Origin of the sequence: Cohnella thermotolerans DSM 17683, assembly GCF_000429825.1 — a bacterium.
GTDB classification, from domain to species: Bacteria; Bacillota; Bacilli; order Paenibacillales; family Paenibacillaceae; genus Cohnella; species Cohnella thermotolerans.
On the sequence record NZ_AUCP01000058.1, the window covers coordinates 1 to 43,542 of the forward strand.

Consider the following 43,542-nt stretch of genomic DNA (forward strand, 5'->3'; position numbering starts at 1 on the left):
ATACGTCGTGCCATCGGCCATAAAAATGATGGCGAGCGCGCGCCGCGGCTTATCCGTCCGATTCGCATGCGCATAGTGGAAGGTAAGTCCGTCGTGGAACGTGCAGCTGCCCGCTTTCATTCGTACGATGACAGCCGTATTGCGGTCAACCTCCGAAGCGCCGGAATCCGAAAAAATATCGTGGGGACTCACCAGATCGACGTGCTTCAAATTTTTGATTTTTGGCGTTTTCGGCACGAACATCGAGCACGCCTTGCACAGACGAGCGAATCGGTCATCACGCTGCAACTGCTGGTGATGAACCTGGAACGCAGGCTGCGCGTTCTTTTTTGCCTCATTTTCACCTTCTTATTCCGCCGTCGCCCTGCCCCGATTTACTATTGAAATCGTTCAGCAAACCCTAAATACACAGCAGGTTACCCACAACATTTAAAAGGCCGAAATTCACCTTGAAGGTTGATTTTTCGCCCTTGTTTTCGAATAGATTTTTTACGACCCGTTTGTTGACTTCATGTTGATTCCGAAGCAAAAAAATACAGAGCCGCGGAGGTAAACCCTCTGTTGCTCTGTATTTTGCTTTTCATACTATTAAACGCCTCTTTGTTCTTCTTCGTCGCCTGTGGCAATCGGATTCCCCTCATACGAGATCCAATCGCTCCAGCTGCCTGCGTACAGCTTCACCTTCTCGAACCCGGCCTCGCTCAGGGCGAGCACGTTCGGCGTGGCGGTGACGCCGGAGCCGCAATAGACGACGATCTCCCGGTCGCGCGGCAGATCGGCGAAATGCTCAGCGATGGCGTCCGCCGGCTTGAACCGTCCCTGCTCGTCCAGCACACCCTTCCAGAACTTGTTCCGCGCTCCAGGGATGTGGCCCGCCTTCTTGTCCATCGTCTCCGCCTCTCCACGATAACGCGATGGATCGCGGGAGTCGACAAGCACGAAGCGATCGGTGCCGAGCGCCTCGCGCACGTCGTCCATCTCGGCAAGCATCTTGTGCTGCACCGTCGCGAGGAAGGACGCCGGAACGATTACCTTCTGCTCCGCGTTCACCGGGAACCCTTCGCGCTTCCAGGCCGAGAAGCCTTCGTCCATGACGAAGACTTGCTCGTGGCCCAAGTACCGGAGCAGCCACCACAGGCGGGAAGCCATCGCCCCGCCCTGGTCGTCGTATGCGACGACGCGGGAATCATTGCCGATGCCGGCGCGGCCCAGCCGTTCAGCCAGCTCCGCGGCGTCCGGCAGCGGATGGCGACCGCCGTGCTCGCCGACGGGAGCGGACAGGTCCCGCTCCAGGTCGAGGTACACCGCGCCCGGAATATGCGACTCCTCGTAAGCTCTTCTTCCCGCTTCGGGTTGGCCGAGCGTGAAGCGGCAATCGACGATGACCAGATCCGGTTCGTACAAGCGGGCCAGCACCCATTTCATAGACACCACGTGCTTCATTCTATCCATCTCCTTCGTGTTAGATTCGATTCGAAGCTGCAACCGGCTTGCCCGTTCGATTCGACAAAACCACAGCCGCGGCCATCGTCAGAAGCATCAGCGCCGCGACGAGGGTGAACAGCCAGCGGGTCGCGGACACATCGTAGTGGTCGAGGGACCAGCCGGCCACTTTGGGCACGATGGCTCCTCCGAGCAGACCGCAAGCGATGAGCGTGCTGGTGGTCCGCTCCGTCATGCCGGGCACGGCCCGGTTCGTAAACACAAGCGCAATGGCGAACATCCCGGACAGGAACAATCCCGCGAAGAAAGTCAGCACGAAGATCGCCGTCGCCCCGCCGGTCAAGCTCATGAGCAGGAAGACGACCAACGCCGCCAGACAGGTTCCCAGCAGGTAGGACGCCCCTCCGAGACGGTCGGCGACGTTCCCCGCCACCAAGCGTCCGAGCGTCATCGCCCCCCAGAAAATGCTGAGCGCCAGCGTCGCCGTCGCCTCGGACAGATCGTCCGACTGAACGAGCATCGAAGGCAAGTAGTGGACGAAGCTCATCTCCATGCCGACGTAAACGACGAAGAACAAGGCGCATACGAGCATGACGGCTCTGTACCTCCCGGCGCTCGAACGGGGCAGGGACGCGGCGCCCGCCTCCTCGCTCTCTCCGGCTTTCCCGCTGCCGATCGAGGCCGGCAATAGCTTCAGCCACAGCCCGAACGTGACGATCGCGAGCAGTGCGACGACGCCGAACGCCATCCGCCACTGCCCGATCTCGATCAGCGCCGCTCCCGCGAACGGAATAATGAGCGCCCCGATGCCGAAGAACGTCTCCACGCGGCTCATCGCCACGTTGGCCCGCTCCCCTGTTCCCGCGATAATCAGCGAGCCGACGAGCGTCTCGATCATGCCGAAGCCGAAGCCCGTAATCGGCGCGATGATCAGCATGACGCCCCACGGCGGGAGCGACGCATAAGCGAACTCCGCTGCCGCCATCATAGCGAAGCCGAAGAGCAGGAGCGTCTTGCGCCCGAACCTTCGCATAAGCCAGGGTGCGCACAACGTGCCGAGCAGCCCGCCGAGGAACTGATTCATCACCAGCTGCCCCCCGTCGCCGTATTGAATCCCGTAAGCGTGCACCATCGGCTCCATCACCGCGCCCACGACCAACTGGCCAAGCCCGATTGTCAAATATGCCATGCAACCCAAAAAAATAAGCCTGGACATCGGCCCGACCTTCCCTTCCTTTCAGAACACCAACCCAATCGTCAATTAGAAATACCGTCCTATTATACCATGAACCCCGGTCTGTGTTATTGTTGGAGAAGAGAATGGTTCCCGCGCCGGGGAAAAAAGAAAGGGGGATTCCGGAAGCGATGCCGCCGGAATTTCGGATTGGCCCCATGTCCGAAGCGGACGGGGCGGAGATTTGCACATGGCGGTATCCCCCGCCATACGACTTGTACCGATGGCCTTCATGGGAGCGGATGAAAGCCGAAGAACGGGAATTCGGCGACCCGGCCATCCGGGAACGCCAATATGCCTCCGTGCGCGACGGCGACGGGAGGCTGATCGGGTACGCTCAATTTTTCCCGATGGTCGGGGTCGTCCGTCTCGGCCTGGGGCTCAGGCCCGACTGCTGCGGCCGGGGCTGGGGAGCGGCCTTCGCGGCTGCGATTGCCGAGGAAGCCGCCCGCCGGGCGCCGAATGCCGAGATCGATCTGGAAGTGGAGACGTGGAACGTCCGGGCGATCCGCGCCTACGAGAAGGCCGGCTTCGTCGCCTCCGATCGCTACGAACGCCAAGCGTCCCACGGCCGCGTGTCGATTCTGTGCATGGTTTATCCGCCTGCCGGACGGTAACCGCGGCTCATCTTCCAAACTGATCACCCTGCGCGTAGGGAACGTTCAAATCGAGATTGTATAGGCTTGCCTGCAAATGAAGAAGAGGCGCCCCGAAGACCCCTCTTCCGCTCATCTATTGCCTGCGTCAATCGAACAAGTCGCCGAACAGATCCATAACGCTTCTCTTCTTCTTGTGCTTGTGTCCATAGTAAGAGTCGTGCGACTTATGCTGGGGAGGATACGGCGCATGGGACCGATGGCGATCGTCATCGTCGTCGTAATACCAGCGATTGTAATCGTCCCTGACTTCGCGCACTTCCGCCATCAGCTTGTCCAGCTCCCCGCGATCCAGCCAGACGCCCTTGCAGCTCGGGCAGATGTCGATCAGAACGCCGTTCTTCTCCACTTCCCGCATTCTCGAATCGTGACATACCGGACAATTCATGCGTTTCCAGCCTCCTTATCCTTATTATGCTTATTTACGGCCGGAACTATGGATGGTTTCGGGGCAAAAGTCACGCTAAGGCACAAGACGGTCGTACGCTTCCGCCGAAGCCAGATCCAGAGCCGTCAACCCACCCGCGTGCCAAGTCGTGAGCCGCAGCGTCACCTTCCGGTAATCGATAGCGATAAAAGGGTGATGATTGTGCGCCTCCGCCAGCTCGGCCACCCGGTTCACGAACCGGATCGCGTCCGGGAAGGCGGGGAACAGATACTTTTTGACGATGAACTTGCCTTCTTCCACCGACCACCCGTCCAACGCCATCAGCCCCTGCGCCAACTGTTCCTCCGTCAACCGATTGCGTGCATCCATCCGCTTCTCCCTCCATGCCCCGATGGGCATTTTTGTGAAATTGCTCTCCTTATCTCTAAACCTTTCGCTCCATCGTGTCGATAATCCTATTAAAGTGTCGGTTACGAGAACCTGTTCAGCCACGCCAAATTATTACTCGACAAGCTGGGGTGTACGAATGAAGAATTCAACGATTTTCGGGCTTATATTGGGATTTGTCGCCCTGCTGCTGGGGATGGTCCTGAAGGGTGCTCCGCTCGGCGCGCTCATTACCAACCCGGCTGCCTACGTCATTATTCTGGGCGGTACCGCCGCTTCCGTGTTCATGGCCTTCCCCATGAAGGAGCTGGCCAAGGTTCCGAAGTTGCTCAAAATTATTTTCGTCGAACAGAAGCTGATCTCCAAGCCGGAAGTCATCCGCATGTTTATGGAATGGGCTTCGATTACCCGCCGCGAAGGCCTGCTCGCTCTGGAGGCGAGAGTCGAAGAGATCGAGGACCAATTCTTGAAGAACGGTATGCGCATGATCATCGACGGCAACGACCAGGAGTTCGTGCGGGACGTGCTGCTCGAGGATATCGCGGCAACCGAGGAACGGCACAAGGCCGGCGCGATGATTTTCTCCCAGGCCGGGATGTACGCTCCGACGCTCGGGGTGCTCGGCGCCGTTATCGGCCTGATCGCAGCGCTCGGCAATCTCGCCGAGATGGAGAAGCTCGCCCATGCCGTGGCGGCCGCGTTCGTCGCGACGCTGCTCGGGATTTTCACCGGGTACGTGCTCTGGCATCCGATCTCCAACAAGCTGAAGCGCCTGTCCAAGCGCGAAGTCGAGCTCCGGCTCATGATGGTCGAAGGGTTGCTGTCGATCCAATCCGGCGTCTCCACGACGGCCATTCAGCAGAAGCTCGCGGTATTCCTCACGCCTACGGAGCGTCTGGCGTTGGCGGAGAAGGAGGAGAGCGAACGTGAGCAAAAAGCATCGGCGTGAGGAACACGAGGAGCATGCGGACGAATCGTGGCTGCTGCCGTATTCCGACTTGATGACGCTTCTGCTCGCCCTGTTCATCGTCTTGTACGCGGCGAGCTCGGTTAACGTCTCCAAGCTTGAAGCGATGAGCAACGCGTTCAAGAGCGCCTTCACGTCCGGCATCGGCATTCTGGACAAGTCGGCTCTTATAGAGAGTCAAGACGAGCTCGACAAGCGCCAGAAGCAGAAGCACGAAGAGACCGACATGAAGACGCAGAAGGAGAAGCTGGCGCAGCAAGAGCAGGAGAACCTGGAGAAGCTGAAGAAGGAACTGGACACCTATATCAAAAAGAACGGCTTGGTCACCCAGCTTCAGACGCAGCTCAACCAGTCCCAGCTCATGATTACGATTCGCGACAACGCCCTGTTCTCCTCCGGCAGCGCCGACGTGAAGCCGGAAGCGCAGAAGCTGGCCGTCGCGATCGGGCGGATGCTCCAGAACTACCCGGATTACGAGGTCATCGTATCGGGGCATACGGACAACGAGCCGATCAACACGTACCAATTCGCCTCCAACTGGGAGCTCAGCTCCAAGCGGGCGATCAACTTCATGAAGATTCTTCTGCAGAACCCGGCGTTCGATCCGAAGAATTTCAGCGCCATCGGCTACGGCGAGTACCGTCCGGTGGACACGAACGCCACCGAAGCCGGCCGCGCCAAGAACCGCCGCGTCGAAGTCTCGATCCTTCGCAAGTATACGGATACGGACACGACGAACACGGTTCTGAACGCGATCGCGAACGACGGCAAGGACGGCCAAAAAGCGTCGCCTTGAGCATGATTGGCGGTCCGCCCTCCGGGCGGGCCTTTTTGCGTTTGTTGGACGAGGTGCGAAGTCCCGCGAATCGGCCTAAGACGGCGGCGGCTAACAGGCACGCGGTTGCCGGCGAGCGTCCGGCGGTGCGCCACCGCCAGGCGCGTCACTGCCGGGTACACCACCGCCAGATGCGTCACTGGCAGATGCGCCACTGGCAGATGCGCCACTGGCAAAGTGTATGCCCCTTGGCGTTTGACGTTCGGCGAGTTCCCCCGCTTGCCTACTAGCTTCCGGCTGGCTCGCTGTGCCTCCGGCGCTCAACGCTTGGCGTCACGCTCTCCCCGCTTGCCGATGCCGTTCCGCGCGGCTCCTTTCTTGCTCCGACCATTCCAGCAAATTGCGCCAGATGGCCGCGATATCCTGTCCGTAATTCGTGCCGGGATAAGACCATTTCCCGTTCAAGTCTTCCCAATGCGGCGCCTTCCCCCTCCATCCCTTCCGCTCGATCCATTGCAGACGCGGCGCCGACAGCCCGGCGGCTTCGGGCAACGGGCCAGCAACGGCGAAGCCGTACAGCAATTGGAGATGCATCTCGACGAACGCGTCGGAGAACAGCTCGTCTCTTCCTTGCAGCCCCCACAGATCCGTCATCCGCGCCTCCCCGATCGGCCTCACCCTTCCCGCCGCCAACGCCCTCGTCTCGTACAGCGCCTGGCAGAAGGCGATGTCCCCGCGGATGCCGTACCGTTCGCCCAGCCGGAAATACGCATAGGCGAAGCTCTCCGGGACAGGCTGCCGCCGCCGTTCCGCGAACTTCGCCAGCTCCGCGGCCGTGCACCGGGACGGGCCCCGAATAGGCGATTTGCCCGACGGCTCGGTGCCCGGCCGCTCCCGAAACAGGCTTGTTACGCTCTGGACCATGCCGCTCCCTCCATATGGCCTCAGCTCAGGTTCCGGTTCCCGCCGCCCCAAGCTGTCCACATCCGTTTCCCTACCACTATATTCGTGCGACGGGGTACTTTTGAACTTTAATTCCGCTCTGTTACAATAATGAAAATCGCCGCATCGTTATTGACATCCGATTTGTGCATAACTTCTGGATAACGTGAACAAATAAGAAATCGGCCCCTAAAACGGCCTGTTTTTTGGGATTGGCGGCAAGTTATACCCACAGCTTATAATAAAATGTGCACAACTTCGTGGATAACCGCGGAATTATCAACAGAATTGTGCACAGCATGTTAACAACGAATGCACGTTCGCGGGAAAAGAAAGGGGAACCTGTCGTGTCAGAAGACGAGAAGTGGATGGAAGAAGCCATTCGTCAAGCCAAGCTTGCCGAGCAGATCGGCGAGGTGCCGATCGGAGCGGTCATCGTCCGCGATGGGGCCGTCGTCGGCTCCGGGTACAACGTTCGGGAGACGACGCACGATCCGACCGCCCATGCGGAGATGGTCGCGATTCGCCAAGCCAGCGAGAAGTTCGGCGCTTGGCGGCTTCTGGGCTGCACTTTATATGTAACGCTAGAGCCTTGTCCGATGTGCGCCGGCGCTATTCTTCAGTCGCGGATCGAACGGGTCGTCTACGGGACGAGCGATCCGAAAGCGGGCTGCGCGGGGACGCTGATGGACTTGCTGCAGGACAACCGGTTCAATCACGTAACCGATTGGACGTCAGGGGTGCTCCAGGAGCAATGTGCTTCTCTCTTGACGGATTTCTTCCGTCGGCTGCGAGTCCGTAAATAAGGCTGCGGTCTTAGGCTTCTTGCTCGTTTTACGTTTGTCGTGTTCGTACATTTGCTCCTTCAGCAATTGTACGATCAGTCGGTCCGCTTCTTCGCTGACTGCCACAATTTCGGGATCGGTCAGATTGCCCAATTCTTTCGCCATGTCGGATAGCCGGTTCTGCAACAGCTTCAGGCGATGGATGAGTTGGTTGGTGTCCATTAGGTATCCTGGCCGCTCCTTTCCCGTGAGGTATCGTCAAAGACCGATAGCATCCGTAATTTCTTCCATTATAGGCTAAAATCATCAACCGCGATGTAGAACAGTGTCGATGTATTTGGGTTAATTTCCACCATTTTATGACATTAGTAGTCCATATGAACTAATACCTGAGGATTAATCTGTCGAATTTAATCTCTTTGGCAAAGGAGTCGACCGGATGACGCCGCATCTATTGCTCGTCGAAGACGATGAAGCTTTGCATCGCGGAATCGAATTCACGCTGCGCCAGGAAGGCTTCGAAGTGACCGGAGCGCGCCTGATCGCCGAGGCCGAAGCCGCCGTGGCCGCCCGGACGTTCGACCTGATCGTGCTGGACGTCCAGCTGCCGGACGGCAACGGGTTCGACTTCTGCACCCGCCTGCGCCGGACATCGGATACGCCGATCGTGTTCCTGACCGCCAGCGACAGCGAGATCGACATCGTACGGGGGCTGGACCTTGGCGGCGACGACTACATTACGAAGCCGTTCCGTCTGCGCGAGTTCCTGTCCCGCATTCAGGCGGTGCTGCGGCGGCGTCTGGCCGCCCGCCCCGCCTCCGGCGATTCGACTATCCTCGAATCGGACGGCCTCGTGCTCCACACAGCGGAGATGCGCCTTACGAAGCATGGCCGTGAAATCCCGCTCAGCGTCACGGAATTCCGGCTGCTCGCTCTGCTCATGAGCCATCCGCGGGCCGTGCTCTCCAAGGATCAGATCGTCCAGCATCTGTGGCAGGACGGCGGCGACTATTTGGACGACAACACGGTCGCCGTCAACATCCGCCGGCTGCGCGAGAAGATCGAGGATCAACCGAACGATCCGCAGAAAATCACGACCGTACGAGGAGCCGGTTACCGATGGAACGGATAAACGAGGACAGGCTGCGCGCGGCCCGGCTGTGGCGCAATCCCGGCATTCGCCGGCTCGCGGTTCTCTGCCTGCTCGCCCTGCTGGCCGCGCCGATTCTCTCCTGGGCGTTCGTCGCCTTCGAGACAAGCCGGCTCAAGCAGGATTGGCTGGACCGCGATGCCGCGCTGATCGGACAGCTAGCCTCCGCTCATCCCGAGCTGGCCGCCGAGCTGCCCTACCTCTTCGCCTCCGGAGACCGGAAGCCCGATCCGGAGACGGTGCGGCAGGGAAAGGAACTGGCGGCCAAGTACGGGATGGACGCGACGCTGGACAGCTCGCTGCTGCCGGTCGTCTCGGCGTTTCGGTCCCATGCGGCGATGCTTCTCGCCGGGGGCGCCGCGCTTGGGCTCGCCGCCTTCTCGGTTCTGATCTTCCGCGAGTTCAACAAGCCTCTCCGGGACATTCGCAGGCTGGCGGCTTCGCTGGAGAAGGCGGTCAAAAACAACGAGCGGATGGACTACCGGATCTATGGCGAAGGAGATCTGGGCTTGCTCGCGCACGGAGTGCAGGAGTTGTCCCTCCGTCTGCAGGAGACGATCGCTCAATTGCATCGTGACAAAGAGTTCCTCAAGGAGACGATCGCCGACATCTCCCACCAGTTGAAAACTCCGTTAGCCTCGCTCGCCATCTATATCGAGCTGCTGCAGGACAAGCGGACGAAGCCCGCCGACGCCCGGGAATTTCTCGAGACGTGCCGCCGCGAGCTGGAGCGAATGGAGTGGCTTACGCTCACGCTGCTCAAGATCGCCCGCCTGGAAGCGGAGGCGCTCGAGCTGCAGCCGGTCGTATCGCCCCTGGCCGATACCGTCGAACAGGCCGTCGAGCCGGTTCGCAAGCTGGCGGAACAGAAGGGCGTGCGCATCCTCTTCGAGGAACGGGAACGGATCGAGTTCCTCCATGATCCCCGGTGGCTGGCGGAAGCGATCGGCAATCTGGTCAAGAACGCCGTCGAGCATAGCCCTCCGGGCGCCGCCGTAACGATCCGCTCCGAGCAGACGCCCGTCTTCGTCCGCCTGACGGTCCGCGATGAAGGCGCCGGGATCGCGGAGCGGGATTTGCCCCATATTTTCAAAAAGTTTTACCGGGCCTCCTCCGGGGGCGGCGGAGTCGGACTCGGTCTGCCGCTCGCCAAATCGATCGTGGAACGCCATGATGGCGTCCTATCGGCCGTACGCAACGACACCGGGGGAACGACGTTCACCGTCGCGATTCCGTACCGCCACCTTACAAATCTGTAAGCTTCGGTTCCGGCCCCTGTAAGGTTGCTGCGATATACTTGGCCTCATCATACAGGGGAAGGATGAACGAACGATGAATGTAATCGAAGCCTCCGGCTTGTGCAAGCGATACGGCAAGGACAGCACGATGGTCGAGGCCCTTAAAAACGTAAGCTTCGGCATCTCGCAAGGCGAGTTCGTCGCCATCGTCGGTTCGAGCGGTTCCGGCAAAAGCACGCTGCTGCACTTGCTCGGAGGGCTCGACCGTCCCTCTTCCGGCACGGTGCGTATCGACGGAGAGGACCTGTACGCGCTGAAGGAACAGGAACGAGCCGTGTTCCGCCGGCGGAAGATCGGGTTCATTTTCCAATCGTATAACTTGATTCCCGTGCTGAACGTGGAGGAGAACATTCAACTCCCGCTGCTGCTCGACCACCGTCAGCCCGACAAAGCTTACATTAACGACCTGATCGAAACGCTCGGTCTGAGCGAACGGCGCAAGCACCTGCCTTCGGAACTGTCGGGCGGCCAGCAGCAGCGCGTCGCCATCGGACGGGCGCTCGCCTACCGGCCCGCCATCGTGCTGGCGGACGAACCGACGGGGAACCTGGACAGCGCCAACGGGCGCGAGGTGCTCGAGCTGCTCAAGTTGGCGGTGCGGCAGTATCACCAGACGGTCGTCGTCATCTCCCACGACATGAACGTCGCCGCCGAAGCCGACCGCGTCTTGCGCCTGCAGGATGGAAGGCTGATCTCCGATTCGCGCGGGGGGAACGGCGCATGAAGAGCTACGGCGCGCTCTCCGGACGCTATTTGAAGCAGCAGCGCAAGCGCTCGATTCTGACCGTCATCGGCATCATCCTCTCGGTTGCGCTCATCAGCGCGATCGGCACGATGGGGCAGAGCATGAAGGACAATATGCTCCGGCAAGCGATCTATGAGCAGGGCTCCTATCATTTCGCTTATCCGTCCGGGAACAAGAAGCTGTATGACGAGCTGAAGAACAACGTTCTGGTGAATCGGATCGGGGTGGTCAAGGAAGGACCGCAGACGGAGCTGCAGGATTCGTTCAAGCTGACGCTGGTCGAAGCGAACGCGGACTTGTTCGATTTGGCGCCGCTGCATCTTCAGGAAGGCCGCTGGCCGCAAAAGCCGGACGAAGCGGTCGTCGAGCAATGGATGCTCGCCCGCCTTCCGGGTGCGCCCAAAGTCGGCGGGAAAGCGGAACTTGTCGGCCCGGACGGAAATAAACGCTCGTATACGATCAGCGGCGTATTGGTCAATACGCGTTCCGGACAGCAAAAGGCCGAGTCGAACGCCTATACGCTTATGGATGAGAACGCCCTGTCATCCGGCAAGCTCATGCTGTTCGTTACGTTGAAGCCCGGCGTCGACATCAGCTCTCATCTCGAGGCTTTCGCTAAGTTGGGCGATCCGTTCGCGCCGAACAATCAGGTACTCGCCTACATGGGCGAATCCTCCGACGACAACTTCAACAAAGCGCTGGCCATTATTTTCGGAACGCTGATCGGACTGGTTGTGCTGTCGACGGCCGCGGTCATTTATAACATTTTCCACATCTCGGTGTTGGAGCGCATTCGCCAGTTCGGCCTGCTCCGCACCTTGGGAGCCACGCCCTCGCAAATTCGCGGGCTGGTGTTCCGCGAAGCGACGACGCTCGCGGCCATCGGCATTCCGCTCGGACTGGCGTGCGGGTGGGGGGCGCTATGGCTCGTCATTCGGCTGATGCTGTCCGCCGGGTTCAGCATTCTGCAGATGGACGACTTCCAACTGACCTGGCACAACTGGATCATGGGCGGAAGCGTACTGGTGGGGCTGCTCTCGGTGTATCTGGCCGCCTGGCTGCCGGCCCGCAAAGCCTCGAGCGTCTCGCCGGTCGAAGCGGTCAGAGGCGCCGGCAGCATCGTGCGCGAGTCTTTCCGCCGCAGCAGGCTGCCCTCTCCGCTGCAAGCCTTCGGCGTGGGCGGCAAGATGGCGTCCAAGAACATCCGCCGCAATCGGAGCAAGTACCGGATCACGACGTTCTCGATCATCATCAGCGTGACGTTGTTTATCGTGTTCCACTATTTTACCCAGGAGTCGCTGAACTTGACGGTGGATTCCAACGAGGAGAACCGGATCGCTTTCTCGGTTTACAAAAACTACTCGTCCTCGGACGATAACGGCGAAGCGGCCCGCGATTTCATCCCGAAGGAGCAGATCGAGCGGATCGCGGCCCTGCCCGGCGTGCGCGGAGTATATGGCAACTACAGCTCTCTAGTTGGCAACCTCTGGATTCCGGCGAATCGGGTAAATCCGCAATTCCTGGCCGTATCGGGACTGCAGATGGAGACGAAGGCCAAAGACGGGGCCGATTACCGGATCGGGCCCGCCTACATTCGCAAGTACGACGAAGCCCGGCTCCAAGAAGCGGCTTCCTACCTGATCGCGGGCACGGCCGATCCGCAGAAGCTGGAGGCGCAGAACGCGGTGCTCATCGTCACGGCGGTCAAGCCGCAAGATCCGAAGACCGGCAAGCGGACGCTGCTGAACATGGCGGATTACAAGGTCGGAGACAAGCTGTTGATCGACTGGTCGGCCATGGCGAGCGATCCGGATCAGGCAAGCAAGCCGATCTACGCCGAAGTAACGGTTGGCGGCATTCTGTCGCAATCGCCGTTCGGAACGGCGTACCAGGATGGGGTCCTGACCGTCATGGCGCCGATCCCCGTGTTCGACAAGCTGGTTAAGGCCGTACCGGGCGAGACAGGCGCAAGCCTGGGAATGGAAGGCATCGACGTCGCCTTGGAGGACGGAGCGGACGCCGAAGCGATTCGGCAGGCGCTGCAAGCGCTCGTCGACTCGCTGCCGAACGCGCGTCTCGTAGACATCGCGGCGCAGCAGAAGCAGGAACGCCAATTCAATTTGCAGATGCAAATCTTCGTGTACGGCTTCCTGACCGTCATCGGGGTGATCGGCAGCCTCAACATCATCAACACGGTGCAGACGAACCTGCTGCTGCGGCGCCGGGAATTCGGGCTGCTGCAGGCGGTTGGCATGACGATGGGCCAGCTCAAACGCATGGCTTCGCTCGAGGGCATCTGGTTCGGCGTGCTCGGGAGCTTCTGGGGTCTCGTCTTCGGCATCGGTCTCAGCTACTTCCTGTTCGTCGAGCTGAGCGGCATCCAGGGCATGCCCTTCCGGTTCCCGTGGGGAGGCGCGCTGATCGCCTGCGGCGCCGCGCTGGCCGTCGGCCTGCTGTCGGTGCAAGGCCCGATGCGGCGAATGTCCAAGCTGAATCTGATCGAATCGTTGCGGGAAGAGACGTAAAAAAAGGCCGGCCGGCGATCAGTCGTCGCGCTTGGCCGGTCCGCAGGAATCCCTCCAGATCCACTCGGTGGGAAGGATGATTTGCTTGGAGGGGATGTCGGCGCCGGTGATCAGGTCGTCAAGCAGCGCGACCGCCCGGTAGCCCATCGCCTCCATGTCCTGGCGGATCGTCGTCAGGGCTGGACGGACGCTGCGCGCCGCCTCGACATCGTCGAAGCCGACGACGGAGAGGTCTTCCGGCACGGACAGCCCGTATTCGGCCGCCGCCTCCATCGCCCCGACGGCGCTTACGTCCGAGCAGCAGATGACGGCCGTCGGCCGGACGGGCAGCTCCAGCAGCTTTGTCATAGCTGCGTAACCGCTCTCGCGAGTGAAGTCGCCGATCACCGTGTATTCGGGCAAGCACGGCAATCCATGTTCGGCCATGCCTTCGCGGAAGCCTTCATACCGCATCTTGCCTGCATAGGAGCCGGGAATGCCCGAGATAAAAGCGATCCTGCGGTGGTTCAGCAAGGCCAGACGCCGAACCGCCGTGCGGATCGCTTGCACGTTGTCGGACGTAATCATCCCGACGCGTTCGCCGGCCATGTCCATGTCGATGAACACGGCGGGCAATCCGGATTCGATCAGCTCGCTGAAATCCATGTCCGTCTCCTGGAAGCCGAAGACGAGCACGCCTTCCACGTTGCGGCTCCGGCAATGCCGGACCAGGCTGTATTCCTGAAGCATGGCGACCTGGGTCAAATAAATCAAATCGTAGCCTCGGGCTTTGAGCGCCTCGTCGATGCCTCCGAGCACGCTGGCGAAGAACGGATGCTTGAGCCCCGTCGTCAGGAACACGCCGAGCGTCATCGAGCGCTGGCCGACGAGCGAACGGGCGGCCGCGTTCGGATGGTACCGCATTTCCTCCGCGACCCGCAGCACCTTCTCGCGCGTCGCCGCGCTCACCGTCGAGTACCCGTTCAGCGCCTTGGATACCGTCGCCACCGACACTCCGGCAGCTCTGGCTATGTCGCGTATGTTCACCGGCATGTGTTCAACCGCCTCGAGTCTGCATTTTTCACATTCGATACGTTAAAAATACCTTTATTCGGGCGGGTTGGCAATCCTCCGGACCGTTCGCTTTTCGTTTCGCACGAATTTTGTTATAATGGTATTCGTTCGCGCGCCCGTAGCTCAGCAGGATAGAGCAACAGTTTCCTAAACTGTGTGTCGTACGTTCGAATCGTATCGGGCGCGCCATTCCATAAACAACCTCATGGCATCAACGACCGCTGATGTTGAATGTTGCGGTCATGCGGGCGATATCGATATTGCACGAGCCTCGAATTATGAACCTCCCATGCGTGGGAGGTTTTTTTCGTAGGGACCAATTCTTGAATAAATCGCTTCATTTGCGATGGCGTCAAAAGGAACGTTCTCAGGAAAATAAAAATAAAATTTAATATTATTTATTAACAAGTTGAATTTTATTAATAAATATTTTAATATTTTTAAAAAAGGAGGGGTTTAATGGAAAGAAGTGACGTTCCATCTTGGGTATTGGCGTTGGATAAAGAATCTTTGGAGTTTATTAGAAAGTTTATCTTAAACTCCGGATCGTTGAAAAGTATGGCGAACGATTATGGGGTATCCTACCCAACGGTGCGCACGATGTTAGATAAGTTAATTGAGAAGATTGAGCTGAACAGTAAGGAAGACAATGTAGAATTCGTGAACATGATTAAAAACTTAGTGATCGATGAGCGGCTCAGTTTAGAAACAGCCAAAATAATTATTGAGAAGTATAAAGCAGAGAAGGGTGATTGAAATGGAATATGCTTTTCAATTTGCTATCGCAGTAGGGATTTTGGTTGCACAATATTTTATTTCAAGACGTGGACCTGCGTGGGTCGGTGCCATTTTACCCATTATTTATTTAGGAGGATTGGTTTACGGGTTGTTTACCCAGCATTTTAACGGATCATTAAAATCTATTCTTGTTGCAGGCGTCGGGGGGACTGTTTTACTTATATCCGCTTGGATAAAAGGCCGGGAAGCTTTAGCAAAAAAAAGACAAAGAGAACTCAATAAAATTAAAGCAATGGATTTATAAGCGAACCCCCGAGCGACGGTACGGGAAAGACCACTTCTTTTGCCGAACGGCCACTACGTTTGTCACCCCTACAGGGATCGCGGATCGGCTCTCGAATACGTAAGAAAAAGGTCCGTCAGGGAGTGATAAAGATGAGTTTCGGGACGAAGGAAGCGGCCGATCATCTGGGCGTCAGCCAAACGACGCTCAAACGTTGGGTTTCTTATTTTCCAGAGCTCTTTCCGAAGGATCGGCTGGGACATTACATGTTTTCGGAGCAAGAAATGGAATGGCTTCAGAGCATTAAAGCGGAGGTGCGGAGCGGCGTCCCGCTGGAGAGCGTCCGCCCGCCCGGTCGTCGTTCGCAGCCGGCCGGTTCCAATCGGGATTCGGAATCGATCATGCTGCGTTTGCACCAGCTGGAGCGGATGATGGAACGGAAGGCCGACGAAGTCGTAAGCGCCCAAGTGCTTCAGCACCGGCGCGAGATCGACGAGCTGCGCCAGATGATTCAGCAGATCGCCGATTCGCTGGAGAAGATGCGGCAAGCCGCTGCCAGCCGGGACATCGAGCCGTCCCCTCGTCCCGCATCGCCCCCTCCCTTCGTCAGCGAGAATCGAACGGCCCGTAAACCCCGGAAGAAGATCTTTCGTCTATTCTAATTGGAACGGCATTCCGGTCGAAGATCTGCTGGAGGAGTACCGGAAAGCCCGCAGCAAATAACCTGCCAATTCGCCTACGACGAACCCTTGCGATCCGCGCAAGGGTTTTGCTTTTCACGGCCCCATGCGGCGACCCGTTGTGCGCGTTCCCGCTCCAACTGGTATAATTCAAGGCAAAGGAGTGAGAACACGGATGCGCATCATCGATCAATATATCCGGAACGAGGAAGAGAAGGCGCGGGCGGAACTAGTGGACGCGCTTGCCGCCAAATTCGCGGAGAGGGCCGAGCGGCACGACCGGGAAGGATCTTTTCCATTCGAAAATTTCGCCGATTTGCGCGATGCGGGATACTTGAAGCTGACCGTTCCCCGTTCCTTCGGCGGGGATGAGATATCATTGTACGAGCTCGTTCAGGTGCAGGAACGGTTAGCCTACGGGGATGGATCGACCGCCCTGGCCGTCGGCTGGCATATCGGGCAGGTGCTTCATCTGCGCACCTCGCGGAAGTGGCCGGAGGACCTCTTCGCCGAGCTGTGCCGCTCCATCGTGAAGGACGGAACGATGATCAACACGTTCGCCAGCGAAGCGGCGTCGGGCAGCCCCAGCCGCGGCGGCAAGCCGGAGACGACGGCCGTTCCCGCGGACGGCGGCTGGCGCCTGACCGGCCGCAAGACGTACAGCACGCTGTCGCCGATTCTCGACCGCTTCGCGGTGTCCGCCTACCTCCCGGACGAGGACTGCACGGCGGACTTTCTCGTGCGGCGCTCCGATCGGGTCACCGTCGTGGAGACGTGGGATACGCTCGGCATGCGCGCGACCGGCAGCCACGATGTCGTGCTGGACGGCGCCTGGACGGAGAAGCGCATGCGGCTCTCCGGTCAGGGAGAAGACGACGGAGGAGGCTGGCTGCTGCACATCCCGGCCTGCTATGTGGGCATCGCCCTGGCCGCCCGGGATTTCGCGCTGGACTACGCCCGGAGCTATCGGCCCAATCATCTGTCCGAGCCGATCGCCTCCCTTCCGGCGGTCCGCCAGATGTTCGGGGAGATCGAAGTCGAGCTTCGAACCGCCCGTTCGCTGCTGTATGCGGCGGCCGACCGTTGGGACCGCGAAGCGGCTAACCGGCCTTCGATGAAGCCGGAGTTCGGTCTGGCGAAGTACGTCGCCACCAACGGCGCCATTCGCATCGTGGATCTGGCGATGCGCATCGTCGGAGGCGCCAGCCTGTCCCGCAAGCTCCCGCTGGAGCGCTATTACCGGGACGTTCGCGCCGGCCTGCACAATCCGCCGATGGACAGCAACGTCCTGCAGATGCTGGCCTCCTCCGCCCTAAGCGAGAAGTCCCTGTAGCCGGCTAGAACAAATCGCGGGAGTTGCGGCCCGAGCCTGCGGCGGCATCCGCCCGAATGAAATATTCGTGCTTGCCGAATCGGGACAGCGCCTCCCGATCGGGCCGCCATACCCATTCGTCGATCTCGGTCTGGCAGCGGTGAGCCCGGAAGGCGGCGAGCTTCGCTTCGAGATGGGCGGATACGTCGATTCGGACGATATCGTTGCGGGTGTACCCGTACCGTTCCGGGCGCTCCATCTCGCTGCCGAACGAAATAAAATAAAGCGAGCCCTTGCGTCCGGCGCGCCGATAAGCGGCCGTCGTCGCTCGGCCGATCGCGCAATGGTCCGGATGCCCGCCGAGCTTCTCATGGAACGTCAGCACGACGTCGGGATCGAGGTCGCGGATCAGCGCTTCGACGGTTGCGGTCAGCTTTTCCCCGTCGATAAATTCCACCGTCTTGTCGCGAATACCCAGGAAGCGGAGCTGCCGGATGCCGAGGCGTTCGCAAGCTTGCCGCAGCTCCTGCTCGCGGGCCGCCGCTATCGTCTCCCGGTTCAGATAAGGCGGATTGCCCATCCGCCGGCCCATCTCGCCCCGGGTGGCGCTCACCAGCGTAATGTCGACGCCTTCGGAGGCATACTTCGCCAAGGTTCCGCCGCAAATAAACGTCTCGTCGTCCGGGTGCGCAAACACCGCCAGCAGCCTGCGCCCCGCTTGCGTTCGGCGTTCGCTCATTCCGGGAACGGCTCCTTTCCCAGGTGGAGCGCAACGTGCATCCGTCCTCGATCGTCATAGCCGGCCAGCAGCAGACGGCCCGCTTCGTCCGCTTCGTAGTGGGTGAGCGCCTCCATCCTCAGCCAGCCGTGGCCGTCGAACCGGAGCGCGACGCGATACGGTCCTTCTCCGGCAATCCGGGCGTCCGTCGCCCGCACCTTGAAGTTGCGGACGAAGACGAACGAAGTGGCCTCGCTATGCACGTAAATGTCCGCTCCGACGAATTTTCGAAGCTCCGCCTCTACGGAAGTCCTGTCTATGTTCATCATCGCAGTCGTTCCTTTTCGCCCAAATAATGAGAAAGCCTTCCCTTATTGTATCACAAGCCGACGGACGGCCGCCCCCGGTATGAAGCTTCGGCTTTCGCCCTATAATGAGGATAAATGAGGTGACCAAGATGACTCCATTCCCGAAAATATTAATCGGAATCGGCATTCTCCTCGTCGTTGTCGGACTGATCTGGATGATCGGAGGACGCTTCCTTCCTCTCGGGCGGCTTCCCGGCGATATCTCGTACGAGAAAGGCAATGTCCGGTTCTACTTCCCCATCGTGACCTGTCTACTGGTTAGCGTCGTGTTGTCGCTAATTTTCTATGTGGCGAGATTTTTCACCAAATAACTTGGGGCCGCTCTGCCTTCTCAAGCTCCGAACGGCCTGCGCCAACTTCTGTTCGCGTTCCGCCCGGCTCCACTCGTCCCAGAACTTGACCGTTCCGGAGCGAGGGGGATACGCCGGTTCCCGCACTTGAATGCGGCTCGGCAGCAGGCAGGCGTCCCCGACGACGACCGCCTCTCCGACGCCCAGAAGCGGCAGCATGTCCCGAATGCCGCCGAGAGCCTCGGGCAGCTGCCCAGCGACGGCGCTCTGGTCCGCCGGATGGGAGAGCCGAAGCGCGACGATGTTGTGGCACTGGCTCATCACGGTCGCGTTTAACTCGGACGGGCGCTGGCTGACCGCTACCAGACCGACCCCGTATTTGCGCCCTTCTTTGGCGATTCTCTCAAAATGAGCGAGCGCCCGCGCTTCCGTGGCATCCGCCGCCGATCGGCCCGGGAGGTACAAATGCGCCTCGTCGCACACGAGAGCGATGGGGTGCCGATCGCCGCCGCCGGACCATAGCTGGACCTGGAAGATCAGCCGGGCCGTCAGACCGATCGCAATCGGCAGCATATCCGAAGGCACTTCGCTGAAGTCGACGATCTTTACGCCCGCCCCATCGGGCGAGCCGGCCCGCATGAGCTTCCGGACGAGCGCGTCGAGATAAGCGGCATCCCGCTGCTCCTCCCGCAGCGCGAACATGAAGCCGTGCCGGCGGTCGCTTCGCTTGGCGGCCAGGCGCGCCAGGAACCGGCTGAATTTGCCGTGAAAAGGCCCGTTCACCAGCCCGCTTCGCCCCTGCACCCTCTCCTCGTTCAAGTTCGCAATCTCCGCGGCGACCGCATCCAGATCGTAAGGCACCGGGCTGTCGATCGTGAACGTCTCCAGCTCTTCGGCCATGCCGGCCGCCGACAGCGCCTCCCGTTTGGCCCGCACCACCGCCCGGCTGAACGCCATCGCCTGGTTGGGAGCGTTCTCGTCGCTGCGGTCCAGAATCAGCGCCAGCATATCCTCGTAGCCAAGGAGCCAGTAAGGGAGGAAAAGCGCGTCCTTCCCGGGATCGTCGAGATCGCCGGGTCCGGCGATCCGATAGCGCGCGATGCGGGGATGAGCGGCGAGCGGCTCGTATTCCCCGTGCAAATCGAAGACGATCAGATTCGCCCGCTCCAGCTCCGCGACTTGCTCGACAAGGGCGGCCACCGTCCAGGACTTGCCGGAGCCGGTCGAGCCGACGATCATCGCATGCCGCTGAAAGAACGCGTTGCCGTCCAGAACCGCCGCCGCTTCCGGCGCCATCGTGTACGCTCCCAAAGTGAGCGGTGCCCGGGACTTGGCGGTCTCGTCGGCGATCAAGCCGGCGAACGCGGCCAAATATTCGCCCGTCAGCAGATAGCACCTAGCTCCGATCTCGGGCAGCTGCTCCACCGATCGCGCAAACGCCGCCCGCGCTCTGCCGCCTCCCGGTCCTTTTAGCGTCCCCATCGCTTGGATCGTGACTTCGTTGCTCACGCGCCCGCCCGCTTCGGTCGCCTGGCCTGCCGCTTCCTTCCGTCTCTCCTCCAGCTCGAGCCGAACGACGCGGCCGATTCGGCCGATCAACCGCGTGTTCGGATCGGCCGTGTTCAGAATAACGTAACCGTTCACGGTGACGTTGCGAATTTGACGATCGTCCGTCGCATAGACGGTCACGCTGTAGCTGTCCACGCGGCCCACGAGTCCGACGAGCCGGTCCGGGACGGCATCAAACAGATTCGGACGTTCCCGCATCGGCTTCGGCCCCCCATGCTTGATCGAGCAGCGCGTGAAAAGTCCAGAGATCGGGCTCGGGCGCGGAGAAGGACGCCACGGCGTCGCTTACAATCCGGCTTCCGGAGCCTTCCTTCTGCACGGCGATATAGTTGCGGATGCGGCGGTCCCGGATCAGCGCCTTGGCGCTGTCGGACAACTGCCGGGCCAGAACGATCTTGGGCACGCCCTCGCTGCGCAGGACGGCCTCGAAGCTCCCTTGAATGTGCAGATCGTTGAAGCCGAACCCGACGATGACGAGCGGCCTTCGTTCGTCCAGCACCGATCGCATCTCCGCCAGCACGCTGTTGTAGGGGTCCCGGTGCGTCTCCAGATATTTTCCCGTTCCCGGCGTCACAATGGACGGCACAATGCCCGCCCGGGCCAGCATCGGAAGCAACTGGAGGCCCGCTCCCTGCAGCCTCTTGATTTGCCCGTCCGGGTATTTGAACCAGCTGAGCGAGCCGTGCGGCTTATAGATTCGCAAGTGGGGGCGGTGAGTCGTCACGCGCCGCTTGCCGTAGCCCGAGATTCTGGTCATGCTCTCGTTCAGCTCGGCGGCGGAGAGCGGGGAGCCGATCGCCCCTTCCTCGAAGCCGTCCCAAACCCTCCATCCCGAAGCCGACGCGGACCATTCGATCAGATGATCGTAGTTGGTCGTGATGACATGAACGATGGCATGGTTGGAGTGCTTCAGCGTGCGAAAATAGCGGCCGAAGCCGGTCGGGTCGACGCCGCTTGCGATGTCCGGCATCCGCTTCTGCTCGTCTTCCGAGAGGCAGCGCCACGTCTGCCGGACGATCTCGCGAAGCAATGGGCCGCTGACCGCCGCTCCCGATTGCTGCAATACCTCTTCGAGCCCCCGCTTCTCGACCGTCAGCCGATGCTGAATGCGGACCCACTCCTCCCGCTCCGGCTTCGAGAAGCTTCCGATCCGGACATGGCGGACCAAATAGTCTGCCAATTGTCCCATGGTCGCCAGACCCGCTCCGGCGGACAGACCGCTTCCGATGAGAAAGACGGGGTTTGACCGGATCGTTCGCTCGACGAATTGGGCATAGGGCTTGTTCATGGTTCAATCTCCTAATCTCTCATTGGTTATTTCTAGTTTGAACCGAATGAGAGAGATCGATACATGGGAGGGAGTTGCCCGATCGGCATCCTGAACTAACATTTTTTGGTTGACGATCTTTGAGCGGCCGTGATATATTCTCCATATCATTTATTTCAGGACGAAGGAGGTCGCCGCCAATGCGACAACTTATTCAAGAACGCCGCTATCAACCGAATAGGCTTGTCCTGCGGGCTGACCTTGCCGTGCGTATGCATTAGTCCTCTTATGTATACCTCGCTCCAGGCGGTTGCGCCTGGAGTTTTTTGTTTTCTCCTCCACGGTTCCTTCCGTCTGTCGGGTTCGGCCGCACGCTTTTTTTCTCACGGAAAGGGGCACTCTTATGCCACAGAAACAAACGCTATCCATGTCCTGGCTTCTTCAGTATCTCCGCCCCGTCAAATGGCGGATGCTGCTGCTGCTCGTCCTCCTGCTGACAACGACGGCGCTGCAGCTCGTGCAGCCGCAGCTCGTGCAGCGCTTTATAGACGAGGCCGCCGGCTCGGGAACCGTCTCCGCCCTGCTGACGCTGGCCGGCCTCTACCTTGCCGTCGCCGTACTGAATCAATTGTTCACGGTGTCCGTCGATTATCTCGGGAACGATGTGGCCTGGCGCGCGACGAACCGGATCCGCTCCGTCCTGCTCCGGCATTGCCTGCGGCTCGACATGCGGTTCCACAATTTGAAAACGCCGGGCGAAATGATCGAGCGCATCGACGGCGACGTCACCCATATGTCGAATTTTTTCGCGATGTTCATTGTGAAAATCGTAGGCAGCTTCGTTCTGCTCGCCGGCATTCTCGGCTACATGTTCGCGTATAATTGGCCGATTGCCGCCGTCATGACGGCGTTCACCGCCCTCTCGCTCGGCGTCATGTTCGCCATTCGCGACATGGGCGTGAAGGCCTCCCAGGCGGAACGCCAAGCGAGCGCCGCCCTGTTCGGCCTCATCGAGGAGCGGATCGCCGGCATCGAAGACGTGCAGACCAACGGCGGCGTCCCCCGCCTGATGAACCGCTACCACCGGGCGATGCGGGCCGTGTTCTTAAGCGGACGCAGAGCGTGGATGCTCCGGGTGTCGCCGTGGAACGCTACGGTCGGTCTCTATACGATCGCCGTGACGGCGGTGCTGCTGATGAGCGTGCGCATGCATTTGAACGGCGCCATCTCGCTCGGGACGCTGTTCCTCTTCTTCCAATACACGCAAATGCTGAACGACCCGATCGAGCAGCTCGGCGATCAGATGCAGGAATTTCAGAAAGCCAAATCCGGCATGCGCCGCTCCCGGGAGCTGCTCTCGCTGCAAAGCGAGATTGCGGACGGCACGGAGGATTCGCTGCCGCCGGGGCCGCTCGGCGTCACGTTCGACCGGGTCCGCTTCGGCTATAACCAGGATCAAACCGTGCTGCACGACATCACCTTCGAGCTGAAGCCCGGAGAACGGCTCGGCATCGTCGGCCGTACGGGCAGCGGGAAGTCCAGCATCAGCCGGTTGCTGCTCCGGCTGTACAATCTCGACAGCGGCGTCATCCGGATCGGGGGCGTGGACATCCGCAGCTTGCGCCTTGAAGCGCTTTACCGAAGGGTCGGCATGGTGACGCAGGACGTTCAGCTGTTCGACGGAACGCTTCGCGACAACCTGACGCTGTTCAATTCCGGCATTTCGGACCGGCACATTCTCGACACGACGGAACGTCTCGGACTGCGGAAGTGGATCGATGCGATGCCGCAAGGGCTGGATACCCGGCTGTCGACCGGGGGAACGTCGCTGTCCGCCGGCGAAGCGCAATTGTTCGCGCTGACGCGCGTTTTCTTGACGGAGCCGAGCTTGGTCGTTCTCGACGAGCCTTCCTCCCGGCTCGACGCCGCGACGGAAGCGGCCTTGCAATCGGCCGTGGACCAATTGCTCGCGAACTGCACGGGCATCGTGATCGCGCACCGGCTGGCCACGCTCGACAACGTCGATAAAATTATGGTTCTCCGCCAAGGCCGAATGGTGGAATTCGGAGCGAGGGAAGCGCTCGCGCGCGATCCGTCCTCTCACTACGCTCAGCTGCTGCGGACGAACCGGCAGGAGGAATGGGCATGACGGTCAGTCACTTTATGGGACGCCTGTTTCGCTTCAGGCCCTCCCTTTATCTCATTAACGGGCTGCTATGGGGGCTCTTTCATTCGCTGCCCGTAGGCATCGGCCTCGGCATGAAATGGTTTTTCGACCGGGCCGCCACCCCGTCTTACGATTTTCTGTGGCTTGCGGTGCCGCTCGTCGTCGTCGGTCTTGTCCGGTTCGCCCGGGTCGGGACCTTCTACATCGCTTTCTATAAGTGGGTAACGTATATCTATCATCTGCAAGCGGTGCTGCGCCGCAATATGCTGGCCGGCATCATGCGCTGGCCCGGCCGCAACCTGCCCGCATCCCCCGGCGAAGCCATGACCCGCTTCCGGGAAGACGTGGACGAAGTCGTCGAATACGTGGAGTCGTGGGTCGACTTCTGGGGACGCTTGATCTATGCCATTGTCTGCATCGTCATTATGGCCCGCATCAATTGGCTCATTACCGCCTTCGCCATTCTCCCGCTCGTGCTCGTCACGTTGTTCAACAACTTGTCCGGCAACCGCGCGAGACGATACAGCCAGTTGAACCGGGAAGCGACCGGACGCATTACCGGCTTCATCGCCGAGACGTTCGGGGCGGTTCAAGCGGTCAAACTGGGGCAAGCGGAGGACCATGTGTTGAACCGGTTCGGGCAGCTGAACGAGAGCCGCCGGCACGCCGCCCTTCGCGACAATCTGTTCAAGCAGTGGATGAAATCGCTCAACCAGCATGTGCTCAGCATCTGCACCGGCGTCATTCTGCTGATGTGCGCCGCGGAGATGAAGGCGGGCCGCTTTACGGTCGGCGATATCGCGCTGTTCACGTCTTACCTGACGACGTTCTCGTTCAGCATCTCTTTGTTCGGCTACATGATCTTTCAGCACAAGCGCTTGCGGGTGGCGCTCGACCGGATGCGGGTTCTGTTCCGCCCGGGCGAAGAAGACCGCATTGCGGAGCATAGCGACATTTATCTCTACGGCGATCCGCCGGAAGCGGAGCAGCCGGAAGATCGCGAGGAAGATCGGCTGCAATGTCTGGAAGTCGAGGGGCTTAGCTATACGTATCCGGATTCCGGCAATGGAATTCGGGACATCGGGTTCCGGCTGGAGCGCGGCAAGTTCCTGGTCATCACCGGCCGAATCGGATCGGGCAAATCGACGCTGGTGCGCACGCTGCTGGGCATGCTTCCGAGGACGGGCGGGACGATTCGATGGAACGGCCGCGTGGTGGAGGAGCCCGCGTCATTCCTGAAGCCGCCGAGAACGTCGTACACGCCGCAGGTGCCGCGGTTGTTCAGCGATACGCTGCGCGAGAACATCACGCAAGGCAGCCGCGTCGCGCCGGAGGCGCTGGATCGGGTCATCCGGCTGGCCGTAATGGAGCAGGACCTTCAGACGCTCGATCAAGGGCTGGAGACGCTCGTCGGCCCCCGCGGCGTCATGCTGTCCGGCGGGCAAATTCAACGCGCCGCCGCCGCGCGGATGCTCATGACGCAATCCGACCTGTTCATCTTCGACGACCTGTCCAGCGCCCTCGACGTCGAAACGGAGAAGACGCTGTGGGAGCGGCTGTTCCGGGAGAGCGGCGTTACCTGCATCGCGGTATCCCATCGCCGGGCGGCGCTGGCGCGGGCGGACCACATCATTGTTCTGAAGGACGGGCGGATGGAAGCAGAAGGCACGCTGGCCGAACTGCTGGAGGTGAGCGAGGAAATGCGGCTCTTGTGGCAGGGAGAGGAGACTTCGGCCGAAGCCCGGGAAGAGGATGAGGAAGCCGAGCAGCCGGCATAAAAGAGCGTTTATTAAACGAAACGCAACAAGCGGAAACCAGGCGCCGACCCGGTCTCCGCTTGTTTTGTTACGTCGAATGCCGATCTCAATGGAACTCCACGTCGATGCGGCGTCTCGAGTCGCCCTTCAGCTTGGGCATGCGGACCTCGAGGACGCCATTTTTGTAGCTGGCTTTGACGCCTTCCGAAGAGACGCTGGCGGGAAGCGCAATCGAGCGGTGGAACCGGCCGACGAAGCGCTCCTGGCGGTGCATGTGCTCGTCCTTCACTTCGTGCGTTTTGTTCAATGTGCCGCTAATGGTCAGGACGTTGTTATCGATATCGATATTCACGTCTTCCTTTTTCTCGAGCCCCGGAATGTCGCAGGAGGCGACCACTTCGGTCTCGGTCTCGTAAACGTCCACGTTCATATGACCGAAGCTCTGAGCGAATCCCGGCCGGAACAGCGATGCGTCATCGGTGAAAAAACGGCCCAGTTCCCTCCGCATTTGGTCCAGGTGCCGAAACGGTTCGTACGGTACGAGCGCCATCCTCAATTCCTCCTCGTTAGTGATGATCCATGTATGTGATGCCCGAAAAAGAAGGCGGTTATTCGGAGTTTGGGCTGCGGCGGCACTTTGACTTGGCGCATTGTACTCGCTTCGCAGAAATTGTATGCTTCTGGAAGAGCCCCAGGATATCCGGTTGCGAAGGAAGCGGAAAAAACGATGAAAAATTCGGACAATCAACGCAACTTTAATGCCGTCTTCGACGATTTGCGCAAAGATTACGTTTTGACGGCTTATCGTACGGGGTCTCTTCAGCAGTTACTCCCTGCAGTTTGCCCGCCCGGCGGAAGCCCTGAGATGAAAATATTCCTTGGATACTGACTAGGCTGTTGCAGTAAACTAAATAATCATGTTTTATGGGAATTGTTGACTCACCGGGATAATTAGGGTTAAAGTGAAAGTATAGGAAATAGGACTTCGAGGAGACGACCCCCATGCATGATAATTGGCTTATTTTTTGTGAAGAGTCTGGGGATAAAGCACTACCTTGGAAGAAAGGATCTACAGACTATTATATTGTCTCTGCGGTGCTAGTGCATGAAGAACATGAACAAGATTTCATAAATACAATCAAACACCAGACTAAGAGAGTATTAAAAATATCAGAACCCCTAGAATGGAAGAAGTTACAAACATATAAAAAAAGAGATGATATTTTATTAGCAAAATTCTTTAAAAATGTGGAACAAAGTGCTCCTCCATTTATAATTTCAAAAGTAATTTGTAATAAACATGAGACTAGTGGGCCTGGATTAGTTGATACGCAAACGTTTATGAACTATCTATATGGCCTAATGTTTAAAAGAATTTCTCTCTTCCTAAGAATAACAAAGTCGCATGCTAAATTAGTCATTGATCGCAATACCGATCCTGTCGCACAAGAGTCTCTTAGGAAATATTTATCAGATGTGGCGAAATATAAAACTGGAGAGCCGCCGAGGTTTTCAAAACCGAAATGGTTGAATCCTGAGGATCATGCAATTCTAGGATTATCCGACTTTATCGCTGGCTCAAGTCTTCGCTCTCTTTCAGACTACTATCATAACGTTAATATAGAATGTAAACGTTGCAGCTCAGGCTTATGTATATATGAGTGCAGCAAAAGCAATTTTTCATATTTTCGAAGTTACAAATATCTTGTTGACTGGAACTACTATAATTTTGAAAATTGGGCATGGAAGGGATTACTCTATCATCCCTTTGAAAACAAAAATAACTATCGACATTTATTTATGCCAATATAAAAAAACAGCCCTTAGGCTGGAAAATGAAAATAGTGGCGGGAGGAGCTCACACTTATAAAGTGCTGCCACAAATTGAGTTACTAAGACTCGATGTGACCTACCGCCAAATCCATATTACCCCATTAACGGTGATGTTGTCAAAAATAAATTAATAAAAAGAGCAGTTTGGGAGGATCCCGCACTCAAAATGAAGTGCTGCCACAAATTGAGTTGCTAAGACTCGATGTGACCTGCCAAACTGCTCCTACATTACATATATCCAATATTTAAAAAAACAACACTCACCTGGGATAATTAAATTATATACGAGAACACATGTTCTGTAAAGTCGTTTTCCAAACAAATTTTTGGAATGCTAATAGTAAATGAAGTCTCGGGGCGGTCAAGCCGAGTTCCACCAATGCCCGCCTTAGGGCGTGCAATAAACTTGTCACGCTTGACGTTGACTTCCCGATTACATAGCTCTAAATACTACCACCACTGTTGGATCGGGTTCGCCGGTACGGGCCATTTCATCTCGATCGTACCGTTTGGCCTCGCTTTTGTCGCCGGCGCGATGATGTTTGTCGTCTGCAAGTAGCTAATTTAAGGAGAGTCATGCGGATGGCAACGAACGCGCATCCACCTTTGCTTTTATCTTATGGATGTTGGCTAGTATCGCATAAAACTCCCGTTTTCTCTTGCTCTGGTGAGGTTCAGGTGCCTAAATCCACCGTCATCCCCGAACAGCACCATCCGCCAGCTTGCACCTGTCGCCTCCGCACCCGGAGTGAACCCGATCGGGATTCACGCCAATCGCGACGAGCCAGTCATTCCTTACCAATAGATCTTCGGCTTGGAAGTATCCCGTTCGCCGGATTCATCGTGATGTCTTACCCGTTGTGACGCCGATCGCCTTTATCTTAAACCTTAAACCTGCACCTGCGTTATTGACGGCCATCCCAGAACTGTGTTAGAATCAAACAAAACTTAATTCATATTAATTCTATAGGATTATAAAGTATTGACCGGACGACCGGAGATGCGCTGAGCGACGCTTAGTGTCATCTCCTTTTTTGTTGCCCGCAACGCAATCTGACGACGGAGATGATTCGATGAACACCCCCGCATCTACTCCCCCGCCCGAAGCCGACGCCGCCTCCGGAACCGATCCGGCGAATCTGATCGTGGAGCGGGACGTACCGGTCCCGATGCGCGACGGCACCGTTCTGAAAGCCGATATTTACCGGCCGGCAGGAACCGCCAGACATCCGGTTCTGCTAATGCGAACCCCGTACAACAAAGAAGACGCACAGACCATGAACTATGCGCATCCGACCTGGTACGCGGCCCGCGGCTATGTGGTCGTCGTCCAGGACACGCGGGGCCGATGGGCTTCCGAAGGCGAATTCCGGCCGTACGCGACGGAGGGCACAGACGGCTATGACACGGTCGAGTGGGCCGCGGCCTTGCCCTATGCATTGCCCCGGGTCGGCATGTATGGCTTCTCCTACGTAGCAGCCGTTCAGTGGTTGGCGGCGCTGGAGCGTCCGCCTCATCTGGCCTGCCTCTCCCCCGGCATGATCGGAGCCGACGCCTACCAAGGCCCCGCTTACCGGAACGGAGCTTTCGCGCTGGCGTCGACGCTCTCCTGGGCGTTGTTCGTCGGTCAAGACGCCGCCTTGCGGCAAGGCAGACTCGATTGGGTTGCCGAGATCAACCGCAGCTATGCCGGAATCCACGGCTTGTACAAGCATCTTCCGCTTAAAAGCGTACCGGGAGTCAAACCGGAGCTGCTCCCGTTCTACGCGGAGACGCTCGATCACCCGACCCGGGATGACTTCTGGCACGGCCAGTCGCTGCGCGAGCTTTACGACCGGATTGAAGTGCCCGTCCTGCATTTGGCCGGCTGGTACGATCTGTTCCTCGACGGAACGATCGAGAACTTCCTCGGCGTCCGGTCGAAGGGCGCAACGGCTGCGGCCCGCGACCATCAATACCTGATCGTCGAGCCCTGGTACCACATGCCCTGGTCGAGATACGTGGGCGACCTCGACTTCGGGACGGAAGCGGCGAACCGGATCGACGAGATCCAGCTGCGCTGGTTCGACCGGTGGCTCAAAGGAGACGAAGCCCGATGGCGGGACGAACCTCCGGTGCGCTATTTCCTGATGGGAGACAACCGGTGGGAGCAAGCGCAGCAGTGGCCGCCGCCGGAAGCGGTCGAGACGCGATTCTACTTCCATAGCGCAAGCAAGGCCAATTCCATCAACGGAGACGGCTCGCTGTCGGTGCGTTCGCCGGAACGCGAGTCCCCCGACGTGTATGTCTACCATCCCTCCATTCCGGTGCCCGCCCTGGGCGGACGCTCCGGAGCGGTGCCGGATCTGACGCCGATGGGGCCCCGGAACCAGCTTCCGATCGAAGTGCGCAACGACGTGCTCGTCTACACCTCGGAAGTGCTTGCCCAAGAGGTCAAAGTCGTCGGCGATATTCGGGTCGTTCTCTATGCGTCGACAACCGCCGAGGACACCGATTGGGTCGCGAAGCTCGTCGACGTCCATCCCGGAGGCGCGGCGTACAACGTGGCGGAAGGCATCGTCAGAGCCAGCTACCGTCATTCCCTCGAACGCCGGGAGCCGGTGACGCCGGGAGAGGTGGTTCGCTACGAAATCCCGCTCGGCAGCACCGCGATCGTCTTCAAGCCGGGACACGCCATCCGGGTCGACGTGACGAGCTCGCTGTTCCCGACGTACGATCGCCATCCGAACCGGATCGTGCCTCCGGGCGAGGCGACCGAAGCGGATTTCGCTACGGCGACGCAAACGATTCATCACGATGCCCGTTATCCGTCCCATATCGTTCTGCCTGTCGTTCAAGCTACATAAACCAACCGCACCGACGGAGGAGCTATGCGAAAGTCCTTTATCTGGTTCGACCTGGGCTACACGCTGGTTTACCGCCCCAGGGAGCAAGCGTTCCGGCAATTTCTGCAGGAGAACGGAGTCGAGCGAACGGCCGAAGAGATCGAAATCGCCTACCATCTGACGGATAAGCTCTTCATGCGGGAATATCCGGGCGTGCTGGGCAAAAGCGACGAGCGATTCTTCCTCTGGTATCTCGGCGTGCTCAATTACAAGCTCGGTGTCGACTTCGATCTTTATGCCCAGAACCGCCGCCTGTCGGAAATTCAGCGCAGCATCCGATCGGCGTGGATGCCGTATCCGTTCGCCAGAGACGTCCTTCAGTCGCTCAGAGAGAGCGGACTCGGCGTCGGTCTCATCAGCAATTGGGATGCGACAGCCCGTCAGGTTCTGGACGAAGTGAGACTGACAGACTGCTTCGACCACATCGTGATCTCTTCGGAAGTCGGCTTCGAGAAACCGACGGAGCAGATTTTCCGGCATTCGCTGCGGAAGGCCGGCGTCTCGCCGGAAGAGTGCTGCTACGTCGGCGACAACTACTACGACGACGTCGTCGGCAGCGCACAAGTCGGCATGGATGCCGTCTTGATCAACCGGTTCGGATCGCTCGGCATCGAAGAGATCGTCCATGAGCCTACGATCCTTTCCATTCGAGAATTGCCTGCCTTATTAGCCATTCCATCCTGGGAGGAGTCCAAAAAATGAAAAATCCGTCCAAATTCGCGTTCCGCCGGTTGCCCGTCCTGCTGACGGCCGTGCTGATCGTTGCCGTCTTCCTGTCGGCCTGCGGCAACAACAACGCAGGCAACGGCAGCGCGGCAAGCCCGTCCGCTTCCCCGTCGCCTTCCGCCTCCGCTTCCGGCGAATCCGCCTCTCCGTCCGCCGAAGCTTCACCCGTGTCCGACGCGAAAGCGGGAGGCAAGGTCGTCGTCGCCATTCCGCAGGACGTGGACTATCTCGATCCCCATCTGGCCGTCGCTGCCGGAACGTCCGAGGTGTTGTTCAACCTGTTCGAAGGGCTTCTGAAGCCGAACGACAAAGGCGAGCTCTACCCCGCCATCGCCGAATCGTACGAAATTTCGCCCGACGGCCTGACGTATACGTTCAAGCTGAGGGACGGCGTCAAGTTCCACAACGGCAGCCCGGTCACCTCGGCGGACGTGAAGTACTCGTACGATCGCCTCGCCGGCAAGGTTACCGGCACCCCGCTGCTCGCTTCGTTCGCCAGCGTCGATTCCATAACGGCGCCCGACGACAAGACCGTCGTGATCAAGCTGAAGGAGAACAACACGTCGTTCCTGACCGCGCTCACGTCGGCCGTCATTCCGAAGGACTACAAGGACAGCAACAAGCAGCCGATCGGCACCGGTCCGTTCAAATTCAAGGAATACGTGCCTGGACAGCGAATCGTCCTGGAGAAAAATCCGGATTACTACGTGAAGGGCGTTCCTTACCTGGATGAAGTCGAGTTCCGAATCATTACGGATGCCGAGGCGGCTTACCTCGCCTTCAAGTCCGGCGAAGTGGATCTGTATCCGCGGATCGGAGCCGAGAAGCTGGAAGAGCTCGGAGACGAATTCGGCAAATTGAGCGGCCCGCAAAATCTCGTTCAGGAGCTGGTGCTGAACAACGCGAAGAAGCCGTTCGACGATATCCGGGTCCGTCAGGCCGTCAACTACGCGATCGACAAGGACGAAATCATCCAGGGCGTCGCGCTCGGCCAAGGCGTGAAGGTCGGGTCGCATCTGAGTCCGGTGCTGAAGCAGTACTACCAGGAAGGTCTGGAGGACCTGTACAAGACGGACGTCGAGAAAGCCAAGAGCCTGCTGGCGGAAGCCGGCTACAAGGACGGCTTGGAGATTACGATCTCCGTCCCCTCCGTTTATCCGTTCCATGTCAACACCGCCCAGGTCATCGCCCAGCAGCTCGAGAAGGTGGGCATCAAGGCGAAGATCGAATCGGTGGAATGGGCGGTATGGCTGGATCGCATCTATAAAGGCCGGGATTATCAATCGACGGTCATCGCCTTCGACGGCAAGCTGAATCCCTACGACATTCTCAACAAGTACTTGTCGGACGCTCCGAACGATTTCTTCAATTATAAAAATCCGGAATATGACCAAACGCTGAAAAGCGCCTTGACCGAGGTCGACGAGAACAAGCGCACGGAGCTGTACAAGAAAGCCCAGACGATTCTCGCGAAGGATGCCGCCGCCGTCTTCATTCAGGATATCTACGATTCCGTCGCTTTCAAGAAGGACCTCGCCGGTTACAAGAGGTATCCGATCTATGTACAGGACCTGTCGACCGTCTACTGGGACAAAAAATAACCGGGCGCGCTTCAGAGGAGACCTAGCATGAACCTGGCTTATGTGACCCGCCGCTTGGCGACTCTGCTGCTGACCGTGTTCTTCGTCATTCTGATTACGTTCTTCGCCTTCCGGATTATTCCCGGCAATCCGGCGCTCGCCATTCTGGGCACAGAGGCGACGCCGGAGCAAATTCAAGCGCTGGAGGCGAAGCTGGGCACCGACCTGCCGCTCGGGGTGCAGTTCGTCCATTGGCTCGAAGGCGCGGTCACGTTCGACTTCGGGGAGTCGCTCCGCTACTCCGAGCCTGTGCTCGACTTGATCGCCGGGCGGCTCCCCGTGACCTTCTCGCTGGCGCTGCTTGCGCTGGCAATCACCGTCCTGACGGCCGTTCCGCTCGGCATCGCGGCCGCCCGGCGACGGGGCAAGGCGCTGGACCTGCTCGTGTCCGGCCTGACCCAAATCGGACTCGCGATTCCCTCCTTCTGGTCGGGAATCGTTCTTGTGCTCGTCTTCGGCGTGCTCCTTCGATGGTTCTCGGTCAGCCATTACGTCCCTTTCGCCGAGAATCCCTGGCTGTCGCTCCGTTCGCTGGTGCTTCCCGCCGTCGCGCTGGCCATTCCGCAGATCGCGATCGTCGTCCGTTACTTGCGAACGACGATGTTGGAGCAGCTTCACCTGGACTATGTCCGGACCGCCCGGAGCAAAGGGCTGAAGCCGTCCGCCGTCTATTACAAGCACGCGCTCAAGAATGCGCTCATCCCGGTCGTTACGGTCGTCGGGATCAACTTCGGCGAGATTCTCGCGGGAAGCCTCGTCATCGAGCAAGTGTTCACGCTGCCCGGGCTGGGGCGGCTGCTCATTACCGCAATCGGCAATCGCGACTACCCGCTCGTGCAGGGGCTCGTGCTGCTGATCGCTTCCATCGTCGTCGCCGTCAATTTTATCGTCGACCTGTCCTATGCCTGGTTGAATCCGAAAATCCGTTTAAGGTAGAGGCGATAAGGCCATGAATTCGAGGAAAAACGTCACCCTGTGGCTCGGCATCGGAATCGTGTCCGCGTTGCTGCTGCTGATGGCGGTCAGCCTCTTCTACGTTCCGTACGGGGCCAACGAGATGAATATCGCGCACCGCCTGCAAGCGCCGGGCCGCGCCCACTGGTTCGGCACGGACAATTTCGGCCGGGACATCCTGAGCCGGATCATGGAAGGGACGCAGACCGCCTTCGCCGTCGGCTTCTTCTCCGTCTGCATCGGAGCTGCCGGCGGATTCGCCGTCGGCTCCGCCGCAGGCTACCTGGGGAAATGGACCGACGAGCTGCTCATGCGGGCTGTGGATGCGCTCATGGCGTTTCCCGGCATTCTGCTGGCGCTCATCTTCGTAACGATTTTCAAGGCCAGCTTGCCGCAGACCGTCATCGCGATCGGGGTGATCTTCATCCCCGGCTTCGCGCGCGTCATTCGCGGCGGCTTCCTGCAGTACAAGGAGGCCGACTTCGTCAAAGCGGCGCGAGGACTGGGCGCGGGACACGGCACCGTCATCTTCCGCCATATCGTGCCGCACGTGCTGTCTTCCGTCATCGTGACGGCGTCGCTCTGCTTCTCCACCGCCATTCTGGCGGAGGCGGCGCTCAGCTATCTCGGTCTCGGCGTGCAGCCCCCCGATCCGAGCTGGGGCCGCATGCTGAACGAGTCGCAAAGCTATATGAACAAAGCGCCCTGGTTCGCGCTCGCTCCAGGCCTGTTCATTACGGCGACCGTGCTCGGCTTCAATCTGCTCGGAGACGGCATCCGCGATTTGCGGGACCGCCGCGCTTAACAAGGAAGGAAGGGATCGGAATGCAGGCATCGAATGAAGAGACGGACGCTCGCCTTCCGCTCTTGGAAATACGCGATTTGCATGTCGAGTTGACCGCCCCGCGCCGAAGGCTGCCGGTGCTGGAAGGCGTTCGGCTCGAAGTCCGGCCGGGGGAGACGGTCGGCATCGTTGGGGAGTCGGGCTGCGGCAAAAGCGTGCTGTCGCTCTCGCTTCTCGGCTTGTTGCCGCCCGCGATGCGAATCCGGGAGGGCGAGATCCGCTATGCGTCCGAGACGCTTCCCCATGCGGACGAGGAGTCGTTCCGGCGAATCCGGGGGAAGGAGATCGCGATGATTTTCCAGGATCCGATGTCCGCCTTGAATCCCGCGCTGACGATCGGGGATCAGGCGACGGAGATGGCGCGGCTCCACCTCGGGCTGACTCGCCGGGAAGCGCGGGAACATGCGGCGGCCCTGTTCCGCAAAGTCGGGCTCCCCCGCCCGGAGGCGCTCCTGCGGGATTACCCCCATCGGCTGTCGGGCGGCATGCTGCAGCGCGTCATGATCGCGATCGCCCTCTCGTGCGGTCCCAAGCTGCTGATCGCCGACGAACCGACGACCGCGCTGGACGTGACCATCCAGGCGCAAATTCTCGATCTGCTCCGGAAGATCCGGGAGGAGGAAGGCACGGCCATTCTGCTTGTCTCGCACGACTTGGGCGTCATCGCGGACATGTGCGATCGCATCGCCGTCATGTATGCGGGCCAGATCGTGGAAGAGGGCACCGTCGCGGATCTGTTCGATTCGCCGAAGCATCCGTACACGATCGCACTGTTAAACGCGATTCCGACGCCCGCCAAGAAGCACGAGAAGCTGTTCGCCATCCCGGGAACGGTGCCGGCGCTGAACGAGCGGGGCACGGGGTGCCGCTTCCATTCGCGCTGCCCCCATGCCGACGAGCGATGCCTGCTGCAAGCGCCGCCCGTCGTGACGGTTCGGGGCGTCCATTCCGCCCGCTGCTGGCTGGCTGCCGAGGAAGGAGGGCTCTCGAATGCCGTCGGTTGAGCCCCTGGTGCAATTCGACAATTTGCAGAAAATTTATCCGGTCTCCGGATTCGGGAGGAAAAAAGCATCGCTGCGGGCGGTGGACGGCCTGACGTTGTCGATTCATGAGGGCGAGACGCTGGGACTGGTCGGGGAGAGCGGCTGCGGCAAATCGACCACCGGGCAGCTCGCCGCCCGTCTCCTCGATCCGACGGGTGGCATCATTCGGTATCGGGGAGCCGATCTGGCGCAGTTTCGCGGGAAGTCGGCCAAGGCGATGCGCCGGAAAATCCAATATGTGTTCCAGGATCCTTACGCCTCCCTGAACCCGAGGCACGCGGTTGCCGAATTGCTGGAGGAGCCGCTGCGAATCCACCGGATCGGCGACAAGCGGGAGCGGAAGCGCCGCGTGGACGAGATGCTGGAGAGGATCGGCCTGGAAGCCTCCTACGGGAAGCGCTACGTGCACGAACTGAGCGGCGGGCAGCGGCAACGCATCGGTATCGCGCGGGCTTTGATGCTGAAGCCGGAATTTCTCATCCTCGACGAACCCGTGTCCGCTCTTGACGTATCGGTGCAGTCGCAAATTTTAAATCTGCTCAAGGAGTTGCAGTCGGACTTCGGCTTGACGTATTTGTTCATCTCGCACGATCTGAACGTCGTACACTATATGAGCGACCGGATCGCCGTCATGTACCTCGGCAAAGTCGTCGAAGTGGCGGGCGTCGACGATATCTACGCCAAGCCGCTTCATCCGTATACGCAAGCGCTCGTCTCGGCCATCCCAACCGAACATCGCCGGGAGAAGCGGGAGCGTATTCTTCTGAAAGGAGACATTCCGAGCGCGTCCGACGTGCCTGCGGGCTGCTCCTTCCACACCCGCTGCCCTTTGGCCCACGACCGGTGCCGCCGCGCCGAGCCGGATCTGCTTCCCGCCGGTTCGGGGAATCGCTCGGTCCGGTGCCACCTCTATGCCTGAACCCGAACGGAGCTGAACGCGTGGTCGATCTATGAGAACCTGCAGGCCTTTGAACGGAACCTGGCGGCGGAACCATACCGGATCAACGAAGAGTGGATCGTCATCGGGGATGCCGGCTGGTACGACTTCTCCTTCGGCGATTCCCGGTACGGCGAGGACGAGTTCCTGAAGATGGAACGCGGCCAGCGGGTTTGGAAAGATAAGCTGTACGCCCGCTGGGACCGTTCTCCGATCGAAATGAGCCGTTTTTTCCGCCTGAAGCTGCGAGCCCAGCTCGAACGGTTCAAGGACCGCAAGATCGTCCTTGCGACGCACGTGGTTCCCCATCCGCATTTCACCGTTGCGACGCCCCATCCCGTGTGGGATTATTTCAATGCTTTTCTCGGAAGCAGGAGCTACGGGGATTTGATCCGCGAGTTCGAAAAGCTCGGTGCGGTTCGCCGTCTCCGGCCACGTTCATTATCGGGAAGGCTCCTCGGCTGCGCACCGTCTGACGGCTGGCTACAGGTCAAGCGTCGCGGACGGCGGAAGCCGAAAGCGCCCCGGCGGGCACGGATTGCGCATTCAGGTTGTGCGGCCGCCGCCCCTCAGACGCCGCTTGGTTCATGCCTGGGAGCGGACGTGAAGCCGCCCCGACGCTGCGATGGATTGTATTCCCACAAAAAAATTGGGCAAATGTCTTTTCTTTTGCTGATGTCTATGCTATACTATATCTCGTTCGCTGTTACGCAATGCATTTCGAGACGTGGCTCAGCTTGGTAGAGCGCTTGCTTCGGGAGCAAGAGGTCGCAGGTTCAAATCCTGTCGTCTCGACCATTTCTAACAATTACGGAAGCCCTGAATTTCAGGGCTTTTTTGTTTTTCAGAGCAGCAGCGCAAACAGCAAGACAACCGCCTGGAGAGGTCATCCTCTTCCAGGCGGTTTACGTTAGAGCGGTCAATCGCGGGCAGCGGGCTGCAGATCTTGCGTGTCTTTCTTGTTCAGAACGTTGTCCTCCAGCACCGCGAACTTGTCTCCGTATTCCTTGATGATATGCCTTTCTCCCCAAGCGCACAGCGAATCCAGGATCGACTTCAGACTCCAGCCGTATTCGCTGAGCTGATATTCGACCTTCGGCGGCACCTGATTGTACACGATCCGCTCGATAATCCCGTCTTCCTCCAGCTCCCGGAGCTGCTGCGTCAACATCTTCTGCGTAATGGCCGGCATCAGCCTCTTCAGATCGCTTGTTCGTTTCTTGCCGTGCGTCAGATGGCAGAGAATGACGCACTTCCACTTGCCTCCGATCACTTCGAGCGTCGCTTCGACCGCGATGTTGTATTTTTTCGGAGCCACGGTTATCGCCTCCTGTATGGAATAAGGGAATAGGTACTTTTTAGTACCTATAGTACTTTGAAGTACGTACTATTCTTTTCGACTCACTGGATTCATAATAACATTCGCGGCCGCTAAAAGATAGATAGGAGTGAACAAGATGTCGTTGAATTGGAAAAGAAGCTCTCTGGCGTTGCTTGCGCTCGCCATTAGCGCATTCGCGATCGGAACGACCGAGTTCATCAGCGTGGGGCTGCTTCCTCTCATCGCCAAGGACTTCCACATATCGGTGACGGTGGCCGGACTAACCGTCACGCTCTACGCGCTGGGCGTAACGTTCGGGGCGCCCGTGCTGACGTCTCTGACTACGGGAGTTCCCCGGAAGACGCTGCTGCTCGGCATTATGATCGTCTTCATCGCGGGCAATACGCTCGCCGCCTTGTCCGGGAGCATCGCCGTGCTGCTTGCGGCTCGCGTCCTCTCAGCCTTGGCGCACGGCGTCTTCATGTCCATCGGCTCGACCATCGCGGCCGATCTCGTCCCGGCGGACCGCCGGGCCGACGCGATTGCGACGATGTTTTCCGGACTGACGGTCGCCACTGTCACGGGAGTGCCTCTGGGCACCTACATCGGGCAGCAGCTCGGCTGGCAGGCAGCCTTCGCCGCGATTGCCGCCATCGGCGTGCTCGCCTTCATCGCCAACGCGATTCTCGTCCCTTCGAGCCTGCGGGGCGGCGTCCGGACACCGGTTCGCGACCAGGTCAAGCTGGTGACGAACGGCCGGCTGCTGCTGGCCTTCGCCATCACCGCGCTCGGGTACGGGGGAACGTTCGTCGTCTTCACTTATTTATCCCCTTTGCTGCACGATATAAGCGGGTTTAAGGAGTCGACGGTGGCGCTTATTCTGCTGCTGTACGGGATCGCCATCGCGATCGGCAACGTCGTCGGAGGCAAGGCGGCGAACCGCAGGCCGCTTACCGCTCTGCTGTATATGTTCGCGGTTCAAGCCGCCGTGCTGATCGTCCTTGCGTTTACCGCCCCCTTCAAGGCGGCAGGGTTGGCGACGATCTTCGCGATGGGCTTGCTCGCCTTCATGAACGTCCCCGGACTGCAGCTTTACGTGGTGAAGCTGGCCGAGCGGTTCGCGCCGAAGGCGGTGGACGTCGCTTCCGCCGTCAATATCGCCGCGTTCAACGCCGGGATCGCCTTTGGCGCCTACCTGGGAGGGATCGTATCCGACCGGTTCGGGCTGATCTACACGGCGCCGGTCGGCGCGGCGATGGTTCTGTTAGCCCTAGCTTTGACGGGCTGGAGCCGGGTGCTGGAGGGCAAGGACGCGCGGGAGTGCGAAGCCGGAGCGGCCATTCATCGGGCAGGCTAATCGAATCCGCCCCGCGAACATCGGTATTGATCTTTTAAACAAGAAGGAGATTGACGATGATTCAACATCTGCAAAGTAAAACGACGCTTTACAACGGAGTAGAGATGCCTTGGGTCGGACTGGGCGTATTCAAGGTGGAAGAAGGCGAGGAATTGAAGGAGGCCGTGAAGGCTGCAATCCGGTTCGGCTACCGCAGCATCGATACGGCTGCGATTTACGGCAACGAGAGCGGCGTCGGAGAAGCCATCCGGGAAGCGTTGGCCGAGAACGGCCTCTCCCGGGAAGATCTCTTCGTCACGTCGAAGGTATGGAACGCCGATCTGGGGTACGAGTCGACGCTGGCCGCATACGAGGCGAGCCTCGCCAAGCTGGGCCTCGACTATCTGGACCTGTACCTGATCCACTGGCCGGTGGCCGGCAAATATAAAGAAGCCTGGAGAGCGCTGGAGAAGCTGTACAAGGAGAGCCGCGTCCGGGCGATCGGAGTCAGCAACTTCCAGGTTCACCATCTGGAAGATTTGATGGCCGGAGCCGAATGGAAGCCCATGGTCAATCAGGTCGAATTCCATCCGAAGCTCACGCAGAAGAAGCTTCTCCACTACACGAAGGAGCAGGGAATTCAGCTGGAGGCGTGGTCGCCCCTCATGCAGGGGGAACTGATTCATGATCCGGTTGTCCAAGAGATCGCCTCCCGTCACGGGAAGAGCGTCGCCCAGGTGATTCTGCGCTGGGATCTGCAGCACGGAGTCGTGACGATTCCGAAGTCCACGAAGGAACACCGGATCGCGGAGAACGGGTCCCTCTTCGATTTCGAGCTGTCGGATCAAGAGATGGAGAGGATCGACGCGCTGAATGAAGACCGGCGAGTAGGACCGGATCCCGACAACTTCGATTTCTAATATTCGCTTCGCAAAAACGGCAAGGCGCCATTCCTGCCCATGCGGCAGGAGATGGCGCCTCTGTTTTCTCTCTTCATTACAGACCTTGATCCGTCGTGCCGGCTCCCTCGTCGAAGCCCTCCAGCGACTCGTCTCCAAGGCCGTCGGCTCCGGCGAACATGCCGCCGAGCAGATCGTTCAGCTGATCTTCCGGGATGATCTGTTCGGCCTTCGGCTCGCCGAATTCGAACTTCACGTCGCCGTTGATGTCGGTCAGCTCGGATACGACTTTGATCGTGCCGCTGCCGGACTGTCCGTTGTCTTCGATCTCGCCCTTCAGCGTGATGTCGCTGTAGCTCGCGTAGCCTTGGTCGTCGATGCCGAAGTTGACGACGGCGTCCATCGACTTGACCGTCTTGTTGAATTCGGCAAGCGCGTCCTTGATTTCTTGATCCTTGGTCTCGGAGAGCTGCTTCTTCGCCTCGTCCAGATCCTCCGGCTTCACTTGGAGCAGGTTGCGGTACTCTTCGTTGTTCGCCAGCAGATCGATCACTTCCGGCGCGATGTCCTTAATGAGCGTGTTCACGAACGGCTCCACTTGATCCCTGGTCACGTGCAATTGAACGACGCGCTTCAGTTTCTTATCCTCCGGAATACCCGCGTCCTTGGCCTTCGGCTCGGACAAATACGTCTTCTCGTCGAGATGCTTGAAGGCGATGCCGTAGACGTCGTTGGTCAGCTTCACCGAGCTGCCGATGTCGATCGTAGACGGCCATTCCGTGCCTTGCTCCTCGGCCAGCTTCTTCAGGTCGAACTCCACGAACTTGCCCGTGACGTCTTCCGGCAATCCCAGCATCGGAATGTTCGGCACCTGAATCCACATTTTCTCCTGGTTCATGATCATCGGCACCTGGAACGACATCGCCAGGTCGCCGGATACGCTAATTTTCAATTTGAGCTCGATCAACATCGGATCGGCCCTGTAGGCACCGGTCCAGCTCAACTCGGCATTCTGAAGCATGCCGATCGCGCCGGCCGCTCCTTCCTCCTGCAAGACTTCCTCGGGCAGCTTCAGATCCTGAATCTTCAGGCTTCCGCTCAATCCGTAGGACTTCATGTCCGCGGACTTCTCCAGAGCGGCCTGAAGCGAATCCTTCGGCGACTTCGATTCGCTGCAACCCGCGAGGATCAACGCAAGTGAAAGGAACAAAGACAGAACGGCGACTACACTTTTCCCCTTGAACAAATCAATAACTCCCCCCAAATCATGACGTTTCAGAAAACGAAATGCAGGTTTATTGTATCTTAAACCCCTGCACCGGGGAAGTTTTTTTCCTTAAAAAATCATTAAAATGCAAACAAATGGCGGGTGAGTTGTCAATGAATGTCTTTCTTTTTGAAGCGCCCGCCGCGCACGTCGTGAATATTGCCTACGGCCAGGAAGGCCGCCGGGTCGAGCTCGGTGACGATCGATTTCAACTTGGCTTCTTCCATACGGGTTACGACCGTAAAAATGACCTGCTTGGAATCCCCGGAATATCCGCCTTCCCCGTTCAGGTAGGTGACGCCCCGGCCGAGACGGCTGACGATCGCTTCGCCGATCTCGCGGTAATTTTCGCTAATGACCCAGATCGATTTCGATTCGTCGAAGCCCTCGATTGTGAGATCCATCACCTTAAACGCGATAAAATAAGCAATCAGGGAAAACATCGCGTTGTCCCAGCCGAAGACGAGCCCCGCGCTGCCGAGAATGAAGACGTTGATGAACATGACCATCTGGCCGACGGAAAACGGCGTTTTCTTGCTGACCATAATCGCCACGACTTCGGTTCCGTCCGTCGTTCCGCCCGAACGGATGACGATACCGACGCCGATGCCGAGCAGAATGCCGCCGAAGACGGTGGCCAGCAAGGTTTCGTCGGTAAACGGGTCGACATGATGGAGCAAGGTAGTGGTGACGGACAACGTGACGACGCCGAGCAGCGTGGATAGCGCGAACGTTTTGCCGATGGATTTGTAGCCTGCAATAAGAAACGGAAGGTTAAGAACGAAGAGGAAAATACCGAGCGGGATATGGGTCAAATGCGCTCCCATGATCGATAAGCCGGTGATGCCGCCGTCAATAATGTTGTTGGGAATCAGGAAGATTTCCAGGGCGACCCCGGCCAGAACGGCTCCGAAAATAATTAAAACGACCCGTTGAGCGATCCCTAAAGGGGTTAGCTTATTGTGCTGAATAGGCTTGGCTTTGACGGCGGATTGAACGGTAGCTGGACTGGTCATAGGCACCTCCTAATATTTTTATATGCTTTTATTATAACAGTGATTTGCCTGCGAGTAAAATGAAGCGCTTTCATTGTCATAATGAAGTTAGACTTGTTAACGCTAAGCTTCCTTTATCACCATGCCATATCGGTTAGCAGCGGCGGAAGGCAACGTCGCCGTTGCCTTCGGCGTTATCGGTATTTTGCAGATAGAAAAAACAGCCGGATGCGCATTTGCGCGTTCCGACTGGTTGGAATTCGATATTTCGATTTGCGATGTTAGCCTTCGCCGTTGTTGTGCCGGCTGTGATTGCGGTTCTTGACCTTTTTGGACCCGGACAGCGGCTCGTTCGGCTGCCGGCCGTTGCCGTCGCGCCGGTCGTGGGCGTGCTCCGAACCGCCCTCCGGGGAGGCCACCGATTGCGCTCTTGGTTTGCTCATGGGTTAGCGTCTCCTTCTCAGGTCGTCTTCGGATTCGCCAAGTCCGTCGGATCGTCGTGATTGAGCGCATCCTGGTGACGGCGATCGTTCGTTTGCTGTTGAATCTGCTGAGCATGATGGCTGTTGACCGGAGCGCGCTCCAGATTCTCCACTACGTTGCTCAAATTTTTATCGGGCATCCCGTTGGCGTTGGACATGCTCGGCCCCCTCTCTCTTCATGCGTGAGTAAAATGATGCAGCGCCTGCGCGCATTCGTGGAGATGCCGCCGGTAATCCGCGATCAGCTCCTGCATAACATCCGTGCGCTCGTCCACCGATTGGCCGTCCCTCTCCACGTCCGACAGCTGAATGTCGATCTCCCGGCTGTCCACATATTTGACCGAGAAGTCAAATTCCAAGTCCTGCCGTCCCGCGGATTGAATGCGGACGAGCAGCGTATCGGGGTTTTTCTCGTCTTCGGTGACTTCAGCCCGATCTCCATCGCGCAGCCGTTCCGGCAGCGTCCGGCGCCAAGCTTCCGCCAGATCCCGCTGGGGAACGGTCAGTTCGTCATACCTCGCCATCATCGACACCTCCGCTCCGTTAGGTTGGCCCGGGACGCATTCGTTCATGCACCCCTTTACCGGAACGTTTGTTCGATGTATGACAGAGGGGCTAAGATCCCATATCCTCCAATCCGGAAGGAGTTTGTGCCCTGAGTTCAGACACGGCTTTACTCGTAATCGATGTGCAAGTCGGCATGTTCCCCGAGAACGATCCGGTCTATGCAGGAGACCGGCTGGTTTGCGGCGTTTGCGAGGATGGCGAATGCGGCCGATATCGCATTTCAATAAGAAAAACGCCTGGCGGCGTCCTTTTAAGTTCGTTCAACTGAGTTCATACGTGTAAAATGGCCGGGTGTGGGAGAAAAACTTATACCCGG

45 protein-coding genes and 2 tRNA genes are annotated in these 43,542 nt (G+C 58.9%); 28 read left to right on the plus strand and 19 right to left on the minus strand.

Going from position 1 to position 43,542, the window contains the following annotated elements; translation table 11 throughout:
- From G485_RS31490 to G485_RS0112285, 3 genes are all read right to left on the minus strand, one after another.
- On the minus strand, positions 1-243 hold a 243-nt coding region (locus G485_RS31490), incomplete at its 3' end, for a phytanoyl-CoA dioxygenase family protein (protein WP_027092809.1).
- 345 nt (positions 244-588) lie between these two features.
- Positions 589-1,443 carry a sulfurtransferase gene (locus tag G485_RS0112280; protein WP_027092810.1) on the minus strand — a complete coding sequence of 285 codons (855 nt, stop codon included), beginning with the start codon at positions 1,441-1,443 and terminating at the stop codon, positions 589-591.
- A 19-nt stretch (positions 1,444-1,462) separates the two neighbouring features.
- Positions 1,463-2,632, minus strand: coding sequence for an MFS transporter (locus G485_RS0112285; protein ID WP_240489137.1), 1,170 nt, complete (start codon positions 2,630-2,632; stop codon positions 1,463-1,465).
- 176 nt (positions 2,633-2,808) lie between these two features.
- On the opposite strand from G485_RS0112285, the gene G485_RS0112290 reads away from it, so the two are divergent.
- Entirely contained in the window at positions 2,809-3,294 is a 486-nt protein-coding gene (locus tag G485_RS0112290) for a GNAT family N-acetyltransferase (RefSeq protein ID WP_027092812.1), read from the plus strand.
- A gap of 127 nt (positions 3,295-3,421) precedes the next feature.
- Here G485_RS0112290 and G485_RS0112295 read toward each other — a convergent pair whose 3' ends face one another.
- Both G485_RS0112295 and G485_RS0112300 read right to left on the minus strand, forming a co-directional pair.
- On the minus strand, positions 3,422-3,721 hold the full coding sequence (locus tag G485_RS0112295) for a TFIIB-type zinc ribbon-containing protein (RefSeq protein ID WP_027092813.1): 300 nt from the start codon (positions 3,719-3,721) through the stop codon (positions 3,422-3,424).
- Positions 3,722-3,796: 75 nt separating this feature from the next.
- The gene (locus G485_RS0112300) at positions 3,797-4,090 is read right to left on the minus strand and encodes a 4a-hydroxytetrahydrobiopterin dehydratase (RefSeq protein WP_035155985.1); all 294 of its coding nucleotides are present in this window, start codon (positions 4,088-4,090) and stop codon (positions 3,797-3,799) included.
- Positions 4,091-4,247: 157 nt separating this feature from the next.
- Between G485_RS0112300 and motA the strand changes: the two genes are divergently transcribed.
- Both motA and motB read left to right on the plus strand, forming a co-directional pair.
- On the plus strand, positions 4,248-5,057 hold the full coding sequence (gene motA / locus G485_RS0112305) for a flagellar motor stator protein MotA (RefSeq protein ID WP_027092815.1): 810 nt from the start codon (positions 4,248-4,250) through the stop codon (positions 5,055-5,057).
- Complete coding sequence (gene motB, locus G485_RS26235; protein WP_035155966.1) at positions 5,035-5,871, plus strand: flagellar motor protein MotB; 837 nt, start codon at positions 5,035-5,037, stop codon at positions 5,869-5,871. Before motA ends, motB begins: the two co-directional genes overlap by 23 nt.
- 312 nt (positions 5,872-6,183) lie before the next feature.
- Here motB and G485_RS0112315 read toward each other — a convergent pair whose 3' ends face one another.
- Positions 6,184-6,774, minus strand: coding sequence for a hypothetical protein (locus G485_RS0112315; RefSeq protein ID WP_027092816.1), 591 nt, complete (start codon positions 6,772-6,774; stop codon positions 6,184-6,186).
- A 365-nt stretch (positions 6,775-7,139) separates the two neighbouring features.
- Here G485_RS0112315 and tadA point away from each other — a divergent pair, with 365 nt between their 5' ends.
- Positions 7,140-7,598 carry a tRNA adenosine(34) deaminase TadA gene (tadA, locus tag G485_RS0112320; RefSeq protein WP_027092817.1) on the plus strand — a complete coding sequence of 153 codons (459 nt, stop codon included), beginning with the start codon at positions 7,140-7,142 and terminating at the stop codon, positions 7,596-7,598.
- On the opposite strand, the gene G485_RS29050 is transcribed toward tadA, so the two are convergent.
- The gene (locus tag G485_RS29050; protein ID WP_084423279.1) at positions 7,527-7,799 is read right to left on the minus strand and encodes a Spo0E family sporulation regulatory protein-aspartic acid phosphatase; all 273 of its coding nucleotides are present in this window, start codon (positions 7,797-7,799) and stop codon (positions 7,527-7,529) included. The two genes, tadA and G485_RS29050, sit on opposite strands and share 72 nt — an antisense overlap.
- 217 nt (positions 7,800-8,016) lie before the next feature.
- On the opposite strand from G485_RS29050, the gene G485_RS0112325 reads away from it, so the two are divergent.
- The 4 genes from G485_RS0112325 to G485_RS0112340 all read left to right on the plus strand — a co-directional run bounded on the left by G485_RS0112325 (position 8,017) and on the right by G485_RS0112340 (position 13,295).
- Positions 8,017-8,709 carry a response regulator transcription factor gene (locus tag G485_RS0112325; protein ID WP_027092818.1) on the plus strand — a complete coding sequence of 231 codons (693 nt, stop codon included), beginning with the start codon at positions 8,017-8,019 and terminating at the stop codon, positions 8,707-8,709.
- The gene (locus tag G485_RS0112330; protein ID WP_027092819.1) at positions 8,697-9,986 is read left to right on the plus strand and encodes a sensor histidine kinase; all 1,290 of its coding nucleotides are present in this window, start codon (positions 8,697-8,699) and stop codon (positions 9,984-9,986) included. The genes G485_RS0112325 and G485_RS0112330 overlap by 13 nt, the downstream gene beginning before the upstream one ends.
- A gap of 73 nt (positions 9,987-10,059) precedes the next feature.
- Complete coding sequence (locus G485_RS0112335; RefSeq protein WP_027092820.1) at positions 10,060-10,749, plus strand: ABC transporter ATP-binding protein; 690 nt, start codon at positions 10,060-10,062, stop codon at positions 10,747-10,749.
- Positions 10,746-13,295, plus strand: a complete 2,550-nt coding sequence (locus G485_RS0112340; RefSeq protein ID WP_027092821.1) for an ABC transporter permease — start codon at positions 10,746-10,748, stop codon at positions 13,293-13,295. The genes G485_RS0112335 and G485_RS0112340 overlap by 4 nt, the downstream gene beginning before the upstream one ends.
- Before the next feature lie 18 nt (positions 13,296-13,313).
- On the opposite strand, the gene G485_RS0112345 is transcribed toward G485_RS0112340, so the two are convergent.
- Positions 13,314-14,327 carry a LacI family DNA-binding transcriptional regulator gene (locus G485_RS0112345; protein ID WP_027092822.1) on the minus strand — a complete coding sequence of 338 codons (1,014 nt, stop codon included), beginning with the start codon at positions 14,325-14,327 and terminating at the stop codon, positions 13,314-13,316.
- A 133-nt stretch (positions 14,328-14,460) separates the two neighbouring features.
- Between G485_RS0112345 and G485_RS0112350 the strand changes: the two genes are divergently transcribed.
- From G485_RS0112350 to G485_RS0112365, 5 genes are all read left to right on the plus strand, one after another.
- A tRNA-Arg gene (locus tag G485_RS0112350) sits at positions 14,461-14,537 on the plus strand.
- A 270-nt stretch (positions 14,538-14,807) separates the two neighbouring features.
- A complete protein-coding gene (locus G485_RS0112355; RefSeq protein ID WP_027092823.1) occupies positions 14,808-15,104 on the plus strand; it encodes a DUF2089 family protein in 297 nt (98 codons plus the stop codon).
- Position 15,105: 1 nt separating this feature from the next.
- Positions 15,106-15,390 (plus strand): hypothetical protein, encoded by a 285-nt coding sequence (locus G485_RS29055; RefSeq protein WP_084423280.1) that lies wholly within the window; start codon positions 15,106-15,108, stop codon positions 15,388-15,390.
- A gap of 131 nt (positions 15,391-15,521) precedes the next feature.
- Positions 15,522-16,031 carry a MerR family transcriptional regulator gene (locus G485_RS0112360; protein ID WP_027092824.1) on the plus strand — a complete coding sequence of 170 codons (510 nt, stop codon included), beginning with the start codon at positions 15,522-15,524 and terminating at the stop codon, positions 16,029-16,031.
- Between the two features lie 193 nt (positions 16,032-16,224).
- Positions 16,225-17,382, plus strand: coding sequence for an acyl-CoA dehydrogenase family protein (locus G485_RS0112365; protein WP_027092825.1), 1,158 nt, complete (start codon positions 16,225-16,227; stop codon positions 17,380-17,382).
- 4 nt (positions 17,383-17,386) lie between these two features.
- Here G485_RS0112365 and G485_RS0112370 read toward each other — a convergent pair whose 3' ends face one another.
- Entirely contained in the window at positions 17,387-18,100 is a 714-nt protein-coding gene (locus G485_RS0112370) for a PIG-L family deacetylase (protein ID WP_027092826.1), read from the minus strand.
- Positions 18,097-18,408: a DUF1806 family protein gene (locus G485_RS0112375; RefSeq protein ID WP_051318228.1), complete on the minus strand. Its 312-nt coding sequence runs from the start codon at positions 18,406-18,408 to the stop codon at positions 18,097-18,099. The genes G485_RS0112370 and G485_RS0112375 overlap by 4 nt, the downstream gene beginning before the upstream one ends.
- A gap of 128 nt (positions 18,409-18,536) precedes the next feature.
- On the opposite strand from G485_RS0112375, the gene G485_RS29060 reads away from it, so the two are divergent.
- Entirely contained in the window at positions 18,537-18,758 is a 222-nt protein-coding gene (locus tag G485_RS29060; RefSeq protein ID WP_027092828.1) for a DUF2905 domain-containing protein, read from the plus strand.
- Here the strand turns inward: G485_RS29060 and G485_RS26240 are convergent.
- Positions 18,723-20,504 carry an ATP-binding protein gene (locus G485_RS26240; RefSeq protein WP_051318229.1) on the minus strand — a complete coding sequence of 594 codons (1,782 nt, stop codon included), beginning with the start codon at positions 20,502-20,504 and terminating at the stop codon, positions 18,723-18,725. The two genes, G485_RS29060 and G485_RS26240, sit on opposite strands and share 36 nt — an antisense overlap.
- Entirely contained in the window at positions 20,479-21,594 is a 1,116-nt protein-coding gene (locus tag G485_RS0112390; RefSeq protein ID WP_027092829.1) for an SIR2 family protein, read from the minus strand. Before G485_RS0112390 ends, G485_RS26240 begins: the two co-directional genes overlap by 26 nt.
- A 382-nt stretch (positions 21,595-21,976) precedes the next feature.
- On the opposite strand from G485_RS0112390, the gene G485_RS0112395 reads away from it, so the two are divergent.
- Both G485_RS0112395 and G485_RS0112400 read left to right on the plus strand, forming a co-directional pair.
- Positions 21,977-23,722, plus strand: coding sequence for an ABC transporter ATP-binding protein (locus G485_RS0112395; protein ID WP_027092830.1), 1,746 nt, complete (start codon positions 21,977-21,979; stop codon positions 23,720-23,722).
- Positions 23,719-25,518 carry an ABC transporter ATP-binding protein gene (locus tag G485_RS0112400; protein WP_027092831.1) on the plus strand — a complete coding sequence of 600 codons (1,800 nt, stop codon included), beginning with the start codon at positions 23,719-23,721 and terminating at the stop codon, positions 25,516-25,518. Before G485_RS0112395 ends, G485_RS0112400 begins: the two co-directional genes overlap by 4 nt.
- Before the next feature lie 85 nt (positions 25,519-25,603).
- Here the strand turns inward: G485_RS0112400 and G485_RS0112405 are convergent, their stop codons facing one another.
- Positions 25,604-26,047 (minus strand): Hsp20/alpha crystallin family protein, encoded by a 444-nt coding sequence (locus G485_RS0112405; RefSeq protein ID WP_027092832.1) that lies wholly within the window; start codon positions 26,045-26,047, stop codon positions 25,604-25,606.
- A gap of 452 nt (positions 26,048-26,499) precedes the next feature.
- Here G485_RS0112405 and G485_RS29065 point away from each other — a divergent pair, with 452 nt between their 5' ends.
- The 10 genes from G485_RS29065 (at position 26,500) to G485_RS0112455 (ending at position 37,157) form a co-directional block, all read left to right on the plus strand.
- Positions 26,500-27,309 carry a DUF3800 domain-containing protein gene (locus tag G485_RS29065; protein WP_084423281.1) on the plus strand — a complete coding sequence of 270 codons (810 nt, stop codon included), beginning with the start codon at positions 26,500-26,502 and terminating at the stop codon, positions 27,307-27,309.
- Between the two features lie 1,094 nt (positions 27,310-28,403).
- Positions 28,404-30,176 carry a CocE/NonD family hydrolase gene (locus G485_RS0112415; RefSeq protein WP_084423282.1) on the plus strand — a complete coding sequence of 591 codons (1,773 nt, stop codon included), beginning with the start codon at positions 28,404-28,406 and terminating at the stop codon, positions 30,174-30,176.
- Positions 30,177-30,200: 24 nt separating this feature from the next.
- On the plus strand, positions 30,201-30,917 hold the full coding sequence (locus tag G485_RS26245) for an HAD family hydrolase (RefSeq protein ID WP_035155971.1): 717 nt from the start codon (positions 30,201-30,203) through the stop codon (positions 30,915-30,917).
- Entirely contained in the window at positions 30,914-32,542 is a 1,629-nt protein-coding gene (locus G485_RS0112425) for an ABC transporter substrate-binding protein (RefSeq protein ID WP_027092834.1), read from the plus strand. Before G485_RS26245 ends, G485_RS0112425 begins: the two co-directional genes overlap by 4 nt.
- 33 nt (positions 32,543-32,575) lie before the next feature.
- Positions 32,576-33,517 carry an ABC transporter permease gene (locus tag G485_RS0112430; RefSeq protein WP_027092835.1) on the plus strand — a complete coding sequence of 314 codons (942 nt, stop codon included), beginning with the start codon at positions 32,576-32,578 and terminating at the stop codon, positions 33,515-33,517.
- Between the two features lie 13 nt (positions 33,518-33,530).
- Entirely contained in the window at positions 33,531-34,340 is an 810-nt protein-coding gene (locus G485_RS0112435; RefSeq protein WP_027092836.1) for an ABC transporter permease, read from the plus strand.
- 20 nt (positions 34,341-34,360) lie between these two features.
- The gene (locus G485_RS26250; protein ID WP_035155976.1) at positions 34,361-35,383 is read left to right on the plus strand and encodes an ABC transporter ATP-binding protein; all 1,023 of its coding nucleotides are present in this window, start codon (positions 34,361-34,363) and stop codon (positions 35,381-35,383) included.
- The gene (locus G485_RS0112445; RefSeq protein WP_027092837.1) at positions 35,370-36,341 is read left to right on the plus strand and encodes an ABC transporter ATP-binding protein; all 972 of its coding nucleotides are present in this window, start codon (positions 35,370-35,372) and stop codon (positions 36,339-36,341) included. Before G485_RS26250 ends, G485_RS0112445 begins: the two co-directional genes overlap by 14 nt.
- Positions 36,342-36,512: 171 nt before the next feature.
- Complete coding sequence (locus tag G485_RS29070) at positions 36,513-37,103, plus strand: metallophosphoesterase family protein (RefSeq protein WP_027092838.1); 591 nt, start codon at positions 36,513-36,515, stop codon at positions 37,101-37,103.
- Positions 37,081-37,157: transfer RNA gene (locus G485_RS0112455), tRNA-Pro, on the plus strand. The genes G485_RS29070 and G485_RS0112455 overlap by 23 nt, the downstream gene beginning before the upstream one ends.
- A 121-nt stretch (positions 37,158-37,278) precedes the next feature.
- Here the strand turns inward: G485_RS0112455 and G485_RS0112460 are convergent.
- Positions 37,279-37,677, minus strand: coding sequence for a winged helix-turn-helix transcriptional regulator (locus tag G485_RS0112460; protein WP_027092839.1), 399 nt, complete (start codon positions 37,675-37,677; stop codon positions 37,279-37,281).
- Between the two features lie 139 nt (positions 37,678-37,816).
- Here G485_RS0112460 and G485_RS26255 point away from each other — a divergent pair, with 139 nt between their 5' ends.
- On the plus strand, positions 37,817-39,037 hold the full coding sequence (locus G485_RS26255) for an MFS transporter (protein WP_051318230.1): 1,221 nt from the start codon (positions 37,817-37,819) through the stop codon (positions 39,035-39,037).
- A gap of 56 nt (positions 39,038-39,093) precedes the next feature.
- A complete protein-coding gene (locus G485_RS0112470) occupies positions 39,094-39,936 on the plus strand; it encodes an aldo/keto reductase (RefSeq protein ID WP_027092840.1) in 843 nt (280 codons plus the stop codon).
- Between the two features lie 76 nt (positions 39,937-40,012).
- Here G485_RS0112470 and G485_RS0112475 read toward each other — a convergent pair whose 3' ends face one another.
- The 5 genes from G485_RS0112475 to G485_RS0112495 form a co-directional block, all read right to left on the minus strand.
- The gene (locus G485_RS0112475; protein ID WP_027092841.1) at positions 40,013-41,161 is read right to left on the minus strand and encodes a hypothetical protein; all 1,149 of its coding nucleotides are present in this window, start codon (positions 41,159-41,161) and stop codon (positions 40,013-40,015) included.
- Between the two features lie 131 nt (positions 41,162-41,292).
- Positions 41,293-42,198 (minus strand): YitT family protein, encoded by a 906-nt coding sequence (locus tag G485_RS0112480; protein ID WP_051318231.1) that lies wholly within the window; start codon positions 42,196-42,198, stop codon positions 41,293-41,295.
- 260 nt (positions 42,199-42,458) lie between these two features.
- Entirely contained in the window at positions 42,459-42,620 is a 162-nt protein-coding gene (locus G485_RS26260) for a small acid-soluble spore protein P (RefSeq protein ID WP_035155980.1), read from the minus strand.
- A 17-nt stretch (positions 42,621-42,637) separates the two neighbouring features.
- Positions 42,638-42,817, minus strand: a complete 180-nt coding sequence (locus G485_RS0112490; RefSeq protein WP_027092843.1) for a hypothetical protein — start codon at positions 42,815-42,817, stop codon at positions 42,638-42,640.
- An 18-nt stretch (positions 42,818-42,835) separates the two neighbouring features.
- Positions 42,836-43,183, minus strand: coding sequence for a hypothetical protein (locus G485_RS0112495; RefSeq protein WP_027092844.1), 348 nt, complete (start codon positions 43,181-43,183; stop codon positions 42,836-42,838).
- Positions 43,184-43,542 lie beyond the last annotated feature (359 nt).

Bases quoted from the DNA above. Each gene is read 5' to 3' on its own strand.
- G485_RS0112280 (WP_027092810.1), bottom strand. From the start codon at position 1,443: ATGAAGCACGTGGTGTCTATGAAATGGGTGCTGGCCCGCTTGTACGAA.
- G485_RS0112285 (WP_240489137.1), bottom strand. From the start codon at position 2,632: ATGGCATATTTGACAATCGGGCTTGGCCAGTTGGTCGTGGGCGCGGTG.
- G485_RS0112290 (WP_027092812.1), top strand. From the start codon at position 2,809: ATGCCGCCGGAATTTCGGATTGGCCCCATGTCCGAAGCGGACGGGGCG.
- G485_RS0112295 (WP_027092813.1), bottom strand. From the start codon at position 3,721: ATGAATTGTCCGGTATGTCACGATTCGAGAATGCGGGAAGTGGAGAAG.
- G485_RS0112300 (WP_035155985.1), bottom strand. From the start codon at position 4,090: ATGGATGCACGCAATCGGTTGACGGAGGAACAGTTGGCGCAGGGGCTG.
- motA (WP_027092815.1), top strand. From the start codon at position 4,248: ATGAAGAATTCAACGATTTTCGGGCTTATATTGGGATTTGTCGCCCTG.
- G485_RS0112315 (WP_027092816.1), bottom strand. From the start codon at position 6,774: ATGGTCCAGAGCGTAACAAGCCTGTTTCGGGAGCGGCCGGGCACCGAG.
- G485_RS29050 (WP_084423279.1), bottom strand. From the start codon at position 7,799: ATGGACACCAACCAACTCATCCATCGCCTGAAGCTGTTGCAGAACCGG.
- G485_RS0112325 (WP_027092818.1), top strand. From the start codon at position 8,017: ATGACGCCGCATCTATTGCTCGTCGAAGACGATGAAGCTTTGCATCGC.
- G485_RS0112330 (WP_027092819.1), top strand. From the start codon at position 8,697: ATGGAACGGATAAACGAGGACAGGCTGCGCGCGGCCCGGCTGTGGCGC.
- G485_RS0112335 (WP_027092820.1), top strand. From the start codon at position 10,060: ATGAATGTAATCGAAGCCTCCGGCTTGTGCAAGCGATACGGCAAGGAC.
- G485_RS0112340 (WP_027092821.1), top strand. From the start codon at position 10,746: ATGAAGAGCTACGGCGCGCTCTCCGGACGCTATTTGAAGCAGCAGCGC.
- G485_RS0112345 (WP_027092822.1), bottom strand. From the start codon at position 14,327: ATGCCGGTGAACATACGCGACATAGCCAGAGCTGCCGGAGTGTCGGTG.
- G485_RS0112355 (WP_027092823.1), top strand. From the start codon at position 14,808: ATGGAAAGAAGTGACGTTCCATCTTGGGTATTGGCGTTGGATAAAGAA.
- G485_RS29055 (WP_084423280.1), top strand. From the start codon at position 15,106: ATGGAATATGCTTTTCAATTTGCTATCGCAGTAGGGATTTTGGTTGCA.
- G485_RS0112360 (WP_027092824.1), top strand. From the start codon at position 15,522: ATGAGTTTCGGGACGAAGGAAGCGGCCGATCATCTGGGCGTCAGCCAA.
- G485_RS0112365 (WP_027092825.1), top strand. From the start codon at position 16,225: ATGCGCATCATCGATCAATATATCCGGAACGAGGAAGAGAAGGCGCGG.
- G485_RS0112370 (WP_027092826.1), bottom strand. From the start codon at position 18,100: ATGAGCGAACGCCGAACGCAAGCGGGGCGCAGGCTGCTGGCGGTGTTT.
- G485_RS0112375 (WP_051318228.1), bottom strand. From the start codon at position 18,408: ATGATGAACATAGACAGGACTTCCGTAGAGGCGGAGCTTCGAAAATTC.
- G485_RS29060 (WP_027092828.1), top strand. From the start codon at position 18,537: ATGACTCCATTCCCGAAAATATTAATCGGAATCGGCATTCTCCTCGTC.
- G485_RS26240 (WP_051318229.1), bottom strand. From the start codon at position 20,504: ATGCGGGAACGTCCGAATCTGTTTGATGCCGTCCCGGACCGGCTCGTC.
- G485_RS0112390 (WP_027092829.1), bottom strand. From the start codon at position 21,594: ATGAACAAGCCCTATGCCCAATTCGTCGAGCGAACGATCCGGTCAAAC.
- G485_RS0112395 (WP_027092830.1), top strand. From the start codon at position 21,977: ATGCCACAGAAACAAACGCTATCCATGTCCTGGCTTCTTCAGTATCTC.
- G485_RS0112400 (WP_027092831.1), top strand. From the start codon at position 23,719: ATGACGGTCAGTCACTTTATGGGACGCCTGTTTCGCTTCAGGCCCTCC.
- G485_RS0112405 (WP_027092832.1), bottom strand. From the start codon at position 26,047: ATGGCGCTCGTACCGTACGAACCGTTTCGGCACCTGGACCAAATGCGG.
- G485_RS29065 (WP_084423281.1), top strand. From the start codon at position 26,500: ATGCATGATAATTGGCTTATTTTTTGTGAAGAGTCTGGGGATAAAGCA.
- G485_RS0112415 (WP_084423282.1), top strand. From the start codon at position 28,404: ATGAACACCCCCGCATCTACTCCCCCGCCCGAAGCCGACGCCGCCTCC.
- G485_RS26245 (WP_035155971.1), top strand. From the start codon at position 30,201: ATGCGAAAGTCCTTTATCTGGTTCGACCTGGGCTACACGCTGGTTTAC.
- G485_RS0112425 (WP_027092834.1), top strand. From the start codon at position 30,914: ATGAAAAATCCGTCCAAATTCGCGTTCCGCCGGTTGCCCGTCCTGCTG.
- G485_RS0112435 (WP_027092836.1), top strand. From the start codon at position 33,531: ATGAATTCGAGGAAAAACGTCACCCTGTGGCTCGGCATCGGAATCGTG.
- G485_RS26250 (WP_035155976.1), top strand. From the start codon at position 34,361: ATGCAGGCATCGAATGAAGAGACGGACGCTCGCCTTCCGCTCTTGGAA.
- G485_RS0112445 (WP_027092837.1), top strand. From the start codon at position 35,370: ATGCCGTCGGTTGAGCCCCTGGTGCAATTCGACAATTTGCAGAAAATT.
- G485_RS29070 (WP_027092838.1), top strand. From the start codon at position 36,513: ATGGAACGCGGCCAGCGGGTTTGGAAAGATAAGCTGTACGCCCGCTGG.
- G485_RS26255 (WP_051318230.1), top strand. From the start codon at position 37,817: ATGTCGTTGAATTGGAAAAGAAGCTCTCTGGCGTTGCTTGCGCTCGCC.
- G485_RS0112470 (WP_027092840.1), top strand. From the start codon at position 39,094: ATGATTCAACATCTGCAAAGTAAAACGACGCTTTACAACGGAGTAGAG.
- G485_RS0112480 (WP_051318231.1), bottom strand. From the start codon at position 42,198: ATGACCAGTCCAGCTACCGTTCAATCCGCCGTCAAAGCCAAGCCTATT.
- G485_RS26260 (WP_035155980.1), bottom strand. From the start codon at position 42,620: ATGAGCAAACCAAGAGCGCAATCGGTGGCCTCCCCGGAGGGCGGTTCG.
- G485_RS0112490 (WP_027092843.1), bottom strand. From the start codon at position 42,817: ATGTCCAACGCCAACGGGATGCCCGATAAAAATTTGAGCAACGTAGTG.
- G485_RS0112495 (WP_027092844.1), bottom strand. From the start codon at position 43,183: ATGGCGAGGTATGACGAACTGACCGTTCCCCAGCGGGATCTGGCGGAA.